Origin of the sequence: Pseudonocardia sp. MH-G8 (genome assembly GCF_002262885.1) — a bacterium.
Classification (GTDB): Bacteria; Actinomycetota; Actinomycetes; order Mycobacteriales; family Pseudonocardiaceae; genus Pseudonocardia.
Genome location: NZ_NKYF01000021.1, coordinates 56,641 through 113,502, shown reverse-complemented (window position 1 = coordinate 113,502; position 56,862 = coordinate 56,641). Strand labels below are relative to the sequence as shown.

54 protein-coding genes (2 of these 54 cut by a window edge) are annotated in these 56,862 nt (G+C 71.7%); 30 read left to right on the top strand and 24 right to left on the bottom strand.

All coding sequences use genetic code 11. From position 1 onward, the window contains the following. The 3 genes in view from CFP66_RS33450 to CFP66_RS33440 are tightly spaced (at most 31 nt apart) and all read left to right on the top strand, a layout consistent with a single transcriptional unit that may run on beyond the window. A protein-coding gene (locus tag CFP66_RS33450) for an AroM family protein (RefSeq protein ID WP_198961833.1) crosses the window boundary here: on the top strand, positions 1-263 show its 3' portion. 391 nt of this gene lie to the left of the window's left edge; 263 of the gene's 654 nt are visible here — the last part of the coding sequence; its start codon lies off the left edge, out of view; its stop codon occupies positions 261-263. Further along, positions 260-907: an aspartate/glutamate racemase family protein gene (locus CFP66_RS33445; RefSeq protein WP_094929282.1), complete on the top strand. Its 648-nt coding sequence runs from the start codon at positions 260-262 to the stop codon at positions 905-907. The genes CFP66_RS33450 and CFP66_RS33445 overlap by 4 nt, the downstream gene beginning before the upstream one ends. 31 nt (positions 908-938) lie before the next feature. Beyond that, positions 939-2,624: an OPT/YSL family transporter gene (locus tag CFP66_RS33440; protein WP_094929280.1), complete on the top strand. Its 1,686-nt coding sequence runs from the start codon at positions 939-941 to the stop codon at positions 2,622-2,624. Between the two features lie 26 nt (positions 2,625-2,650). Here CFP66_RS33440 and CFP66_RS33435 read toward each other — a convergent pair whose 3' ends face one another. After that, positions 2,651-4,384 (bottom strand): ABC transporter ATP-binding protein, encoded by a 1,734-nt coding sequence (locus CFP66_RS33435; protein WP_094929278.1) that lies wholly within the window; start codon positions 4,382-4,384, stop codon positions 2,651-2,653. A gap of 11 nt (positions 4,385-4,395) precedes the next feature. Next, positions 4,396-5,445, bottom strand: coding sequence for an Lrp/AsnC family transcriptional regulator (locus CFP66_RS33430; protein WP_094929276.1), 1,050 nt, complete (start codon positions 5,443-5,445; stop codon positions 4,396-4,398). A 175-nt stretch (positions 5,446-5,620) separates the two neighbouring features. On the opposite strand from CFP66_RS33430, the gene CFP66_RS33425 reads away from it, so the two are divergent. Genes CFP66_RS33425 through CFP66_RS33395 form a run of 7 tightly spaced genes read left to right on the top strand, consistent with a single transcriptional unit; the run spans position 5,621 to position 13,685 of the window. Beyond that, positions 5,621-6,829 (top strand): dipeptidase, encoded by a 1,209-nt coding sequence (locus CFP66_RS33425; RefSeq protein ID WP_094929274.1) that lies wholly within the window; start codon positions 5,621-5,623, stop codon positions 6,827-6,829. Continuing rightward, positions 6,826-8,457, top strand: coding sequence for an ABC transporter substrate-binding protein (locus CFP66_RS33420; RefSeq protein ID WP_198961832.1), 1,632 nt, complete (start codon positions 6,826-6,828; stop codon positions 8,455-8,457). The genes CFP66_RS33425 and CFP66_RS33420 overlap by 4 nt, the downstream gene beginning before the upstream one ends. Positions 8,458-8,469: 12 nt before the next feature. After that, on the top strand, positions 8,470-9,432 hold the full coding sequence (locus CFP66_RS33415; protein ID WP_094929273.1) for an ABC transporter permease: 963 nt from the start codon (positions 8,470-8,472) through the stop codon (positions 9,430-9,432). Beyond that, complete coding sequence (locus CFP66_RS33410) at positions 9,429-10,346, top strand: ABC transporter permease (RefSeq protein WP_094929272.1); 918 nt, start codon at positions 9,429-9,431, stop codon at positions 10,344-10,346. The genes CFP66_RS33415 and CFP66_RS33410 overlap by 4 nt, the downstream gene beginning before the upstream one ends. Beyond that, positions 10,343-11,518 carry a Xaa-Pro peptidase family protein gene (locus CFP66_RS33405; RefSeq protein ID WP_094929270.1) on the top strand — a complete coding sequence of 392 codons (1,176 nt, stop codon included), beginning with the start codon at positions 10,343-10,345 and terminating at the stop codon, positions 11,516-11,518. The genes CFP66_RS33410 and CFP66_RS33405 overlap by 4 nt, the downstream gene beginning before the upstream one ends. Before the next feature lie 12 nt (positions 11,519-11,530). Next, entirely contained in the window at positions 11,531-12,367 is an 837-nt protein-coding gene (locus CFP66_RS33400; RefSeq protein WP_094929268.1) for an alpha/beta fold hydrolase, read from the top strand. 25 nt (positions 12,368-12,392) lie between these two features. Then, positions 12,393-13,685: a BPL-N domain-containing protein gene (locus CFP66_RS33395; RefSeq protein WP_094929266.1), complete on the top strand. Its 1,293-nt coding sequence runs from the start codon at positions 12,393-12,395 to the stop codon at positions 13,683-13,685. Between the two features lie 23 nt (positions 13,686-13,708). Here the strand turns inward: CFP66_RS33395 and CFP66_RS33390 are convergent, their stop codons facing one another. Next, on the bottom strand, positions 13,709-14,701 hold the full coding sequence (locus CFP66_RS33390; RefSeq protein ID WP_094929263.1) for a LacI family DNA-binding transcriptional regulator: 993 nt from the start codon (positions 14,699-14,701) through the stop codon (positions 13,709-13,711). Positions 14,702-14,999: 298 nt separating this feature from the next. Between CFP66_RS33390 and CFP66_RS33385 the strand changes: the two genes are divergently transcribed. The 5 genes from CFP66_RS33385 to CFP66_RS33365 are packed head-to-tail and all read left to right on the top strand — an operon-like array spanning position 15,000 to position 20,107. Beyond that, positions 15,000-15,836, top strand: a complete 837-nt coding sequence (locus CFP66_RS33385) for a phytanoyl-CoA dioxygenase family protein (protein WP_094929261.1) — start codon at positions 15,000-15,002, stop codon at positions 15,834-15,836. A 32-nt stretch (positions 15,837-15,868) separates the two neighbouring features. Next, the gene (locus CFP66_RS33380) at positions 15,869-17,224 is read left to right on the top strand and encodes an ABC transporter substrate-binding protein (RefSeq protein ID WP_094929259.1); all 1,356 of its coding nucleotides are present in this window, start codon (positions 15,869-15,871) and stop codon (positions 17,222-17,224) included. After that, positions 17,221-18,183: a carbohydrate ABC transporter permease gene (locus CFP66_RS33375; protein WP_094929257.1), complete on the top strand. Its 963-nt coding sequence runs from the start codon at positions 17,221-17,223 to the stop codon at positions 18,181-18,183. The genes CFP66_RS33380 and CFP66_RS33375 overlap by 4 nt, the downstream gene beginning before the upstream one ends. 5 nt (positions 18,184-18,188) lie before the next feature. Continuing rightward, entirely contained in the window at positions 18,189-19,088 is a 900-nt protein-coding gene (locus CFP66_RS33370) for a carbohydrate ABC transporter permease (protein ID WP_094929379.1), read from the top strand. A gap of 29 nt (positions 19,089-19,117) precedes the next feature. Continuing rightward, positions 19,118-20,107: an SDR family oxidoreductase gene (locus CFP66_RS33365; protein ID WP_094929256.1), complete on the top strand. Its 990-nt coding sequence runs from the start codon at positions 19,118-19,120 to the stop codon at positions 20,105-20,107. A gap of 151 nt (positions 20,108-20,258) precedes the next feature. On the opposite strand, the gene CFP66_RS47435 is transcribed toward CFP66_RS33365, so the two are convergent. The 6 genes from CFP66_RS47435 to CFP66_RS33335 all read right to left on the bottom strand — a co-directional run bounded on the left by CFP66_RS47435 (position 20,259) and on the right by CFP66_RS33335 (position 26,225). Beyond that, positions 20,259-20,513 (bottom strand): hypothetical protein, encoded by a 255-nt coding sequence (locus CFP66_RS47435; protein WP_143517444.1) that lies wholly within the window; start codon positions 20,511-20,513, stop codon positions 20,259-20,261. A gap of 395 nt (positions 20,514-20,908) precedes the next feature. After that, a complete protein-coding gene (locus CFP66_RS33355; RefSeq protein ID WP_094929254.1) occupies positions 20,909-21,757 on the bottom strand; it encodes a carbohydrate ABC transporter permease in 849 nt (282 codons plus the stop codon). Between the two features lie 8 nt (positions 21,758-21,765). Continuing rightward, on the bottom strand, positions 21,766-22,680 hold the full coding sequence (locus CFP66_RS33350) for a carbohydrate ABC transporter permease (RefSeq protein ID WP_094929251.1): 915 nt from the start codon (positions 22,678-22,680) through the stop codon (positions 21,766-21,768). Positions 22,681-22,729: 49 nt separating this feature from the next. Beyond that, entirely contained in the window at positions 22,730-24,040 is a 1,311-nt protein-coding gene (locus tag CFP66_RS33345; RefSeq protein ID WP_094929248.1) for an ABC transporter substrate-binding protein, read from the bottom strand. A 48-nt stretch (positions 24,041-24,088) separates the two neighbouring features. Further along, positions 24,089-24,898 (bottom strand): phytanoyl-CoA dioxygenase family protein, encoded by an 810-nt coding sequence (locus tag CFP66_RS33340; protein WP_094929245.1) that lies wholly within the window; start codon positions 24,896-24,898, stop codon positions 24,089-24,091. Positions 24,899-25,013: 115 nt separating this feature from the next. Beyond that, positions 25,014-26,225: an ROK family protein gene (locus tag CFP66_RS33335; protein WP_158228307.1), complete on the bottom strand. Its 1,212-nt coding sequence runs from the start codon at positions 26,223-26,225 to the stop codon at positions 25,014-25,016. A 288-nt stretch (positions 26,226-26,513) separates the two neighbouring features. Here CFP66_RS33335 and CFP66_RS33330 point away from each other — a divergent pair, with 288 nt between their 5' ends. The 10 genes from CFP66_RS33330 to CFP66_RS33285 are packed head-to-tail and all read left to right on the top strand — an operon-like array spanning position 26,514 to position 36,654. After that, a complete protein-coding gene (locus CFP66_RS33330) occupies positions 26,514-27,527 on the top strand; it encodes a nucleoside hydrolase (protein WP_094929242.1) in 1,014 nt (337 codons plus the stop codon). A 37-nt stretch (positions 27,528-27,564) separates the two neighbouring features. Further along, positions 27,565-28,644 carry a Gfo/Idh/MocA family oxidoreductase gene (locus CFP66_RS33325; RefSeq protein ID WP_094929241.1) on the top strand — a complete coding sequence of 360 codons (1,080 nt, stop codon included), beginning with the start codon at positions 27,565-27,567 and terminating at the stop codon, positions 28,642-28,644. Further along, on the top strand, positions 28,637-29,725 hold the full coding sequence (locus CFP66_RS33320; protein WP_094929239.1) for a Gfo/Idh/MocA family oxidoreductase: 1,089 nt from the start codon (positions 28,637-28,639) through the stop codon (positions 29,723-29,725). Before CFP66_RS33325 ends, CFP66_RS33320 begins: the two co-directional genes overlap by 8 nt. Continuing rightward, positions 29,722-30,120: a D-ribose pyranase gene (gene rbsD, locus CFP66_RS33315; protein ID WP_094929237.1), complete on the top strand. Its 399-nt coding sequence runs from the start codon at positions 29,722-29,724 to the stop codon at positions 30,118-30,120. The genes CFP66_RS33320 and rbsD overlap by 4 nt, the downstream gene beginning before the upstream one ends. Further along, positions 30,117-31,130, top strand: coding sequence for an LLM class flavin-dependent oxidoreductase (locus CFP66_RS33310; protein WP_094929235.1), 1,014 nt, complete (start codon positions 30,117-30,119; stop codon positions 31,128-31,130). The genes rbsD and CFP66_RS33310 overlap by 4 nt, the downstream gene beginning before the upstream one ends. A gap of 14 nt (positions 31,131-31,144) precedes the next feature. After that, the gene (locus CFP66_RS33305) at positions 31,145-32,137 is read left to right on the top strand and encodes a LacI family DNA-binding transcriptional regulator (protein ID WP_158228306.1); all 993 of its coding nucleotides are present in this window, start codon (positions 31,145-31,147) and stop codon (positions 32,135-32,137) included. 48 nt (positions 32,138-32,185) lie between these two features. Further along, positions 32,186-33,757: a sugar ABC transporter ATP-binding protein gene (locus tag CFP66_RS33300; protein ID WP_094929231.1), complete on the top strand. Its 1,572-nt coding sequence runs from the start codon at positions 32,186-32,188 to the stop codon at positions 33,755-33,757. A 2-nt stretch (positions 33,758-33,759) separates the two neighbouring features. Further along, positions 33,760-34,797: an ABC transporter permease gene (locus CFP66_RS33295; protein WP_094929229.1), complete on the top strand. Its 1,038-nt coding sequence runs from the start codon at positions 33,760-33,762 to the stop codon at positions 34,795-34,797. Next, complete coding sequence (locus tag CFP66_RS33290) at positions 34,794-35,816, top strand: substrate-binding domain-containing protein (protein ID WP_094929226.1); 1,023 nt, start codon at positions 34,794-34,796, stop codon at positions 35,814-35,816. Before CFP66_RS33295 ends, CFP66_RS33290 begins: the two co-directional genes overlap by 4 nt. A 22-nt stretch (positions 35,817-35,838) precedes the next feature. Next, positions 35,839-36,654, top strand: coding sequence for an SDR family oxidoreductase (locus tag CFP66_RS33285; protein ID WP_094929224.1), 816 nt, complete (start codon positions 35,839-35,841; stop codon positions 36,652-36,654). 16 nt (positions 36,655-36,670) lie between these two features. On the opposite strand, the gene CFP66_RS33280 is transcribed toward CFP66_RS33285, so the two are convergent. Beyond that, the gene (locus CFP66_RS33280; protein WP_158228305.1) at positions 36,671-37,579 is read right to left on the bottom strand and encodes a LysR family transcriptional regulator; all 909 of its coding nucleotides are present in this window, start codon (positions 37,577-37,579) and stop codon (positions 36,671-36,673) included. Positions 37,580-37,657: 78 nt separating this feature from the next. On the opposite strand from CFP66_RS33280, the gene CFP66_RS33275 reads away from it, so the two are divergent. The 5 genes from CFP66_RS33275 to CFP66_RS33255 all read left to right on the top strand — a co-directional run bounded on the left by CFP66_RS33275 (position 37,658) and on the right by CFP66_RS33255 (position 43,285). After that, a complete protein-coding gene (locus tag CFP66_RS33275) occupies positions 37,658-38,602 on the top strand; it encodes a dihydrodipicolinate synthase family protein (RefSeq protein ID WP_094929215.1) in 945 nt (314 codons plus the stop codon). Next, positions 38,589-40,331, top strand: a complete 1,743-nt coding sequence (locus CFP66_RS33270; protein ID WP_094929212.1) for an NADH:flavin oxidoreductase — start codon at positions 38,589-38,591, stop codon at positions 40,329-40,331. Before CFP66_RS33275 ends, CFP66_RS33270 begins: the two co-directional genes overlap by 14 nt. A gap of 65 nt (positions 40,332-40,396) precedes the next feature. After that, positions 40,397-41,164: an SDR family NAD(P)-dependent oxidoreductase gene (locus CFP66_RS33265; RefSeq protein WP_198961831.1), complete on the top strand. Its 768-nt coding sequence runs from the start codon at positions 40,397-40,399 to the stop codon at positions 41,162-41,164. Continuing rightward, positions 41,161-42,474: an MFS transporter gene (locus CFP66_RS33260; RefSeq protein WP_198961830.1), complete on the top strand. Its 1,314-nt coding sequence runs from the start codon at positions 41,161-41,163 to the stop codon at positions 42,472-42,474. Before CFP66_RS33265 ends, CFP66_RS33260 begins: the two co-directional genes overlap by 4 nt. Positions 42,475-42,514: 40 nt before the next feature. Further along, positions 42,515-43,285 carry a sugar phosphate isomerase/epimerase gene (locus CFP66_RS33255; RefSeq protein WP_158228304.1) on the top strand — a complete coding sequence of 257 codons (771 nt, stop codon included), beginning with the start codon at positions 42,515-42,517 and terminating at the stop codon, positions 43,283-43,285. A 48-nt stretch (positions 43,286-43,333) separates the two neighbouring features. Here CFP66_RS33255 and CFP66_RS33250 read toward each other — a convergent pair whose 3' ends face one another. The 14 genes from CFP66_RS33250 to CFP66_RS33185 all read right to left on the bottom strand — a co-directional run. Beyond that, the gene (locus tag CFP66_RS33250; RefSeq protein ID WP_094929377.1) at positions 43,334-44,980 is read right to left on the bottom strand and encodes an AMP-binding protein; all 1,647 of its coding nucleotides are present in this window, start codon (positions 44,978-44,980) and stop codon (positions 43,334-43,336) included. A 19-nt stretch (positions 44,981-44,999) separates the two neighbouring features. Further along, entirely contained in the window at positions 45,000-46,202 is a 1,203-nt protein-coding gene (locus CFP66_RS33245) for an ABC transporter substrate-binding protein (protein WP_094929207.1), read from the bottom strand. Continuing rightward, on the bottom strand, positions 46,199-47,410 hold the full coding sequence (locus tag CFP66_RS33240) for a CaiB/BaiF CoA-transferase family protein (RefSeq protein ID WP_094929206.1): 1,212 nt from the start codon (positions 47,408-47,410) through the stop codon (positions 46,199-46,201). The genes CFP66_RS33245 and CFP66_RS33240 overlap by 4 nt, the downstream gene beginning before the upstream one ends. Next, positions 47,407-48,567 carry an acyl-CoA dehydrogenase family protein gene (locus CFP66_RS33235; protein ID WP_094929205.1) on the bottom strand — a complete coding sequence of 387 codons (1,161 nt, stop codon included), beginning with the start codon at positions 48,565-48,567 and terminating at the stop codon, positions 47,407-47,409. Before CFP66_RS33235 ends, CFP66_RS33240 begins: the two co-directional genes overlap by 4 nt. A gap of 41 nt (positions 48,568-48,608) precedes the next feature. After that, positions 48,609-49,748: a CaiB/BaiF CoA-transferase family protein gene (locus tag CFP66_RS33230; protein WP_233159932.1), complete on the bottom strand. Its 1,140-nt coding sequence runs from the start codon at positions 49,746-49,748 to the stop codon at positions 48,609-48,611. Continuing rightward, positions 49,745-50,518 (bottom strand): ABC transporter ATP-binding protein, encoded by a 774-nt coding sequence (locus CFP66_RS33225; protein ID WP_094929204.1) that lies wholly within the window; start codon positions 50,516-50,518, stop codon positions 49,745-49,747. Before CFP66_RS33225 ends, CFP66_RS33230 begins: the two co-directional genes overlap by 4 nt. Beyond that, positions 50,515-51,294 carry an ABC transporter ATP-binding protein gene (locus CFP66_RS33220; protein ID WP_094929203.1) on the bottom strand — a complete coding sequence of 260 codons (780 nt, stop codon included), beginning with the start codon at positions 51,292-51,294 and terminating at the stop codon, positions 50,515-50,517. Before CFP66_RS33220 ends, CFP66_RS33225 begins: the two co-directional genes overlap by 4 nt. Further along, entirely contained in the window at positions 51,291-52,310 is a 1,020-nt protein-coding gene (locus CFP66_RS33215; protein WP_094929202.1) for a branched-chain amino acid ABC transporter permease, read from the bottom strand. Before CFP66_RS33215 ends, CFP66_RS33220 begins: the two co-directional genes overlap by 4 nt. After that, complete coding sequence (locus CFP66_RS33210) at positions 52,307-53,161, bottom strand: branched-chain amino acid ABC transporter permease (protein ID WP_094929201.1); 855 nt, start codon at positions 53,159-53,161, stop codon at positions 52,307-52,309. Before CFP66_RS33210 ends, CFP66_RS33215 begins: the two co-directional genes overlap by 4 nt. A 21-nt stretch (positions 53,162-53,182) precedes the next feature. Further along, the gene (locus CFP66_RS33205; RefSeq protein ID WP_198961828.1) at positions 53,183-54,226 is read right to left on the bottom strand and encodes a glycoside hydrolase family 88 protein; all 1,044 of its coding nucleotides are present in this window, start codon (positions 54,224-54,226) and stop codon (positions 53,183-53,185) included. A gap of 3 nt (positions 54,227-54,229) precedes the next feature. Next, a complete protein-coding gene (locus CFP66_RS33200; protein WP_094929200.1) occupies positions 54,230-55,198 on the bottom strand; it encodes a zinc-binding dehydrogenase in 969 nt (322 codons plus the stop codon). 26 nt (positions 55,199-55,224) lie between these two features. After that, positions 55,225-56,037: an SDR family oxidoreductase gene (locus CFP66_RS33195; RefSeq protein WP_233159931.1), complete on the bottom strand. Its 813-nt coding sequence runs from the start codon at positions 56,035-56,037 to the stop codon at positions 55,225-55,227. Further along, on the bottom strand, positions 56,030-56,500 hold the full coding sequence (locus CFP66_RS48115; protein ID WP_158228303.1) for a 2,4'-dihydroxyacetophenone dioxygenase family protein: 471 nt from the start codon (positions 56,498-56,500) through the stop codon (positions 56,030-56,032). The genes CFP66_RS33195 and CFP66_RS48115 overlap by 8 nt, the downstream gene beginning before the upstream one ends. 109 nt (positions 56,501-56,609) lie before the next feature. Next, positions 56,610-56,862: the final stretch of a LysR family transcriptional regulator gene (locus CFP66_RS33185; protein ID WP_158228302.1), read on the bottom strand. 683 nt of this gene lie beyond the right edge of the window; 253 of the gene's 936 nt are visible here — the last part of the coding sequence; the start codon falls outside the window, past its right edge; it ends in the stop codon at positions 56,610-56,612.

Below are 56,862 nucleotides of genomic sequence, written 5' to 3'. Positions count from 1 at the left end.
GGCAGCTGACGATGATGGAGCGCAAGTGGGGCGGCGGACGGGAGGTCGTCCCGGCTGCTGCCTCGCCCTACCTGGGCGACCCGGAGACGGCGGTGGCACGGGCCGCGGAGAAGGTCCGCGCGCGCGGGGCCCGGTTCGTCGTCCTGGACTGCATGGGCTACTCGTCGCGCATGAAGGACGCCGCCGAGTCCGCCGCGGGGATCCCCGTGCTGCTGGCGCGCACGCTCGTCGCGCGGCTCGCCGGAGAGGTGGCGGGCCGATGAGCACCCCGGTGATCGGCGTCGTCCGCGTGCTCAGCACCACCGACCCCGACGCCCTGCAGGCGCACGGGCGGGAGCTGCAGGCGGCGCTGGCGGTGCGCACCATCGACCGCTGCATCCCGGACCAGCCGCACGGGGTGCACGACGAGCCGACCCATCGGACCGCGGCGCCGAAGGTGGCAGAGCTGGCGGCCGAGCTGGTGCGGGACGGCGCCGACGCGGTCATGATCAGCTGTGCGGCGGATCCCGGGTTGGCCGAGGCCCGTGCGGTGGTCGACGTGCCGGTGATCGGGGCCGGGTCGGCGACGGCGGCGCTGGCCGCTGCGCTCGGGACCAGGGTCGGGGTGCTCGGCATCCTCGACGAGCCGCCCGAGCCCTACCGGCTGGCGCTCGGCGAGCGCATCGTCGGCACCGTCGCCCCGCGCGGGGTGGCGCGGGCCACCGAGCTCTACACCCCGGAGGGCGCCGCCGGGTCGCTGCGGGCCAGCGACGACCTCGTGGCCGCGGGCGCCGACGTGATCGCGTTCGCCTGCACCGGCCTGACCAGTCTGGGGCTGGCACAGCAGATCAGGGACCGGCACGGGGTCGTCGTGGTCGACCCGGTCCTCGCCGCCGGACACGCAGTCTGCGCAGCGCTCGGGCACTGACCGCATCCCCACTCCTTCCCGGAGGATCCGAATGGCCGACGCCGGAACGACGTCCGAGAGCCAGGCCCCCGCGCACCCCAAGGCCTTCGAGCCCGCCGTGCTCGTCCTGTCGATCGTCACCGCCGCCTTCGGTGCCGTCATCGGCATGCAGATCCTGACCACCCTGGGGATCACGCCGAGCACGGCGATCATCGGCGTGCTGGTCGCGATCCTGGTGTCACGGCTCCCGCTGCGGGTGATGCAGAGGTTCCGTGACGTGCACCGGCAGAACCTCGTGCAGACGAGCATCTCCACGGCCACGTTCACCGCCGCGAACTCCCTGCTGCTGCCGATCGGCATCCCGGTGCTGACGGGCCGGCCGGACCTGGTCCTCCCGGTGATGGTCGGCGCCGTGCTCGCCATGACCATCGATCTGCTGATGCTGTACTGGATGTACGACAGCCGGATCTTCCCCGCCCGCAACGCCTGGCCCCCGGGGCTGGCTGCTGCCGAGGCGATCGCCGCCGGTGACCAGGGCGGTGAGCGGGCGCGGTTGCTGGTCTACGGCCTCCTGCTGGGCGGCGCCGGGAGCGCGGTCGGCATTCCGATGTCCGCTTTCGGTGTCGCCTTCATCGGCAACGTCATGGCGCTGATGGCGTTCGGGGTGGGTCTGCTCGCCGCGTCCTACCTGCCCGGCCTGATCGGCTACGACTTCGCCGCGAACTACCTCCCGCACGGCATGATGATCGGCGCCGGGGTCGTCGCGCTCGGACAAGCGATCGTGATCGTCTCCCGCCGACAGCGCTCGGACAGCGGACACGTCCCCGCGTCCCCGGCGGGCTCCGACGCCGGCGAGCCCGGGGGCTCCGCTGCGCCCGCGACCACCGATCCGCTCGCCGCGGGGCCGCTGCTGCGCAGCGACCGGCACGCCCGCACCGGCATGATCGCCGGCTTCGTCGCCTACCTGGGGGTCGGCCTCCTCATCGCAGTGATCAGCGGGCTGGTCAGCGCGATGCCACTCGGGCAGTTCCTCGGTTGGTTGCTGTTCGCCGCCGTCGCCTGCCTCGCCGCCGAGTTCATCGTCGGCCTCTCCGCGATGCACGCGGGGTGGTTCCCCTCGTTCGCCATCGCTCTGATCTTCCTGATCCTCGGGATCGTGCTCGGCTACCCGCCGGTGGCGCTGGTGCTGCTGGTCGGCTTCGTCGCCGCCGGGAGCCCCGCGTTCGCCGACGCCGGCTACGACCTCAAGACCGGCTGGCTGCTGCGCGGCCGCGGCTTCGCCACGGCGTACGAGGTCGAAGGCCGCAAGCAGCAGTTGCTGATCAGCCTCGTGACCCTCGTCCTGTCCAGCGTCGTGGTGTGGTTCGCGCACGACCTCTACTTCAGCCGCGACCTCTTCCCCCCGGTGGACCGGGTCTTCGCCCAGCTCATCGACAGCGGCGTCGACGCGTCGGTGATCGGACCGATGTTCCTGTGGGCGATCCCCGGCGCGCTCGTCCAGCTCGTCGGCGGGCCGCGGCGCCAGGTCGGCGTCCTGCTGGCCACCGGCCTCCTCGTCGCCAACCCGTCGGCGGGCTTCGCCGTGCTCGCCGGGTTGACGATCCGGATCCTCGTGTCCCGCCTCCGGGGTGCGTCCGCCGAGAGCACGATGACGGTGATGGCCGCCGGTGTCATCGCGGGCGACGCCCTGTTCAGCTTCTTCAGCTCGGTCTACAAGCTCGTCGTCCCGGCGAGGTAGCCGCTCCCGGGGCCGGCGCCGTGCGGTCAGCCGGCGTGGCCGCGCTCCGCGCGGCGCCGGCGCTGCTCGACGGGGTCCGGGACCGGCGCCGCGGCGAGCAGCCTGCGCGTGTAGGGATCCCGGGGGGCGCGCAGCACCTGCTCCCGGGCACCCTGCTCCACCAGCTTCCCCTTGTTCATCACGGCGATCCGGTCGGCCAGCAGCTCGACGACGGCGAGGTCGTGGCTGATGAACAGGCAGGAGAAGCCGAGCCGCTCCTGGAGGCCGAGGACCAGGTCGAGCACCGTGGCCTGCACGGACACGTCGAGCGCGCTCGTCGGTTCGTCCGCGACGAGCAGCTCCGGGTCGAGGGCGAGCGCCCGCGCGATCGCCACCCGCTGACGCTGCCCGCCGGAGAGCTCGTGCGGGAACCGGTTCCGCCACGACGCCGGCAGCTCGACGCTCTCCAGCAGCTCGTCCACCCGGTCGTCCACGGCCTTCCGGGAGCCGGCCACCCGGTGCAGCCGCAGCGGTTCGCCGATGCTCTCCGCGATCGTGTACCGGGGGTTGAGCGAGGACGCGGGGTCCTGGAAGACCATCCCGACGCGGCGGCGCAGCGGGCGCAGCGCCCGCCGCGTGGCTCGCGTGATGTCCTGCCCGGCGACCACGACGGAGCCGGCGGTCGCCGGCTGGAGCCCGACGGCGACCCTGCCGAGCGTCGACTTGCCGGAGCCGGACTCCCCCACCAGCCCGAGCACCTCGCCCCGGCCGATCTGCAGGTCGACGCCGTCCACCGCCCGGAACGCGGGGCGCCCCAGCCCGCCGGGGAAGTCGACGACCACACCGCTCAGCGCCAGCGTGCGGTCGGACCCGCCCTCGTCCTCCGGCCCGGACGGGTCCGGGGGCTCCTGCGCGGCCGGTCCGGCCACATCGAGGATCCGGCCCGGATCCGCGCGGCTCCCGAGGTGCGGCACGGCGGCCAGGAGCCGGCGCGTGTAGGGGTGGTGCGGGTCGGCGAAGAGCTCCTCGACCGGCGCCTCCTCGACGACCCGGCCGTCCTTCATCACCACGACCCGGTCCGCCACGTCCGCGACGACGCCCATGTCGTGGGTGATGAGCACGATCGCCGAGGTCAGCCGGTGTCGCAGGTCGCGCAGCAGGTCGAGGATCTCGGCCTGGACCGTGACGTCCAGGGCGGTGGTCGGCTCGTCGGCGATGAGCACCTGCGGATCGCACGAGATCGCCATCGCGATCATCGCCCGCTGCCGCTGCCCGCCGGAGAGCTGGTGGGGGTAGTAGCGGACCCGGACCTCCGGGTCGGGCAGCCCGACCAGGCGCAGCAGTTCCACCGCGCGCGCCCGGACGGCGGACCGGGACAGGTCGGTGTGGAGCCGGAGCATCTCGGTGATCTGCCGGCCGATCGTGAACACCGGGTTCAGTGCGGTCATCGGTTCCTGGAAGACCAGAGCGACGTCCCGGCCGCGCATCTGCCGCAGCCGGGCCTCGTCGAAGCCGGTGACGTCCTCTCCCCCGACATCGATCGCGCCCACCCGGTCGGCGGTGCGCGGCAGCAGCCCCAGCACCGACTTGGCGCTGACGCTCTTGCCCGATCCGGACTCGCCGACGACGGCGAGGATCTCCCCCGGGTACACGGCGAGGCTGACGTCCCGCGTGGCGGCCACCGCCGCTCCTCCGACCCGGAACGTCACCGAGACGTTCCGCAGCGCCAGCGCGGGCTGCTCGTCGCGGGCCGGGCTCCTGCGGAACGCGGTCTCGGTCATGCCGGTGCTCCTCACTGGGGAGTTGCTCTGTGGGGTGGGCCCGGGGCGGGCTGCGTCCCGGACGGGGCGTCGAAGAAGGCGGTGGCGGACTCGTCGATCACGAACGCCCGCTTCAGGGTGGCCAGCTCCAGCCCGACCTCGGCCCGCCGCAGGCCCGGTAGCGCGCCGAGCACCTGGGTGAGGAAGCGGTGCATGTCCTGCTGGTCGCGCAGCACCACCTCGGCCGTGATGTCGCTGTAGCCGGCGGTCGTGGCGACGTACCGGACCTCGGGCCGGGCCGACAGCGCCCGCGCCGCCTCCTCCAGGTTTCGCAGGTCCACGCCCAGCCAGCACATCGCCTTCACGCCGTAGCCGAGCAGCTCCGGCTCGACGATCGTGGTGAAGCGGACGCGGCCCTCGCGGATCAGTCCGTCGAGCCGCCTGCGCACGGCCGACTCGCTGCTGCCGACCCGCTGCGCGATCAGCGCGTACCCGGCCCGGGCGTCGTCGGCGAGCACGTCCACGATCGCCTGCTCGCGCTCGTCGAGGGGCCGCGGCTCGCCGGGCTCGACCGCGCCCCGCTCGGCGGCCAGTGCCTCGGCGGCCTCGTCGGGCAGCGTTCCGTACGACCACACGCGGGCCACCTTGTAGTGCGCGAGCACGCTCTCGGTCGTCGTCGAGCGGATCCCGGGCTCGCGGTCGATCTCGCTGAACAGCACGCGGGCCAGCTCGGTCTGCGACCGGACGATCAGCTCGATGACCACGTCGAACGAACCCGTGATCAGCGCGGCGAACCGGACGTCGGGGCGGGCGGCCATCCGTCGCGCCACGGTGGTGGCGGCGCCCGCCTCGCAGCTGATCTGCACCACCACGGGGTAGCCCTGGGCGCAGGCCAGCGGGTCGATCGAGGCGGCCACCCGCACCAGGCCCTCGCCGAACAGGCGGTTCACCCGCCGGGCGACGGTCGAGTCCGAGGCCCCGACCGCTCTGGCGATCTGCTGCCAGCTCGCCCGTCCGTGGATCTGCAGGGCCGCCACGATGCAGCGGTCCAGGGTGTCGAGTGCTGCCTGGCCCCGGGTCACGGACCCACCTTCCCGGACGACGTCCTACCGCCCCGATCCGGGGCCACTGCTGATCTTGTCGAGTTGCGCCGACCGATCTCATTCTGGTGCAGCGATCCGCCGACACTCTTGAGTGGGATGAGGATATCTGCCATCTTGGCGCCAGCGAAAGCTCCGTCCAGGAAGAAGGCCACCTGTGCTCGAACCCGCCAAGCGCTACACCGGCTACCGCTCGTACAGCTACCTGGAGGAGGGACGCGACTACCGCTCCTTCCAGCTGGCTCCCGAGCTCGACCGGGTCGCGCCCTACCAGGGACCGGAGCTCTCCACGGCGGACCGGCAGCGGGTGCAGCGCCTGCTCACCGACAACATCGTGGTGTCGACCCACGACCACCCCTCGCGGTTCCCCGGCGACATCACCGAGACCATCGACTACAACCGCACCGGCCGGCACCGCACCGGCTACGAGGGCCTCGCGCGCTCCGGCATGACCGCGGTGTTCGACAACTTCATGGACGGCACGGCCTGCGTCACCAGCCAGGCGGGCTGGAAGTGGACCGACGTCATCGCCGATCTCGGCCTGCGCTTCTCCGACCTCGCCCACCAGGACTTCGTGATCAAGGCCGAGACGGTCGCCGACATCCACCTGGCGAAGGAGACCGGCCGGATCGCCCTGATCGCCGGCCTCGAGGCGTCGACCCCGATCGAGAACGAGCTCGACCGGATCGACATCCTCCACGGCTTCGGAGTGCGGCAGCTGGGCATCGCCTACAGCGAGTCCAACACCCTCGGCAGTGGCCTGAAGGAGCGGCGCGACGGCGGCCTCACCGTCTTCGGCAGGCGCGCGGTCGAGCGGATGAACCGCCTCGGGATCATCATCGACGTCTCGCACTCCGGTGACGTGACCTCGCTGGAGACGATCCAGCACTCCACCAAGCCGATCCTGATCACCCACGCCGGCGCGCGCGGCGTGTGGAACACCAACCGGATGAAGCCCGACGAGGTCATCACGGCGTGCGCCGAGCGCGGCGGCGTGATCGGCCTCGAGGCGGCTCCGCACACCACCCTGTCGCACCAGCACCCGCAGCACTCGATCGAATCGGTGATGGACCACTTCGTCTACTGCGTGGACCTGGTCGGCATCGAGCACGTCGCGTTCGGGCCGGACACCCTGTTCGGCGACCACGTCGGCCTGCACGACCTCTTCGCCGGGGCGCTCTCGCTGGGTGAGGCGCACGCGGGCGTCGAGTACGAGCGGGTCCCCTACGTCGACGGCCTGGAGAACCCGGCCGAGTGCTTCTGGAACATCGTCGCGTGGCTGGTCACCCACGGCTACTCCGACGACGAGATCCGGGCTGTCATCGGCGGCAACGCGATGCGGGTCATCGAGGAGGTCTGGACGTGAGACGGGCGGGGGGCGTCCGCCGGCGGCTGGGGCTGCTCACCGGGGCGGGGGCCGTCGTGCTCGCGCTCGCCGGGTGCGTCCCGTCGAACCCGGACGCCGCAGGCTCCGGCGGTACCGCGACGCCGACCGACGCCCGCACGCTGCGCATCGGCACCACTGCCGACGTCGTCAACTTCAACCCGCTGGTGGGCAACAGCCGCACCGACACCTGGGTCACCAACCTCATGTACCCGGCGATGATGACCCTCGACGACGCCGGGCAGAAGGTTCCCGCGGTGGCGACCGAGTGGGGTTACTCCGAGGACGGCCTGACCGCCTGGGTGGAGCTGCGCGGCGACGTGACGTGGACCGACGGCCAACCGCTCGACGCGCAGGACGTCGTCTTCACCATCGATGCCATCAAGCGGGAGGAGCTCGGCACGGTGGCCGGGATGATCGGGGCCTACGAGCGTGCCGAGGCCGTGACGCCCACGCGGGTGGAGTTCACGCTCGGCCGGCCCGACGGGGCGTTCCTCAGCAGCGTCGGGTTCTGGATGCCGATTGTGCCCGAGCACGTCTTCGGCCGGGGCGAGGCTGTCGGGCAGTTCGCCAACGACGCCGACTGGGTCTCCGCCGGGCCGTTCGTGCTGAGGGAGGTCCAGCGCGGCCAGCGCTACGTGCTGGACGCGGTGCAGAACTACCCGCTCGCCGACGCGGGGCGACCGTGGCTGGACCAGGTGGAGTTCCGGGTCTACCCGGACGTCAACACCGAGGTGCTGGCGCTGCGCTCCGGCGAGCTCGACATGATCGCCAACGCGCTGCCGCCCGCCGTGGCGAGAGACCTGGCTGCCGACCGGTCGGTGCAGCTGATCACCGTGCCGTCACTGGGCTGGGCGCACATGCAGTACAACATGCGCCGGCCACCGCTGGACCGGCTCGAGGTGCGGCAGGCGCTCGCGCACGCGGTCGACTACGAGGCGATCCGCCAGGTGGTGCTCGGGGGCAACGCGATCTCCGCGAACTCCGGCGTGCTGACCCCCGTCTTCGAGCAGTGGGCCGACGGCAGCCTCCGGGAGTACGCCTACGACCCCGCGCTGTCCCGGCGGCTGCTCGCGGGCGCCGGCTTCACGGACGGGAACGGCGACGGGCTCTACGACGACCTCAGCCTCGAGATGATCTACGACCAGGCCGACCCGATGATCTCGACGTGGGCGGAGCTGGTCCGCGACCAGAGCCGCGAGGCGGGCATCGACATCCGCCTCGCCGGCCTGGAGCGCAACACCTACGTCGCCCGCAGCAACAGCCGAGACTTCGACATCTACGCCGGATCGTGGGCGGTCATCGACGAGCCGCAGTCGAACTTCACGTTGCTGTTCGCGCCGGACGGATTCATCAACTACGCGGGCGTGGACGACCAGCGGCTCAACGAGCTGATGGCGCAGGCCTCGGCAGCCCTCACGGTCGAGGCGGCCCGGGAGCCCCTGCAGGAGATCTCCCGGATCGTGCACGACCAGGTCTACGACAACGTCATGTACGTCGAGCGGTTCAACTTCGCCGTCTCGGCGGACTGGACCGGCTTCGTGCCCAAGCCGAGCGAGCTGCTGTCGATCGTCAACCCGCAGTCGCTCGCCCGGGCGACCGCGGGCTAGGCGGGACCAGTCGTGGACGTCGCTCGATTCGTCGCGTTGCGGCTGCTACGGGGCCTGCTGACCCTGTGGTTCGCCGTGACGGTGACGTTCTTCCTGGTGCGGCTGCTGCCGGGGGACCCGGCCCTCGCCATGGCCAGCACCACCATGACCGCCGAGCAGCGGAGCAGGATCCTGTCGGACTTCGGGCTCGACCAGCCGTTGCTCGTCCAGTACGGGACCTACCTGGGCCAGCTCCTGCAGGGCAACCTCGGGGTTTCGTTCCGGCAGAACGTGCCCGTCCTGGACGTACTGCTGGAACGGCTGCCGTGGACGCTGATCCTCACCGGCAGCGCTCTGCTGCTCACGCTGGTCGTCGGGCTGCCGCTCGCCGTGGCAGCGGCCCGGCGACCCGGGTCGCTCGTGGACCGAGCGGTCCAGGTGGGCGGCGTGGTCGGCCAGTCGCTGTTCGTGCCGACGGTGGGCATCTTCCTGCTGTACGTCTTCGGGCTGTGGCTGGGCTGGCTCCCGATCGGCGGAGCCATCGACAACGACGTCCACGGCCTGGCCGCGTACGGCAGCCTCCTGCGCCACCTCGCCCTGCCGTGCCTGAGCCTGGTGCTCGTGCAGCTCGGCGCCTACGTGCTGACCCTGCGCACCAACCTCATCGACGCCCTCGGCGAGGACTACACCGACGTGGCCAGGGCGAAGGGCGTCCCGGAGCGCTCGGTGGTGTGGAGGCACGCCCTGCGCAACGCGCTGCTCCCGACGGTGACGCTCGTGGGGCTGCAGCTCGGCTTCCTCGTCGGCGGCGCGGTGCTCACCGAGTCGATCTTCGCCTATCCCGGTATCGGCCGGGCCATCTACGAGTCGGTCGGCCAGCTCGACTTCCCCGTCATGCAGGGGGCGTTCGTGCTGCTGGCGGCCACCGTCGTGGTCGCGAACCTCGCCACCGACGTGGCCTACGGCTTCCTCGACCCGAGAGTGCGGCACTCATGAGCTCCTCCACCCGCCCCGTCGAGGCGTCGACGGACGGCCTCGCCCCTGCGCCTCGCGCGACGTCGGACGGGTCACCGCGGCAGCGGACCTGGCGGGCGTTCCGGAGCAACCCGCTCGGCGTCGGCTCCGTGCTCGCGCTGGTTTTCACGGCCGTCGTCGCCGTGGCCGCGCCGCTGATCGCGGACGAGCCCCGCGGCTACGGCACCGAGGTGCTGGCGCCACCGTCGGCCCGACACTGGTTCGGCACCGACAACCTCGGTTTGGACGTCCTCGCCCAGGTGGTCTGGGGCGCCCGCACCAGCGTGGCCGTCGGGCTGGGCGCCTCGTTGCTCGCCATCGTGCTGGGGGTGGCCGTCGGCGTCGGAGCCGCCTACTTCCGCAAGCTCGACACCGTGCTCGGCGTGCTCGTCGACCTGATGCTCTCGCTCCCGGTGCTGCCGCTGATGATCCTGGTCGCCGCGCTGGTCGGGCCGAGCGTCTCGACGCTGGTGGTGGTGATCGCGGTGTTCTCCTGGCCGGAGGTGGCCCGGGTCGTGCGGTCGCAGGCGCTCCCCGTCGTGACCCTCACCTACGTCGACGCCGCCCACGTCATCGGCGCACCGAACCGGTGGGTGCTGGCGCGGCACGTGCTGCCCGCGGTCGCGCCGGTCATCGCGGTGTCGGTGGTGCTGACCGCATCGCGGGCGGTGCTGAGCGAGGCGGGGCTGTCCTTCCTCGGTCTCGGCGACCCCACGAGCTGGTCGTGGGGCACGATCCTCTACAACGCCCAGCGCAGCGGCGTCCTCGGCTCCGCGTGGTGGACGGCGCTCTTCCCCTCGCTGGCGATCCTCCTGCTCGTCGTCGCCGCCACCCTCGCCTCGCTCGCCTACAACGACGCACGCAACCCGCGCACCCGAGGGGACTCCGTCCGATGACCTTCTCCCAGCGACTGGCGCCGTCCTTCTACCGTGAGGTGCACACCCGGGTGCGACGGGAGCTCGAACGCAGCCGCCTCGACGCCCTCGTCGTCGACGACTGGCACGACGTCGCCTACCTCAGCGGCTTCTTCCACCATCCCAACGAGCGGCCTGCGGCGGTGTGGATCTCCGCCGAGCGGACTGTGCTGCTCGTCCCCGAACTCGAGCGCGAGCACGCGCTGGCCCAGGGCGCGGCCGTCGACGACGTCGTGGCGTTCGCGGAGTACCCGGGCGTCGAGAGCCCGTTCGAGCCGCTCGCCCGTGCCGTCGGCCGGTCCGGGCGCTGGGGCCACTCCCCCGCGCTGTCGACGGGCCGGCTCGCACGACTGCAGGGCGTCTTCCCCGGCGTCCGCTGGGAGCTGTCCGGCATCGTCGACACCCTGCGCCTGGTCAAGACGCCCGAGGAGATCGCGCTGCACCGGCAGGCGGCCGCGCTGGGTGACGTGATGCTGCGGGCCGGCCGCGAGCTGATCGGGTCGGCGCTCGCCGAGAAGGCCCCGCTGCCGACGGAGTCCCAGCTGGCCGACCACGTCGTGCGGGCCGGAGCCGCGTGGATGTACGAGACGCACCGCGACGTGGTGGTCGTCCCGATGCTGACCGGCGGCCTGGTCTACGCGGGGGCCAACACGGCCTTCCCGCACGGCCTGCCCTCGTCCTACCGGCTCCGGCGCGGCGACACCGTGATCCTCTCCCTCGGTGGCGCGGTCGGTGGCCGGTACGCCGAGAGCGAGCGCACCTTCTTCCTCGGCGATCCCACCCCGCAGCAGCTGCGCTACTTCGAGGTCGACCACCGCGCGCAGGAGATCGGGACCGCCGCGCTGCGGCCGGGCGCGGTCTGCCGGGACGTCAACCGGGCCTGCCTGGACGTGATCCGGGACGCCGGGCTGGGTGAGCACATCCGCCACCGCCAGGGCCACGGCATCGGGATGGACTTCCATGAGGCCCCGTGGCTGGAGGACGGCGACGCGACCGTGCTGGACGCCGGCATGGTCGTCTCCAGCGAGCCCGGGGTCTACGTGCCCGGGCACGCTGGCTACCGGATCTCCGACACCGTGCTCGTGACCGCCGACGGTCCCGAGCGGCTCACCACCTACCCGCGCGACCTCGACGACATCATCATCGCGGCCTGATCGGAGCCATTCGTGATCCTGACCATCAACGGCAACCCGCTCGACGTCGAGGTGCTCGGCGCCGACGACGCCCCGCTGCTCATCGCCCACCACGGCGCCCCGGGACTCGGCTCGAAGAACGAGCCGAAGACGGCGTTCGGGCCGCTCGCCGACCTCTTCCGCGTGATCGTCTTCGACGCGCGCGGCAGCGGCAGGAGCGGGGACACCCCGCCGTTCACCCACGAGCAGTGGGTGGCCGACGTCGACGCGCTGCGGGAGTGGGCGGGCGCCGAGACCTTCGTCATGGCGGGCGGCTCCTACGGCGGGTTCATCTCGATGGAGTACGCCGTCCGGCACCCCGAGCGCGTGCGTGCGCTGGTGCTCCGGGACACCTCGGCCGACCACGAGCACAACGACCTGGCACTGACCAACGCCCGCTCGTCGACGCGCGTCGACGTCGACGAGGAGAAGCTGCTGCGCGTGATGGAGGGCCGCGTCCGGGACGACGACGACTTCCGCGACTGCTGGCGCGAGCTGCTGCCGCTCTACGACTTCGACTTCGACCCCGGCACCCTCGACGCCAGGGTGGACGGCGTCGACTACCACTACGCGACGCACAACGCCGCGTTCTCCGAGAACCTGCACCACTACGACCTCACGCCGCAGCTGCCCCGGGTGACCTGCCCGACGCTGGTCACCGTCGGGCGAACCGACTGGATCACCCCGGTCGAGTGCAGCGAGCGGATCGCCGAGCTGATCCCGGGCTCGCAGCTGGTGGTCTTCGAGAAGTCGGGGCACTCGCCGCCCGCGGACGAGCCGGAGCTGTTCCAGCAGACGGTCCGGGACTTCCTGGTCTCCCGTGCGCTCTGAGCCCGGGCTGGAGGAGGAGCAGGAGATGCAATCAGCACGGGTCGCCGTCTACGGCGCCGGCGGAGCCCCGTTCCACCACGCCGCCGTCCTGCGCAGAGCCGGGCACCGGGTGGACTTCGTCTTCCCGCACGACATCCTCGGGGGCGCACTGGCCGGGTTCGACGTGTTCGTCATGCCGGGTGGCGGCTACCGGGCGATGTTCGGTCAGCTCGAGCCCCTCGGCACGGAGGGAACCCGAACGATCAGGGAGTTCGTGCGGTCCGGCGGCATGTACCTCGGCTCCTGCGCCGGGAGCTACAGCGCCGCCGCGGTCGCACCGAGCTTCACCGAGCTGTGCCCGGCGCAGACCGAGATGCGCCTCCTCGACGCGACGGTCGTCAACGAGGACGGGGAGAGCTGGGGGCTGCGGTCGCCGGGGATCGGCGTGCTCGAGGCCGAGAACGTCGCACCCGACCACCCGGTGATGGCCGGGGTGGCGTCCTCGTTCGAGATCGCCCACTACAACGGGCCGCTGTTCCTCGGCGCGCAGGCCCTCGCGCGGGTCCGCGGACGGACGAGCCGGTTCACCGCCGCCGAGGCGTTCCTCGGCGCGGAGCCATCCGACACCCTGGCCGACGAGGCGGCCGCACGCGGTGTCGCCAACGTCGTGGCGGGCGCCTGCGGCGATGGACGGGTCGTCCTCTTCGGGTCCCACCCCGAGTTCGGGTTCGACATCCTGATGGACGACGAACCCGGAAGCGCCGTGATGGTGCGCAACGCGGTCGCCTGGCAGCTCGCCGAGAGTGGCGCGCCGCGGCGTCCCGAGGTCGACCTGCACACCGACGGCGCGCACGAGTCGCACGGCGCCGCGGAGCAGGTCGCGAAGCTGGCCGACGACCTGCGCACCCGCACCGCCGCGATCCGGGCACGGGGAACCGGTGCCCGCTGGCTCGAACCGGCGTACGCGATGTCCTTCTTCGGCCTCACCCCCACGGAGATCTGGACGCGCTCCCTCGACGCCGTCGACCGCCTCGCCTCCGATGCCGCCCGGCGAGCGCCCGGGACCCGGCCGGACGTCCTGTCGTTCCGGCCGCCCGTCGAATGGGAACTGGACGGCGGCTACCACGGGGTGGTCGCGCTGCTCGAGCAGGCGGTCGAGCTGCTCGACCGCGCCATCGCCACGTGGGACGTCGACCCCGGCCCGCCACCCACCAACGCCTACGAATCGATGCGCACGAGCCCGTACCACCTGGTCGCCGGCTCGTACCTCGCGGCCTCCGGCCGGGTCGCCGGCGCTGCCCTCCTCTGCACGGCGTACCGGCGGTCACCGGAGGACTGACCGCGTCCGGCGCATTGTGAACGTCATGGGCGCGTCCCCGGGTCCGACGGAGGCGCGGTCGAGGTCCGGACGACGAGGTGGGTCGCCAGTTCGATGTGGTGGCTCCCCATCTCCTCGCCGGCGGCTCGCTGCAGCAGCCTCCGCAGCGCCAGCGCCCCCAGCTCGCGGAGCGGCTGGCGCACGGTCGTGAGCGGAGGTGAGGACCACTGGGCCGCGTACGAGTCGTCGAAACCGACGACACTGACGTCCCCCGGCACCCGCAGTGAGCGAGCCCGGGCGGCTTCGATCACCCCGAGAGCGAACAGGTCGAACCCGGCGAAGACCGCTGTGGGGCTGTCCGGCCGGCCCAACCACGCCCGGCCCTGCTCCACCCCGGCCTCGTAGTCACCCTCGAGGTTCGCGATCAGTGAACTGTCGACCGGGATGCCGGCCCGTTCGAGCGCCGCCCGGTAGCCGTGCAGCCTGGCGACGTGGCACGCCATCGCCATCGTCCCGCCGAGGTGCGCGATGCGGCGGTGCCCCAACTGGATCAGGTGTTCCGTCGCGGTGAACCCGCCCGTGAAGTTGGTGGCGCCGACGCTCATCAGGTTCCTCCGTGGCAGGCCGACCGCGTCGATGACGACGAGCGGGACCCCGGGGACGTCGAAGACGTCTGCCTGCGTCGGCGTCAGCACCGCCGACACGACCACGTAACCGATGCATTCGCGGGCCCGCACCCGCGCCGCCCACCCTGCGTCCGTCTCGTCCGAGTACCGTCGCGCGACGACCGTCACCCCCGACTCGACCCCGGCGTCGAGCGCCCCGGCGAGCACTGCGGCCGAATACGGGCTCGAGAGGTCGTCGAACACGACGTCGACGGCGCGACGCTCGGACGACGCCCGCAGACCGACGGGCCGGTAGTCGTGCTCGCGTAGCACCGCGGACACGCGCGCCCGGGTGTCGGCGCTGACGTCCGGCCGGCCGTTGAGGACCTTCGACACCGTCGCCGTGCTCACCCCGGCATGCGACGCGATCACGGCGAGCGTCGGGCGGGCGGGGTCCGGAGTCTCTGCCGCCAGACTATTGATCAAGGTCGACTCCCAGAGGTGCAGTCCGAAAATATTTCGATCGGGACGCGCATACTTTTTGCACGTTAGCGACAGCGCGGCCGCCAATCAAGGGTTGACCGACCGCAGGACTCGGTGATTCTCTGATTAGCAGCACGACGAGCTGCACGAACCCGATCAAGATCGACCGAAATTGTTTCGATCAAAGATCTTCCAGAAGGGTCATCCGCCCGGTGGCGGGTGCCGTATCAACGAGGAGGCGGTTCGCATGAAGCTGGACGAACGGGAGCTGCGGAACCAGAAGCTCTCTGCGGAGCACCACGCGGAGGCGGCCCGGGACCTGGAGATCCTGGGATACGTGATCCTGGAGCGCGTTCTGCCGGAAGAGAAGGTCGAGGCGCTGTGCTCCGCGTTCTTCGCCCTTCTCGAGGAGAACCACGAGCGGGTCGGCGACAACCGCGGCAAGCAGCGCCAGGGCGGAGTGCCGCTCCCGATCGAGAAGCCGTTCGACGACCCGGACGTCCTGGCGAACCCGATCGCGCTCGACGTGTTCCGCGACGTGCTGCAGGACGACCTGATCTGTTCCTACTTCTCGTCCGACACGGGCCTTCCCGGGTCGCAGTACCAACCGGCGCACCGCGACGGCAGTCCGCTCTTCCCCGGCCTCCCGGTGACCGTCCCGCCGTACATGTACGAGATCAACATTCCGCTGGTCGACTTCCGCCCGGACAACGGCCCCACCGACATCTGGCCGATGAGCCATCGCATCTCCGACATCGACCTCACGGCCCGGGATGCACTCGAACGCGGATCTGCGGCCGCCACGGAGACCGAGATCCAGCGCTACGTCTCCGGCCTGAACCCGCAGCCGGTGCTCATGCCGGCCGGGTCGCTGCTGCTGCGCGACCCGCGGATGTGGCACCGCGGCACCCCGAACAACTCCGACCAGCCCCGGCCGATGCTCTCGCTGGCCTACCACTACCCCTGGTACCGCTTCAACTCCGTCACCATCAGCGGTGGGGTCTACGACGCCTGGCCCGAGCACATGCAGCGCCTCTTCCGTTTCGCCACGATCGACGGCCGGACCAGCACCGAATTCCCGTGAGCCACCGGAAGCACTGACAGGGACGGTTTCCCATGGTCTCGACGAAGAGATTGCAGCGGATAACCGCCGCAGCGACGACCCTCACCCTCACCACGGCGCTGGCCGCCTGCGGCGGAGTCAGCATCGGCCCGCCGGCGGCCAGCGGGACCGACATCATGATCTGGTCCACCAGCCAGCCGGGGTCGGCGCAGGATGTGATGCAACGCATCATCGACGAGCACAACGCGACCTACCCGGGCGGCGGGAACGTCTCCATCACCTGGATCGGTGGGGAGCAGTGGAAGCAGAAGATGGCCGTGGCGATGGCGGGGAACCAGGAGCCAACGGTCTTCTACAACTACGGCGGGCAGCTGCTCCACCAATGGGTGGATGGTGGAGGAGTCGCCGACCTGACGGCCGAGCTCCAAGCCGACCCGGAATGGACGGGCCAGTACGCGGCGAAGGACGTCTTCGGTAATGCGACGTTCGACGGGAAGATCTACGGCATTCCTGCGTCCGGGCCGGACTTCGAAGTGTTGTGGCAGAACGAGGCAGTGCTGCGGAACGCCGGGGCGGACCCCTCACCGGCCACGTGGGACGACTTCATCAGGGTCGCCGACCAGGTGCAGGCCACCGGTGTGGCACCGGTCGCGCTCGCCGGCAAGGACCTGTGGCCGTGCATGATCTGGATGCAGTACCTCGTACTGCGACACGGCGGACCTGAGCCGTTCGAGCGGGTCAAGGCCATGGAACCGGACGCCTGGAGCGACCCGGCGTTCCTCACCGCGGCCGAGACGGTCCAGCAGATGGTGCGGTCCGGCTACTTCGCCGAGGGCTGGAACACGATCAGCTACCAGGGCGGCCAGGCCGACCAGCAGTTGGCAAGCGGGCAGGCCGCGTTCCAGGCGATGCTCTACTACGACCTGGCGAACATGCGCGCGTTCGCGCCGGAGTTCGCCAACTCGCCGGATTACTCCCCGGCGCCGTTCCCGACCGTTGCGGGCGGCCTCGGTGACCCTACGGCGATGGTCGGACAGCCCGCTCAGTACTGGAGCATCTCCGCCCGCGCGTCGGATGAGCAGAAGGAGGAAGCGCTGGCGTTCCTCGAGTCCGCCACGACGTCCGAGGCCTACAACATCGACTACCTCGCGAAGCAGGGCTTCACGCCGTTGACGAACAGCGGGGCCGCCGCGCTCACCGCGGGCGACGTGCCGAACGGGGAACTGCTCGCGCGGCTGTACCGGATGGGCGTGGAGGCCTCGTCGTTCCAGTCGTACTGGGACCAGGACCTCCCCAGCGCGGTGATCACGCCGTTGATGACCGACATCGGTGAGCTGTTCAACCTGTCCATCACCCCGCAGGAGTTCGTGACCAGGATGAACGCGGTGCTGGCGGAGCAGTCGAAGTGACCGTGGTGACGACGGCGGCGGCCACCGGCGGGACCGGGCGGCGTGCATCGCCCCCCGTCCGGGCCCGGTCGCGGCGGCGGGTCGCGTGGTGGGCCGGCGGGTTCCTGTTCCCCGCCGTCCTGCTGTTCGCCGGGTTGGTGGTGCTCCCGATCGTCCTGGCGGTCCTGCTGAGCTTCACGTCGTGGAGCGGGTCCGGTCCGATCATCCCGGTCGGGGCGGCGAACTGGGTCCGGTTCGCCGGCGACTCCGACGCCCACGCCGCCCTCGTGCGCACCGCGGTGCTCGTGGTGGCGTGCTGGGCGATCCAGACGCCGGTCGCCGTGGCGATCGGCATCTACGCCGCCGGGCAACAGCGGCACCGGGCGGTGCTCTCGACCGTCTGGTTCCTGCCGGCGCTCGTCTCCTCGGCGGCGTTGGGCGTGCTGTGGTCCCAGCTGCTCTCGCCGGTGAACGGCGGCGTGCGGTACGCCGCGGAGCACTTCGGGTTCTTCTTCCTCGACCGCGACTGGCTCGGCGACCCGAACCTGGCGATGGGGACGGTCATCGTCCTGGTCTGCTGGCAGTTCATCCCGTTCCACGCGCTGCTGTTCCAGGCCGGGGTGCGGCAGATCCCGCGCAGCCTCTACGAGGCCGCCGCCATCGACGGCTTCTCGGGCTGGCAGCGGACCCGGTACATCACCCTGCCGATGCTGCGCCACACGATCGTGACGTCCTCGACGCTCAACATCGTCGGCTCGCTCACGGTCTTCGACCTGATCTTCACGCTCACCGGCGGCGGCCCGGGGCAGAGCACCCGCGTGCTGGCGCTCGCGCAGTACCTCGAGGGCTTCAGGGGGCTGGACTTCGGCTACGCGAGCGTGCTCGCCGTGGTCCTCGGGGGTGCCGCGGTCGTCATCTCGCTGGTGCTGGTGCGCGTCACCGGGTTCGGCGCGATGCGCAGCGAAGCCGAGGGGGTGTGAGCGGCATGAGCACGCTCGTGAACAGCCGGGCGAGCGGAGCCGGGCGAACACCGACGCTGCCGGCCCGCGGGCGCCGGACGAGGACGGGATCGCTGCCGGGTGCGGTGGTGACCACGGTCGTCGCCCTCCTCTGGCTCGTGGTGGTCGCGGCCCCGATGTACTACATGCTGGTCGTGAGCATGCTCGGCACCGACGCGTTCCTCAGCAGCAACCCGTGGTTCCCGTTCGGCGACCTCACGCTCGCCAACTACGCAGCCGTGCTGGAGAGCGGCTTCGCGCGATACCTGCTCAACAGCGTGATCGTGTCGGGCGGGGCGACACTGCTCGCGGTCGTCGTGAGCGTCTTCGCGGCGTATGCGATCGTCGTGCGGGCCGGGCGGTTGACGGGACTGTTCTTCCAGATCTTCCTCATCGGCTTCGCCGTGCCGATCCAGGCGTTGATGATCCCGCTCTACATCGAGGTCATCGCGCTCGGACTGTACGACTCGCTGCTCGGGCTGATCCTCCCGATGGCGGCGTTCAGCCTACCCATCACGGTGCTGATCCTGGTCAACTTCCTGCGCGAGGTGCCGCCCTCGCTCATCCAGGCGATGCAGCTCGACGGTGCGGGGCCGGTGCGGATCCTCCGGTCGCTCGCCGTGCCGATCAGCATGCCGGCGATCGCCACCGTCGCGATCTTCGACTTCATCACGGCGTGGAACAACTTCCTGTTCCCGCTGATCCTCACCCAGAGCCCGGGGGCTGCGACGCTGCCGCTCGCGGTGTTCGAGTTCCAGGGCAACCGGTTCGCAGATGTGCCGCCGATCATGGCCTGTGTCGCGTTGTCGATCCTGCCCCTGTTCGCCCTCTACATCGTCGCGCGCCGACAGATCTCGACGGCGCTCGCCGCCGGGTTCGGAAGCTGACAATCCTTTCCACGGACGGAGATAAGTTCATGGCAGTCACGGTCCTGTTCATCGGCGGGACGGGAAAGATCAGCTCGGCATGCGTCCGGTTGGCGGTGGAGAGCGGTTTCGAGGTCGCGGTGCTCAACCGCGGGCATACGGCGACGCGCCCGTTGCCGGCGGGCGTCGAGTCCTTGACCGGTGACATGCGCGACCCGGACAGCGTGCGCGCCGCCGTCGGAGGCCGCCGGTTCGACGTCGTCGCCGACTTCATCGGGTTCACGCCCGAGCACGTCTCGGCGGCGATCGATGTCTTCCGCGGCCGGGCGGGCCAGTACGTCTACATCAGCTCGGCCTCCGCTTACCAGAAGCCGATCGCACACCTGCCGATCACGGAGTCCACCCCGCTGGCCAACCCGTTCTGGCAGTACTCGCGGGACAAGATCGCCTGCGAGGCGCTGCTCAACGCCGCCTACCGCGACAGCGAGTTCCCGGTGACCCTCGTGCGACCCTCCAGCACCTACGACCGGACGTCGCTGCCCTGGCTCGGGGGCTGGACGACCATCGACCGGATGCGGCGCGGCAAGCCCGTGGTCGTACACGGGGACGGGACGTCGCTGTGGGTTCTGACGCACCACACGGACTTCGCCGCGGCGTTCGTGCCACTGCTCGGGAACCCACGGGCGATCGGCGACACGTTCCACATCACGAGCGACGAGGTGCAGACCTGGGACCAGATCTTCCGCACGCTCGGCGAGGCAGCGGGGGTCGAGCCGAAGCTCGTGCACATCGCCTCGGAGCGGATCGCCGCCGCCGTCCCCGAGTGGGGGCCGGGGCTGCTCGGCGATGCGACGCACTCGGTGATCTTCGACAACGCGAAGGTCCGCCGGCTCGCGCCGGGCTGGGTCGCCACCGTCCCGTTCACCCGCGGAGCCAGGGAGATCCTCGCCTGGCACGACGCAGATCCATCGCGCCGCCCGATCGACGCCGACGCTGACGCGGCCTGTGACGCTCTGGTTGAGGCGTACGGGGCCCACTGAACCGTACGGGGCCCCGGCCACCTCGCTCGCATGTTGGCGCGGCTCACCGCCCACGGTGAGGTGGCGGTGCCCCGGTTGCGAGAGGCGCCGGGGCCGGCACGGCGTATAGCAGGTCTCGGGGCGTCAGATCGAGGCCTGAGATCTGACGAACTCACCCGTGTGTTACTCCGGGGTCGCGGGTCAGGGCCTGCTGAGCCGCGGCGATGCTGTGATGGACTATGATCCGCTTCCCAGCCGGCGCGACGGTGAGCACGCCGTCTACCGCACCTCCGTTCGTCACGAAGTGCAACCCGACGAACTCCGCCCGAACGCGCTCGACCAAGGCGCCGAGCCTCGGTACGGCACCGGCGCGCAACTCCGTCACGCGCGTCAGGTCGACAACGACCGCCCAGGGCATGGTCGCCATACACCACTCGACAGCGCGACCGAGATCGTGGACTGTGGCCCGGTCCAGCCGCCCCCGTGCGCGCACCAGCGGCACCCCGGGACGCAAGCGTCCCCGCTCGAGGCTGAAGTCCGGCTCCTGTGGGCCAGCGCCCCAGAACATCGCCCCCCTTTCACACGATGTGGAAATCCGTGAACAACGCACCGGCCGGCGAGTTCGCTATGGCGGTGATCCATCGGTAGGGCACGCTCAGCCGCGCCCGCGGGTCGACGCGCGAGCGTCAGTCGGTCGAGATCGACCTGCTCGGGCAGGTCGATGGAGTCGGTCGCGGTCGGGCTGCCGCAGTGCCGCGGTCGGCTTGTCGGGAAGACGCCGGCGACGTTCGCCAACAATTCGCGCGTACTCGGCACGACGCCCTATCCCTTCACGGCGCCGGAGCTCAGCCCGCCGACGATCCACCGGCGCAGCAGGACCACGATCACGACGACCGGCAGCAGCGCCACGCAGGACGCGGCGAAGATCGTGCCGTACGGCAGCTCGAACCCGCCGCCGAACAGGGAGATCCCCACCGGCACGGTCTGGAGATCCGCGGCCGTGTTGAAGCTCAGCGCCATCAGGAACTCCTGCCAGCAGGCGACGAACGTGAGCACCGCGGCCACGAAGATCCCGGGCATCGCCTGCGGGAGGACGACCTGGACGACCGTCCGGAGGGTGGACGCGCCGTCGACCTCGGCCGACTCCTCCATCTCCCGGGGGATCGAGAGGAACGAACCACGCATGATCCAGATCGCGAGCGGGAGGTTGAAGGCCGCGTACGGCAGCACCAGCGCCTGGTAGCTGTTCAGCCAGTCCGCCGCGCGGAGGATGACGAACAGCGGCGGGACCACGGCGATCACCGGGAACACCGAGACGATCAGCAGTCCGACGAGGATGCTCGTCCGTCCCGTCATCGTGGTGCGACCGAGTGCGTACGCGGCGGGGATGCCCAGACCGATCACGCAGCACGTGCTCAGCAGACCGACGACCATGCTGTTGACGAGGAACCCGGTGAACCCCTGGTCGACGAAGGCGGTCCGGAAGTTCTCCAGGGTCGGCGGATCGGGGAGCAGGACCGGGGGGAACCGGGCCAGGTCGTTCGGCGACTTGAACGCACCCACCACCAACCAGCACAGCGGGAGCAGGAACCCGACGCCCGCGAGCACGCCGACGACGTTCACCGCTCTGAGCGGCTCCGGCAGCTGGCGGCGTCCGGTCGCACGGCGCATGGCAGGGCTCACCTCTCCGTGGGGTCGACCTGGAACCGGAACAGCCTGATGAATGCGATCACGACGACCAGCACGAGCAGGGCCGCGACCGACGAGATCGCGGCGCCCGCGCCGAGGTCGAGGTCCTGGAACATCGCGGTGTAGGCCAGCATCGCGACCGACTGGGTGAACCTGCCGGGGCCGCCGCCGGTGAGCACGAAAGGCAGGTCGAAGACGCCGAAGGCCTGCAGCACCCGGAAGACGACGGCCGTGATCAGCGCCGACTTCACCAGCGGCAGCGTGATCCGGAAGAGCGTGCGCGCAGGGCCCGCTCCGTCGACCCTGGCTGCGGCGTAGAGCTCCCGGTCGATCCCGCGCAGGCCCCCCAGCAGGATCAGCGCGACGAACGGCACCGTCTTCCACGCGTCGGCGACCACCAGCGTGGCGAACGCGCGCGCCGGCGTGTCGAGGAACGAGACCGGGGCCTGCACGAGGTGCAGCACGATCAGGATGTGGTTCGCGATGCCGTAGACGCCGTTAAAGATGTAGCTCCACAGGTGCCCGGCGATCACGGTGACCATCGCCCACGGTGCGAGCAGCATCGCCAGCACGGCCGGTCGTCCCACCGTCATGCGGTCCAGCACCAGGGCCAGTGCCAGGCCGATCACCAGCTCGATCACCACGCTGATCACCGTGTACAGCGTGGTGAAGGCGAGGGCGTGCCGCATCGCCTCGCTGCCGAGCACGTCGACGTAGTTGTCCGCACCGACCCAGCGGAAGTCGACCGACCCGCGGCGAGCGCTGACCTCGTTCAGGCTGAGGAACACCGCGAATCCGATCGGCACCAGCGTGACCAGGCCGACCACGGCGAGGGCGGGCGCGCTGAGCGCCCAGCCGCGCCGGGCCGACCGAACCGATCGGGCCGACCGGCCGGACCGGGACACCGGTCGGCCCGCTGTCCGATGCGATTCCGCGGACCTGGCGGCCACCGTGCTACCGGCCACTGGACAGGGCCTCGTCGATCTGGCTCTCGGCGGCCGCGAGCGCGTCCTCGACCGGGACCGTCCCCGCCAGCGCGGCGTTGATGTTCTGGAAGACCGCGCGAGAGATCTTGGAGTACTCGGCCGTGCCCGCCGGCCGACCGACGATGTCGAGCGTGGGCAGCACCTCCCCCGCCGGGCCGATGCCGCCTGCTGCCGCGCTCCCCTGCACCTCGACGTTCGCCGGCAGCACCTTCCCCACCTCGGCCAGCAGCGTCTGTGCCTGCGGTCCGGTGAGCCAGTCGATGAGCGCCGCACTCTCCTCGAGGTGCTCGCTGTTCGGGTTGATGTAGAGCTGGCCACCGCCCGCGGTCGAGGTTCCGGGGTAGGGCCTCCCGTCGAAGGTCGGGAGCGGCGCCATTCCGACCTTCCCGACCACCGACGACGACGCGGGATCCTGGGTGATCGCCCAGGCGTAGCTCCAGTTGCGCATGAACGCGGCGTCGCCCGCGTTGAAGGCGTTCAACGACTCCGGCTCCCGGAAGCTGGTGACGGCTGCGGGGGTGGCCTGGGTGTCGATGGTCTGCTTCAGGAACCGGAGGGCCCGGACGGCCTCCGGACTGTTGATCGTCGCGCGCTGGTAGTCGTCGTCGACGATGCTGCCACCTGCGTCGCGCAGCATCTCCGCCCACACGCAGGTCAGGCCCTCGTACGTGGCGCCCTGCCAGACGAAGCCGTGCTCCACCGCGCCCGACTCCTGCAGCGCCCGGGCCGCGGCGAGCAGCTCCTCCCAGGTGCGCGGAACCGGCACGCCCGCCTGCTCGAGGAGGTCCTCGCGGTAGTAGAGGAAGGACGCCTCCACGAGCAGGGGCACGTTGTAGTGCTCCCCGTCGACGAGCCCCGCCTCCGCCAGTCCCGGCGCGAACCGGTCCCAGAACGACTCCGGGAAGTGGTCGGTGAGCGCCTCCGCGAGACCGCCCCTGGCGAACTGGGCGGGCCAGATGATGTCGCCCTCGTACACGTCCGGCGTCGCCGATCCGCTGCCGATCTGCGTGGCCAGCGCACCGCGCACGACGTCGACGTCGGTGGGCCCGACCTCGAGGTTCACGTGGATGTCGGGGTGGGCCTCGTTGAACGCCGCCACCAGCTCCTCGAAGACCGGCGTGCTGTTGAGCGGCTGGACGTACCAGGTGAGCTCGACCGGCCCTCCGCGCGGGTCGGCACCGCCTCCGCAGGCGCTGCAGAGCAGGACGATCGCCGTGGCCACGGCGGCCGCCGCGGATCCCAGCCGCCGGCGGCGCAGAGGCATGCGCTGGCTCTCCATACCGTGACTCCTGTCTGGGTGGGTGCGCGCCGGGAGGGGCGGTCGGGCTCAGCGGAGGACTGCGGTGCGGAACAGGGTTCGGACCTGGTCGGGCAGCTCGCCGAACAGCTGCTCGTCGATCTCCACGGTCCCGTGGTGGTACCAGGGGCGGTTGTAGACCATCGACATCATCGGGCGGGGCTCGGTGGAGCGGTTGGGCGTGCCGCGGTGCCACATCCGGATGTCCCGGACGATGATCGAACCGGCCTCCGCCAGCAACGGCCGCGGACCGAGCTCCTCGCTGAACCGCCCGACGGCCGACTCCCGCCGGGCCTCGATGTCGTGGAACTCCGCGACCGGGATCAGGGCGGTGTCGGCGATCATGTGGGTGCCGTACGGCCAGATCTCCAGCGGGCCGTTGTCGGGCCGGAAGTCCACGAGCGGCACGTTGACCACGTAGCCGAAGGGCGGGACGGTCACGTCCTTCTCCGGGAACAGGGGCTTCGAGTCGGAGTGGGCGTGCTGGTAGTCCGAACCGGGCAGCGGCGTGTCCGAGGCGAAGAACGAGCAGACGACGTCGTCGCCGAGGATCGAGCGGACCAGCCCGAGCACCAGGGGGTTGGCCACCACCGTGGTCGTGGCGAAGGGCGGGGTGAACGGCAGCGGCATCCCGTACCTGCTGGCGCCCCGGCTGGGATCGGTCCGGTCGGCGTGCTCCCCGAGCAGCTCGGTGAAACGGGCCCGGATCCCGTCCAGCTCCTCGCGGTCGAGCACCCCCTCCAGCACGATGTATCCGCGGACGAGCAGGTGCATCCGGGCGGACTCGAGGTTCTCGTCCGACAGGACGCCGCTCTCGAGTTCCCCGCTGGTGAGCTTCACGCTGCCTCCTTCGACATCAGTCGTCGACTTTGTACACAGTGTTGAGTAACGAAGTCAACGGCCTTGGCGGCGGGCACTGCTCGGGTACGGGAGGGACGATGCGCTTCGGGCTGCGTCAGGGCTTCGGCTGCAACGCCGGCTCGAAGTGGCGGTGCAGCACGAGCGCGGCGGCGCCCACCGCCGCGGCGTCCTCCCCGGACCCGAGCGTCGACAGGCGCACGGAGTAGGTCCGGCCGGTCTTCGTCTCCCCCAGCCGCCGCAGCGCCACCTGGGCCGCCTCCACGTAGAGGTGCCCGATGGCACCGAAACCGTGGCCCGCGAAGATCACCAGCTGCAGGTCGAGGAGGTCGACCACCAGCTGCACCGCGGACCCCACGTAACGCGCCGATCGCCGCACGAGGTCCGTGGCGTGCGGATGGCCCTCCGCGACCGCGCGGCGCACCGCCGCGACATCGCTCCTGGCGCCACCACCGGTAGCGAGCGCGATCGGCTCACCCGCTCCCCCGGCGTTGTGGGCGCGCGCGGCCGCGGCCACGGCGTGCGGCGAGCTGTACAGCTCGAGACAGCCCCGGTTGCCGCAGAAGCAGGTCTCGCCGTCGACGTTGAGCGAGAGGTGCCCGATCTCGCCGGCGTGCGGGCTCGACCCGAGCACGAGCTTGCCGTTCAGCAGGATGCCGGAACCTATCCCCAGCTCCCCCAGGAAGACGCACAGCACGTTGCCCGCGGCCCGCGCGTCCGGGGCCAGCCAGTGCTCGCCCAGCACGACGGCGTTGGCATCGTTGCTGAGCAGGACCGGGTGCCCGACGAGCTCCTCCAGGCGCTCCCGCACCGGCACCCGCCGCCACCGCTCGAGGTGGGCGGGCGACCGGAGCGCCCGCCCGTCGGTCTGGTCCAGCGGGCGCGGGGCGGACATCCCGACCCCGAGCACGCGCTCGGCGGGCACCCCGGAGCGGGCGAGGACGCGCCGGATCCCGCGAGCGACGCGGTCCAGGACCGCCAACGGCTCGGAGCCGTCGACGCCGGCCGCCCTGGCCCGGGCCACGATGCGGCCCTCCAGGTCGCTGACCACGTAGGAGATCGCGTCGACGTCGACCAGTACGCCGACCGCGAACCCCGCGCTGGCGTTGAGCCGCAGCAGGGTCCGCGGCTTGCCGCCCGTCGACGCGCCCTGCCCCGCCTCCTCGATCAGGCCGTCCGCGAGCAGCCTGCGGACGAGGTTGGTCATCGCAGCCCCGGTCAGGCCGGTGGCGGCGGCGAGCTCGACCCGGCTGATCGGCCCGGTCGACCGGATGGCGTCCAGGATGACGCTGCGGTTGTAGCTGCTCACGCCGGAGAGGTTCGCGCCCCGGGCCACTTCCCACCCCGCACTAAGTCAACAGCGTTGATCAGACGACCACTCTAGCCCGCCCGGAGCAGATCCTGCGCCCGACCCTTGACCTCTCCCGGGGGCGCCTCTACAGTCCGTGAAACTGTTCATGAAACTGTTCATCAGCGGCGCTGCCCGCTGCTGACCGCCCCACCCGCTCCGCCCCTCGACACGGCGGGCAGCCGACCCCGGCGTCAGCCCCAGAGGTGCGGCGGCCCCCGGCCCCGCTCATCACTCAGGAGGAGAACCATGCCGACCGACAGTGCCGAACTGGTCGTCCTTGACACGGATCCGGGGATCGGGCCGGGTCTCGACGCCGACGACCCGCTCGCCCTCCTGCTGATCCTCGCGAGCCCCGAGCTCGACCTGCGTGGCGTGACCACCGTCTTCGGCAACGTCCCCGTCGAGCGGTCCACGGAGTCGGCGCTGCGGGTGCTCGAGGCGGCCGGGCGGCAGGACGTGCCGGTCGCCCGCGGGATGTCGGTCCCGCTGAACGGCCGGCTGCACGACGAGTCGATCGCCGAGTACGCTAAGCAGCACCAGCGGATCGGCCCCGTGGACGCGGACCGGGTCGAGCGCGGCCGGGTCGCCGAGCACGGCGTCGACTTCCTGATCCGGACCGTCCTGGAGAACCCGGACCAGGTGCGCATCATCGCCGTCGGCCCGCTGACCAACGTGGCCACGGCGATCCTCAAGGAGCCGGCGTTCGCCCCGAAGGTCAAGGCCATCACGATCATGGGCGGCGCCTTCGGCTTCGACACCGAGTTCGGCCGGGGCAACATCACGCCCAGCGCCGAGTACAACATCTGGCACGACCCCGAGGCCGCGAAGATCGTGTTCGAGTCGGGCATCCCGCTGACGGCGTGCGGCCTGGACGTCACCAACCCGAACAAGGGCACCGTCCTCACGGAGGACCAGCTCCTGGCGCTGGTCAGCGAGGAGACCGCGTTCACGGCCTTCCTGCACCAGATGTGCAAGACCTACATCGACGAGCCGCGGTTCACCTGGACCGCGGGGCAGAACAGCTGCATCCTCTACGACCCCGTGGCGGTCGGGTCGGTCATCGACCCGTCCCTGGTGCGCACCCGCAGGACGCCGGTCCGGGTGGAGACCCGCGGCGAGTACACGAGCGGGCAGACGATCGCCGACCTGCGGTCCGGCGCCGACAGCCACATCGACGTGGCCGTCGACGTCGACGGTCCGCGCTTCGTCGAGCTGTTCGTCAAGCGACTGACCGCGCTCCGGGATGCGACGTCGGCGTGAGCTCGGCGGCAGCGGGAACCGAACGAGAAGGGCAGAGATGAGCACTACGCGCAGTCGGGACGGCCGGGTGCGGATCGCGGTCGCGGGCCTGGGCCGGATCGGCGCCCTGCACGCGGAGAACCTGGCCGGGCGCGTGCCCCACGCGCAGCTGGTCCGCGTGATCGACGTCGACGAGGACAGGGCGCGCGCGATGGGCGAGCGCCTGGGCGTGGCCTGGTCGACCGACACGGCCACGCTCTGGACCGACGACGTCGACGCCGTGGTGGTGGCCAGTCCGACCCCGACGCACCCGGAGATGGTCCGCGCGTGCGCCGCGGCCGGGAAGGCGGTCTTCTGCGAGAAGCCGCTGGGCCTGACCGAGCGGGAGACGCTCGAGGCGCTCGCGGACGTCGACCGGCACGGCGTCGCGCTGCAGGTGGGGATGCACCGGCGGTTCGACCCGGACACCCTCCGGGCGAAGGAGCTGGCCGAGCAGGGCGAGCTGGGCGAGGTCTACAGCTTCCGGACCTCGTTGCGGGACATGCTCCCGCAGCCGATGGACTACATCCGGCAGTCGGGCAGCTTCTTCGTCGACGTCACGATCCACGACCTCGACCTGGCGCGCTTCCTGGTCGGCGAGATCGTCGAGGTCTCGGTGTTCGGCGCGAGCGTCTCCGACCCGGGGTACGCCGAGCTCGGCACGGTGGACCACGCCGCGATCGTCGTGCGCTTCGCCAACGGGTCGCTCGGGCTGATCGACAACAGCCGCGTCGCCGGGTACGGGTACGAGGCGTCCACCGAGATCGTCGGCTCGACGGCGGCGGTGCGCATCGGCGGGTCGCAGCGCACGAACGTCGCGGTGCTGAGCGGGGCGGCCAGCCGCCTCGACCACGTCACGGACTTCGTGGAGCGGTTCACCGAGGCCTACCGCGCGGAGCTGGAGGCGTTCGTCGAGTCGGTGCGCGGGTCGCAGCCCGTCGGCGTGACCGGGTGGGACGCCCTGGCCGCGTTCACCCTCGCGCGGGCCTGCGACCGCGCCTTCACGACCGGGCGCCCGGTGCGGCTGGAGCACGAGGTCGTCGACGGCCGGGTCCGGTACCTGCCGGCCGAGGACGCGACGGAGCCGCAGCATGCCTGAGCCAGCGGACCTGCGCGTCCTGCTCCTCGGCTACGGCTTCGCCGGCGGGTGGATCCACGACCCGCTGCTGCGGGCCACGCCCGGCCTGACGGTCGCGGGCGTCGTCACCGGTGACCCGCAGCGGAGGGCACTCGCCGCGCGCCGCAACCCCGACGCCGGGCTCTTCGAGACCGCCGACGCCGCGTTCGCGCACGGCGGGTTCGACCTGGCCGTGGTCGCCACCCCCAACAGCTCGCACCTCGCGCTCACCCTGCGCGCGCTGGACCACGGGATCCCGGTGGTCGTGGACAAGCCGCTCGCCACGACGGCGGAGGACGGGCAGCGCCTCCTGGAGGCCGCCGAGCGGGCAGGCGTCACCGTCAGCGTGTTCCACAACCGGCGCTGGGACGGCGACTTCGGCACCGTCCGCCGGCTCCTCGACGAGGGCGTGCTGGGCGAGGTGCACCGCTTCACGTCGCGGTTCGACCGGTGGGCCCCCGGCCCCACCGGGTGGCGGGACGAGTCAGCGAGCACCGGCGGCGGGGTGCTGCTGGACCTCGGCAGCCACCTCGTCGACCAGGCGCTCCAGCTGTTCGGCCCGGTGCGGCGCGTCCACGCCGAGCTGGACGGCCGCGGCGGCCGGGCCTCCGAGGACGACGTGTTCCTCGCCCTCGAGCACACCTGTGGCGTCCGCTCGCACCTGTACGCCTCCGCGGCGCAGGCCGAACCGGGGCTCCGGTTCCACGTGAGCGGCTCCCGCGCCGCCTACGTCAAGCGCGGCAAGGACGTCCAGGAGGAGCGGCTGCTCGCCGACGAGCTCCCCGCCTCCGGGATCAGCGGCGTCGAGCCCCGCGAGCGGTGGGGCCGGCTGCACGACGGGGTCGCCGCGGAGCCGGTCGAGACCGCCGTGGGCGACTGGACGGGCTACTACCGGGACCTGGCCGCCCACCTGCGCGGGGACGGGCCGAACCCGGTCCCGGTGACCGACGCGCTGGCCGTGCTGGAGGTCCTGGACGCGGCCCGGCGCAGCGCGACCGACGGCGTCGTGGTCGAACCGGCCGCGCCGGCAGCGGCGCACCGGACGGCCGGGGGTGTGCGGTGAGGCGCGGCGGCGTCATCCATCCCGAGCTCGCCCGCGTGCTCGCGAGCCTCGGGCACGGGGACCTGCTCGTCATCGCGGACGCCGGGCTCCCGGTGCCGCCCGGGGTGGCGCGCATCGACCTGGCCTACCGGCTGGGCGCCCCGGAGTTCGCGGACGTCGTGCGAGCGGTGGCCGCCGAGCTCGTGGCCGAGCAGGTCGTGGTCGCCGCCGAGGCCGAGGGGGCCAGCCCCGGGGCGGTCGAGGCGGTGCACGCGGCGTTCCCCGGCTGCGACCTCGACCGGGTGTCGCACGAGGAGCTCAAGCGGCAGAGCGCGCGGGCGCGCGCGATCGTCCGCACCGGCGAGGCGACGCCCTACGCCAACGTCCTGATCCGCAGCGGGGTGCCGTTCGGATGATCGGAGCAGAACCGTTGCCGTTCTCCATCACGCTCGAACCCCAGGAGGGCGAGACCTACCAGGACGTCCTGGCGGTGGCGCGCCGTGTGGAGGCGCTCGGCTTCGCCGGGCTCTACCGCAGCGACCACTACGCCCCGGTGTGGGGCGGCGAGGGGCTGGCGTCCACCGATGCGTGGGCCACGCTCGCGGGCCTGGCGCGGGACACCGAGCGCATCACGATCGGCACGATGGTCAGCCCGGTGACGTTCCGGCCAGCGGCGAACCTGGCGAAGGTCACCGCCACCGTCGCGCAGATGGCCGGCGCGGTGGACGGCCGCAGCCGGGTGCACGTGGGGCTCGGCACCGGATGGCTCCAGGCCGAGCACACGATGTTCGGCTTCCCGTTCGACGATCTCGGCACGCGGTTCCGCAGGCTCGAGGAGCACCTGCAGGTGCTGCGCGGGCTCTGGGACCCGCAGATCCCCCGGTTCCGCTTCGACGGCGAGTTCGAGCAGCTCCGGGACGCGGTCTTCGCCGCGAAGCCCGATCCGGTCCCGCGAATCGTGCTGGGCGGGAGCGGTCCTCGGCGCAGCGCGGGCCTGGCCGCGCGCTACGCCGACGAGATGAACACCCCGTTCCCGACGCCTGCGAGCTTCCGTGCGCTGCGCGCGGCGCTGGACGAGGCGTGCGCCGCCGCCGGCCGCGAGCCGATCCCGCTCACCGTGACCGCGGTGTGCGTCCTCGGCGCCGACGAGGCCGAGTTCCGGCGGCGGGCCGAGCGGCTGCACGCCCGCATCGGGGACCGCCCGCTCGACGAATGGCTCGCCCAGAGGTCCGGGACCTGGGTGCTCGGCACGCCGGACCGGGCGCTGGAGCACCTGACGGGCCTGGTCGAGGCCGGAGCCGCCGGGTTCTCCCTCCAACACCTGCTGCCCGACGACCTGGACATGCTCGACCTGCTCGCGGAGTCGGTCGCGGCCCGGCTCGGGGACATCCGGCCCGCGGCCACGGCACCCGATCGAGCAGTGTGAGCGCCATGCCGACCATGAGAGATGTCGCGCGGGTGGCGGGGGTGTCCCTCGGGACGGTGTCCAGGGTGATCAACGACCACGCCGACGTGTCCCCCGACCTGCGCCGGAAGGTGGAGGACGCCATCCGGGACCTCGAGTACGAGCCGAACGTGCTGGCCCGGATCATGCGGCGCCAACGGACCGGGACCCTGGGCATCGTCCTGCCCGATCTCACCGCGCCGTTCTTCACCGAGCTGCTCAAGGAGGCCGAGCGGGCCGCGGCGGACGCCGGCTTCGCCGTGCTCGTGGGCAACTCCTCGGGCTCCCGGGACATCGAGGGCGCCTACCTCACGCGGTTCGCCGACCGTGGCGTCGATGGCATGATCTTTTGCCCGTCCGAGGACGTGCAGGCCGTCGACGTACCGCGGCGGCTCGGTCTGGTGGCCATCGACCGTGAGCTGCAGGGCTTCGACCTGGTGTCCTGCGACCACGAGGCCGGTGCGGCGGCCGCGGTGGGCCACCTGTTCGAGCTCGGCCACCGGCGGATCGCGTGCATCGCCGCGCCGCCGACGGTGTCGGTGTTCCGGCAGCGGCTCGCCGGGTACCGCACGGTGGCGGAGCCTGCGCTGCGGGAGCTCGGGATCGCGCCCGAACGGTACGTGCAGGTGGAGAGCCTCGACCGGCAGCGAGGGCTGGAGCCGGCGCACGCGCTGCTCGCGCAGGAGCCCCGTCCGACGGCGATCTTCGCCTGCAGCGACCAGCAGGCGGCGGGCGTGCTGAGCGCCTGCGCGGAACGGGGCCTGCGCTGCCCGGAGGACGTGTCGGTCATCGGCTTCGACGACATCCCGCTCGCGGCGATGACGACACCGCGGCTCTCGACCGTCCAGCAGCCGATCGAGGCGATCGCGGACGCGGCGGTGGCCCAGGTGCTCACGCGCATCGAGTCCCGGGAGGCCGCGCCACAGCGGCGGATCCTGCCCGGGCAGCTGCGACTGCGGCAGTCCACCGCGCCGCCGCCGGCGGGCTGATCCCGGTCCGGCGGGACCAACGGCTTCGACGGAGAAGTGAGGCGAGGAATGGGCGAAGGACACGACAGCGGAACGAGCGACCCGCCCGTTCTGGTCGCACGGGACCTGACCAAGGCGTACGGCGCGACCCGGGCCATCGACGGGGTGTCGCTCGAGCTCGTTCCCGGTGAGGTCGTGGGGCTGCTCGGGGAGAACGGGGCCGGCAAGTCGACCCTGCTGAAGGTGATCTCCGGCGCGGAGCAGCAGGACGCCGGGACGGTGGAACTGGACGGCGCGCCGCTGCGTCCCGGGGACCCGCTCACGGCGTCGCGCCACGGGGTCGTCGCGGTCTACCAGGAGCTCAGCCTCTACCCCTTCCTGACGGTGGCCGAGAACATCCTGCTGGGCGACTACCCGCGCCGTGCCGGGCTGGTGCACTGGGCCGCGGTGCACCGGCAGGCCCGCGAGCTGCTGGACTCGCTCGGCGTGGACGTCCCGCCCGCAGCGCGCGTCGCCGATCTGCAGCTCGCCGAGCGCTACCTGGTGGAGATCGCGAAGGCCGTTCGCACCTCGCCGAAGGTGCTGATCCTCGACGAGCCGACCGCGGCCCTCGACCCGCACGACGTGCAGCGGATCTTCGCCATCGTCGAGCGGCTGCGGGCCGCCGGCACGGCGGTCGTCTTCGTCTCGCACCGGCTGTCCGAGGTGCTCGCCGTGGCCCGGCGGTACGTGGTGCTCCGCGACGGGCGGCTGGTCGGGGAGGGTCCGCTCGCCGGGGTCACCGAGCAGGACCTCGTGGGGCTGATGGCCGGCCGCCCGGCCGGGTCCGCCGCTGCGGAGGCGGGACGCGCGCGACACGCGCGCAGCCCGGGTGACGAGGTCGTGGCGGTCGAGTCGATCGGCGTCGCCGGCGTCGCGGACATCAGCTTCACGGCCCGGGCGGGCGAGGTGGTCGGCATCGCGGGCCTGCGCGGGTCGGGCCGGGGCGAGCTCTGCCGCGTCCTCGCCGGGGCGCTGCGGCTCGACAGCGGCCGGATGCGGATCCGCGGGTCCGAGGTCGCCCTGCGCTCCCCCGCGCAGGCGCTCGCCCACGGGATCGGGTTCGTGCCCGCCGAGCGGAAGACCGACGGGCTGGTCCTGAGCATGTCGGTCCAGGAGAACATCGCCATCCCGCAGCTGGTCCGGACGCGCAGGCGCGTCGCGTCCGCGGCCGCGGCGGAGCGGGTCGCGACCTCGTTCGTCGACCGGCTGCGCATCAAGCTCTCGCACCGGGGCACCCGGGGCGCCGTCGGCGGGCTGTCCGGTGGCAACCAGCAGAAGGTCTGCCTGGCCAAGTGGCTCGCCGCGGACGTGTCGATCCTCGTGCTCGACGAGCCGACCCGGGGAGTGGACGTCGCGGCCAAGTCCGCCATCCACGAGGTGATCTCCGATCTCGCCGACGCCGGCGCGTGCGTGGTGGTCAGCTCGTCGGAGATCTCCGAGCTGACCCGCCTCTGCGACCGGATCGTCGTCCTGCACCGGGGCCGGCAGGGCGGGATCGTCGCCGGCCCGGACTTCGACGAGCAGGAGATCGTCGCGCTCGCGGTCGGCACGGCCGCGGACGGCGGACGAAGCACCCACGAAACGACGGAGGTGGTCTGATCATGAGTACGGCTGCGCTGATCGATGAGGACGGCGCCGCGCCGGGCCCCGGCCGCCGGCCCCGCTCCGGGTCGCTCACCCGGATGGCCCCGCGCATCGGCCTGCTGGTCCTGCTCGTGGTGCTGCTCGGCCTGCTGGTGCCCGACTTCCTCAGCGTCGGGAACCTGCTCAACGTCCTGCAGCAGGTCTCCATCATCGGCGTCGTCAGCGTCGGGATGGTGTTCGTCGTGCTCACCGGCGGCATCGACCTGTCGGTCGGCTCGATCCTCGCCACGTCCGGCGTCGTGTTCGGCCTCGCCGTGCTCGGCGACGTCCCGCCGCCGCTCGCGCTGCTGCTGGCCGTACTGGTCGGCGGGCTCTTCGGACTGGTCAACGGCGTCGGCGTCACGGTGCTCGGCATCCAGCCGTTCGTGATGACGCTGGCGACGCTGGCGATCGGCGGCGGCCTGGCCCTCACGGTCTCCGGCGGTTCCGGGGTGGTGTTCACCCGCGAGGACGCCCTGGTCGACTTCTTCGGCAGCGGCGGGATCGGGGCCGTCCCCGGGCAGTTCATCGTGTTCGCCGCCACCGCTCTGCTCGGCTGGCTCACGCTCACCTACCTGCCCTTCGGCCGCTACATCTACGCCGTGGGCGGCAGCCGGGAAGCCGCGCGACTGTCCGGAATCCGGGTCAACCGCGTCCTACTGGCCGTCTACGTCATCGCCGGGTCGTGCGCCGGGCTCGCCGGGATGATGACCGCATCGCTCGTGCAGTCCGGTGAGCCGACCGCGGGCGGTCTGACGAACCTGCAGGCGATCGCCGCCGTGGTGATCGGCGGGATCAGCCTGTTCGGCGGGCGCGGCCACCTGCTGGGCGCCGTCGTCGGTGCCTTCGTGCTGGCGGTGATCGCCAACGTGCTCGTCCTGCTCGGGATCTCGCCCTACCAGGCCCAGATCGTGCAGGGCGTCGTGATCATCGCGGCGGTCCTGGTCGCCTCCGGCGAGATCCGGACCGCGGTCCGCAGGCTGCTGCGCCGTTCGACGGCCGGGGCGCCGCGGTGAGGGCGCGGCGCGCACTGGTCGGTCTGCTCGCCGCGGCGTCGCTGACCAGCGCATGCGCGGCGCGGGAACCGCAGGTCGGGGTGTCGGCCGCCGACCCGCTGGGCATGTTCTGCGGGGAGCAGTGCCGCACCGCGCTGGCGTCGGAGACCCCACCGGAGCAGGTGAGCTGCCAGGTGGCGTTCCTCAACCCGGCCACGTCGTTCCCGTACGGGGCGGCGCAGGCGCTCGCGGCGCAGCGCGTGGCGACCGCGTACCCGGGGATGCAGTTCTCCGTGCTGAACGCCGAGGGCAGCGTCACCACCCAGACCTCGCAGCTCGACACCGTGGTGAACGCCGGCGCCGATGTCGTGGTCCTCGACGCCGTCGTCGCGGACGCCCTCGCCCCGGCGGCGCGGCGGGCCACGGAGCGCGGCGCCGAGGTGATCGCCGTCGACCGCGCGGTGAACGCCCCGGTCCTCTCCACGATCAAGGCCCCGGACGTCGAGCTGGGCGACCGGGTCGCCGAGCACGCCGCCGAGCAGCTCGGCGGCCGCGGCCGGGTGGCGATCCTGAGCGGGACCCCCGGCGCGTCGCCGACGATCGACCGGACCACCGGGATCACCCGCACCCTGGCTCGGTACCCGGGAATCGAGATCGTCGACGACGTCAACGGCAACTACGACATCACCCAGGGCTACCAGGCCACCCGCAACCTGCTCTCCAAGTACGCGAACGGCGAGCTGGACTGGATCATCTCGCACGCCGACATCATGTCCCTCGGCGCGATCCAGGCGATCGAGGCCGCGCACCGCGAGGGCACCGTCCGGATCTCGGGGATCGACGGCCAGCAACAGGGGATCGAACGGGTCGCCGACGGCAGCTACGAGGCCACCGTGGTCTACCCGGTCGCCGTCTCCGCGGGGGTGGTCGCCGCGGCCAAGGCCTGTTCCGGCGAGCCGCTGCCCGAACGGATCCCGCTGGACTACCCGCTGGTCACCCGGGCCGACGTCCACCAGTACCTGGGCACCACATATGGATGACACCACCCGGAAGGAGATGAGCATGGGACGGTTCGACGGCAAGGTCGTGTTCGTGACGGGCGCGGCCCGCGGGCAGGGCCGCAGCCACGCGCTGCGGCTGGCCGAGGAGGGCGCCGACCTCGCCCTGGTCGACATCGGGTCGGCGGGCACCGTCGACAACCCCGCCTACCCCGTCTCGAGCGCGGCCGACCTCGAGGCCACGCGCAAGGAGGTCGAGGCGATGGGCCGGCGCGCCCTCGCGTTCGAGGTCGACGTCCGCGACCACGCCGGGCTGCAGGCGGCCGCCGACGAGACCGCCGCCACCCTCGGCGGCATCGACCACGTGATCGCCAACGCCGGCATCAGCGACGGCTTCCTGCCGGTGTGGGACCTGCCGGTCGAGAACTGGCAGACGATGATCGACATCAACCTCAGCGGCGTCTTCTACACCTGCAAGGCCACTGTGCCCCACCTCCGCCGTCGTGGCGCCGGTTCCGCGCTCGTCCTCGTCGGGTCGATCGCGTCGGTCAAGTTCTACGGCTGGCTGAGCCACTACACGGCCGCCAAGGCCGGCGTGCGGGCACTCGCCGGCGCATTGGCCAAGGAGCTGGGTCCCGAGGGCATCCGCTGCAACAGCCTGCACCCCGCGGCCATCGACACCACGATGACCGACGCGATGGTGCAGCTCGGCGGGGTGGCCAAGGAGCAGCTGCTCCAGCAGTTCCGCGACTCCCAGCTGATCCCGCACAACATCGAGATGAAGGACTCGACCGCGGCCGCGCTCTGGCTGCTGTCCGACGAGGCCCGCTTCGTGACCGGCCTCGAGCTGCTCGTCGACGCGGGTGAGAGCAAGAAGTAGCGAGGACCGGGCCAGGTCAGGGGCCGACCTCGGCCATCGCCGCCGGCGGGTGGTCCTGCACCGACCGGGCCGCCACCGCGACGAAGTCCGCGATCAGCGGGTGACCGCCGACGGTCTTCCACGCCAGCGAGATCGGGACCGGCGGCGCGTCGGAGACGGTCCGGTAGGCGATCTGCGGATGGCGGTAGACGCGGCCGGTGGCGGCCGGGGTGAGGCCGAACCCGCGCCCGGTCGCGATGGCCTCGAGCCACTCCTCGATGTTCTGCACGCGGACGAACCGCCTGGGCCGCAAACCCGGCCGCCACAGGTCGGGGTGCGTGGTCCCGGCGAGCACGTTGACCACGACGGGATGCTCCCGCAGGTCGTCCAGGGTGAGCACGTCCCTGCTGGTGAGCGGGTGTTGGACCGGTAGCGCGGCGATCCGGGGCTCCTCGCAGAGCAGCAGCGTGGCCCACGACGGGTCCCGGGCCCCGCCCACCATGAACGCGACGTGGCACTTGCCCTCGGCCAGGCTCGCGCCGGCGTCGTCGTAGCGCCGCAGATCGACCGTGACCTCGGCGTGCTCGGCCTCGAACGCGCGCACGACCGGGCTGGTGATCTCCGCGGTGGCCCCCGACGTGAAGCCGACGCGCAGAACGGAGGTGGCCCGGCGAGCCGAGTCGACGGCCTCGTCGAGGACGGCGAGCACGCGGTGGGCGTGCACCAGGAACCGGGCACCGGCCGCGGTCAGCGCCACCGAGTGCCGGTCACGGGTGAGTAGCCGGGTGCCCAGCGCCTGCTCGAGCGCCACGACGGCCCGGCTGAGCGTGGGCTGGGTCAGGAGCAGCCGCTGCGCCGCCCTGGTGAAGCTCCGCTCCTCGGCCACCACGATGAACGCCCGCAGGAGCCGGAGCTCGATGCCGTGCGAACCACGCTGTTCAGTCATCGCCGTTATGCATAGCACGTATGAGGCCTCCTCGAACGGCATTGGCAGGGGTGACGAGCACGTTCGTAACCTCCCGCCATGCCAGACGAGCTCACCCGCTTCCGCGGGGTCATCCCGGCGCATCTGCTGCCCTTCACCGCGGACCTGCAGATCGACGAGGCCAATCTCCGCAAGCACCTGCGGTGGCTGGTGGAGACCGACGGCCTCGGCGGGATCACGACCACCGCACACGCCTCCGAGGTCGCGACCCTGACCGCCGACGAGCAGCGCCGCGTCCTCGCCATCGTGCTCGAGGAGGTGGACGGGAAGGTGCCGGTGATCGCGGGCGTCTACCAGGACGGCACCGCGGAGGCCGCACGGATCGCTGCCCGGCACGAGGAGGACGGGGCCGACGGCCTGCTCGTCTTCCCGTCCAACGTGTTCAGCGACGGCGGCCACCTGCGCACCGAGATGGCGACGGGGCACTACGCCGAGATCGCGGCCGCCACCCGGCTGCCCATGATCGCCTTCATCTACCCGACGACGTCCCCGCTGCGCATCCAGCTCGACGGGATCCTCGAACTCTGCACCACGATCGACAACGTCGTCGCGATCAAGGAATGGTCGAACGACATCGTCGTCTACGAACGCACCTGGCGGGCGCTCAAGGCGCTCGGCAAGGAGATCACCGTGCTGTCGAGCTTCAGCCGGTCGCTGTTCGCATCGCTCTGCGTCGGCGCGGACGGCATCCTCTCCGGGCACGGCAGCGTGGTGGCGGACCTGCACGTGCAGCTGTGGAACGCCGTCGAGGCGAACGACCTCGACGGAGCCCGCGCGGTCTGGGACCGCATCTGGCCGCTCGCGGAGGCCTGCTACCGCGACCCGTTCCTGGACGGGCACAACCGCATGAAGTTCGCCCTCGAGCACCTCGGGCGCATCGACGAGGCGTTCGTGCGGCCTCCGCTGCGGCCGCTCGGCGCCGAGGAGCGCGTGCAGCTCGCGAAGGCGTTCGACCAGTCGGGGCTCGGCGATGCAACCCGCTGACCTGATGTTCCGCCCGATCCGGATCGGGACCGTGGAGATCCCGAACCGGATCGTGCTGCCCTCGATGACCACCCGGTACGCCACGCGAGAGGGGTTCGCGACCGACGAGACCGTCGGCTACTACCGGGCGAGGGCCCGCGGTGGCGTCGGCCTGGTCACGGTCGAGATGGCGGCGCCGGAGGTCGCCGGCCGGCACAGGTTCCACGAGCTCGGCATCTACGACGACAAGTTCCTTCCCGGCCTGACTCGCATCGTCGAGGCGATTCACGCGGAGGGGGCGCGCGCGTCGATCCAGCTCGGTCACGGCGGCAGCCGGGCCCGTCGGGCGGTGTCGGGGACCCAGCCCGTGTCCGCGTCCTCGATGCCCGTCCCGGTCTTCGAGATCGAGCACGAGATCGCGCGCCCGGAAGCGATGACGGAGAACCGCATCGACGAAGCCGTCCGCGCCTTCGTCGAGGCGGCGCAGCGCGCCCGCGCCGCCGGGTTCGACGTCGTCGAGCTGCACGCCTCCCACGGCTACCTCATCTCCCAGTTCCTGTGTCCGGCGGAGAACGACCGCACCGACGCCTACGGGGGCTCGCTGGAGAACCGGGCCCGGTTCGGCCTGCGCATCCTGACCGCTGTCAAGGCTGCGGTGCCGGACCTCCCGGTGATCTTCCGCATCACCGTGGACGACCTCTTCCCCGAGGGCCTGCCCTTCGCCGAGGGCCTGCAGGTCGCGATCTGGGCGGCGGAGGCTAGTGCCGACGCCATCAGCGTCACCGCAGGCCACTACCGCTCGGTGCCGGGCGCGGAACGGATGATCCCGCCGATGGCGTATCCGGACGGGGCGTTCCTCGACTTCGCCGCCGCGGTGAAGAAGGAGGTGCACGTCCCGGTCATCGGCGTGGGACGGCTCGGGAACCCCGCGGTGGCGACCGCTGCACTGGCCGAGGAGAAGCTCGACCTGGTCGCGATCGGCCGCCCGCTGATCGCCGACGCGAGCTGGCCGGCCAAGGTCCGGGCCGGTCGCCCGGTGCGTCGCTGCCTGGCGTGCAACCACTGCGTCAACAACATGCGCGGCGGCAACGTGCTCAGCTGCGTGGTGAACCCGCTGACCGGGCACGAGAACGACTTCCGGGAGGAGTCCGGCCCGCGCGGCAGGCGGATCCTCGTGATCGGCGCCGGCCCGGCCGGCCTGTCGTACGCGGCACTGGTCGCGGGGCAGAACGAGGTCACGGTCGTCGAGAGCGAGGGCCGGGCCGGCGGCGCGTTCCGCTGGACCGGGAAGGCGCCGCTCTTCAACGACGTCGAGGCCGCGGACGGCACCTTCGACGCCTACATCGGCGAGCTGGAGAGCGAGTGCCGCCGGCTGGGCGTCGACTTCCGGTTCGGCACCCGGCTCACCCGCGACTCACCCCTGCTGGCCGACGCCGACACCGTCGTGCTGGCGACGGGCGCGCGCTACCGCGGGCGCACCGGGCCGGTGGTGCGGGCGGTCCTGCGCTCCGGCCGTCTCAAGTCCGCGACCGGCCGGAAGGTCTTCGCCGACCCGAGGCTGCGCGACCTGTTCTACTACCGCGCCCGCGCCGCAACGGGAGCATCCGTGCGGCGCGAACTGGGACTGGCGACCGACGACCGGCGCGAGGTGATCGTGATCGGGGACGCCGCCGCGCCGGGCAAGGCGCGCGAGGCCATCGGCAGCGCCTTCGCCGCCGCACTGGACACCAAGGTCGAGTTCCGCCGCTAGCTCCGCGCGGCCGAGTGCGGCCGCACTCGATCAAGCGCGTGAGAAAATTATCAAAGGAGATGCACGTGAGCTCGTTGCTCAAGGGGAAGACCGCGATCGTCACCGGCGCCGGCCGGGGGATCGGCGCAGCGATCGCCACCGCGTTCGCCCGGGAGGGCGCGACAGTCGCCGTGCTCGACATCGACGGCGACTCCGCGCGCAGCACGGCGGAGCGGATCGGCGGGTACGGGTTCTCGGCCGACCTCACCGACCCGGCCGCCGTCGAGAGCGCGGTCGAGGACGCCGTGTCGGCGCTCGGCGGGCTCGATGCCTTCGTCAACAACGCGGGGGTCTGCAGCACGGGGAGCCTGCTCACCGACGGCGTGGAGGTGTGGGACCGGCAGTTCGCGGTGAACGCGCGGGCCGCTTACCTGTGCTGCACCGCGGCGGCGCGCCGGATGGTGGCCGCCGACGCCGGCGGCTCGATCGCCGTGGTGACGTCCAACTGTGCCCACGCGCCGCGCATGGACCTCGGCGCCTACTGCGCCTCGAAGGCCGCCTCGGAGATGATGGCCGAGTGCCTCGCGCTCGAGCTGGCGGGACGGCAGATCAGGGTCAACACCGTCAACCCCGGCTCCTGTGAGACCGAGATGCAGCGGCGGCAGTGGGCCGAGCTGGGCGTGGGCCCGGAGCGCCAGATCAACGGCGACCCGAGCACGTTCCGGACCGGCATCCCGCTCGGCAGGCTGGCGCAGCCGGAGGACATCGCCGACGTGGCGGTCATGCTCGCGTCGGACCGCACCCGGTTCGTCACCGGCCAGAACTGGACCGTCGACGGCGGACAGACGCTGTGAAGCCCGCGGCGGGCACCCGGTCCGGGGACGGCACGGAGCCGGACGCGGACCAGAAGATCAACAAGCGGTACGTCGTCGCGCTCGGCGGCGGGATGGCGGTCGAGTGGTTCGACTTCAGCGTCTATGGGCTCGTCGCGGCGCTGCTGGCACCCCATTTCTTCCCCGGTGACGACCCGGTCGCCTCGACCCTGTCCGCGCTGGCGGTGTTTGCAGTCGGGTTCGTCGCCCGCCCGCTCGCGGCGGTCTTCTTCGGTCCGCTGGCGGACCGCATCGGGCACAAGAAGGTGCTCCTGGCGTCGATCACTGCGATGGCGGCGAGCACGCTGATGATGGGCCTGCTGCCCACGTACGACCAGATCGGCGTGTGGGCCGGAGTGGCGCTGGTGGCGGCCCGGCTCATCCAGGGCCTGTCCACCGGCATCGAGCAGGCCGTGGGGAACGCGGCCGCACTGGAGCTGGCCGGCCCGCGCAACCGCGGGAGGTTCGCCACCACCGTCTCCGGATCCATCCTGCAGGCAGGGATTTTGCTGGCCGCGCTCGTCTGCTTCCTGGTCAGCGCGGTCCTCGGCGGCGAGGCGATGGCGGACTGGGGCTGGCGCGTCCCGTTCATCATCGGCGGGCTCGCCGGGCTGGTGATCTTCTACCTCCGCCGGTCCCTCCCGGAGACCGGCGCGAACGCCAAGGCCGAAGCTGCACCGAGGAGCTCCGCCGATGTCTGGAGCGAGCTGTGGCGCCACCGCCTTGGCCTGCTCGCCGTCGTCTTCGTGGTGGCGGGCACGCAGGTGGCCAACTACGCGTGGACCGTCGGGATGCCCAACATGGCCCGCTCCGTCTTCGGCGAGGACCCCACCCAGGTGTTCGCGGTGATGACGGGCCTTGGCTGCGTCATGGTGGCGGTCGGGCCGCTCGCGGGCAGCCTGTGCGACCGCTACACGAACTCGAAGATCTTCACGCTGTTCCGGCTCGGCCTGGTCCCGACGCTGTTCATGGTGCTGCTCTACCAGCAGCCCGGCATTTGGACCTTTGCCGTGGTGGTGCTGGTCGGCGGGATCCTGGTGTCGTTGAACCAGGTGCTGTTCAACTACATCATCTCCACCCTGATGCCCGACAGCTGCCGCACCACGGGCGTCGCGATCGGGTACGGGCTCGCGATGACCGTCTTCGGCGGCACCGCGTCCTACGTGCTCGTGTGGCTCCAGCAGCAGGGCGCGTTCTGGGTGTTCCCCGTGTACGGGGCGGCCCTCTGCATCGTGAGCGTGGTGCTGTACGACGCGGCACGGCGCCGGGGCCACGTCCACATCGGACAGTGAGGGGCGCTCGATGGAGCTCTCGCGGTGCAGTCTGAACTCGATGACCGTGCCCCGGCTGGACTTCGAGCAGCTGGTCGAGGTCGCGGCGCGGGCCGGTATCCCGGCCATCGCGCCGTGGCGGGAGGTCACCCGCGCCTACGGGATCCGGCGCGCTCGGGACCTGGTGGAGCGGGCCGGCCTGGCGGTCACGAGCCTGTGCCGGGCCGGCATGTTCACCAGCGAGACGGCGGCGGGTCGGCAGGAGGCAGTCGACGACTGCCGGCTGGCGATCGACGAGGCGCACGAGCTCGGGGCCCCGGTCCTGCCCCTGGTGTGCGGGCCCGTGGTCGACAAGGACCCCCGCGGTTCGCGGGCGATGATCCGCGACGGGATCGAGCGGATCATCGAGCACGCCGCGCAGGCATCGGTCGTGCTGGGGATCGAGCCCCTGCACCCGATGCTCGCCGGCGACCGGTCGATCATCACCTCGCTCGGTGAGGCGAACGGGATCTGCGGGAGCATCGACCACCCGAACCTGGGGGTGGTGATCGACGCCTACAACGTCTGGTTCGACCCCGATCTCGACGACGAGATGATGCGTTCGCCCTGCGTCGGACTCCAGCTCGCGGACTGGGTGGTGCCGATCCGCAACCACACGGCCGCGCGGGGCATGCCCGGCGACGGGTGCATCGACCTGAGCGGGTTCGTGCACCGCGCCAAGGAGAACGGCTATCTCGGCCCGATCGAGGTCGAGGTGATCAGCGAACGCTGGGCGGCCGAGGATCCCGAGCGCGTGGTGCAGCTCGTCGCCGAGCGCTTCACCGCGCTGTGACCGCCCGGGCGGCCCGGCGACCTCGGGGTCCCGGGCCGGCCGGGCTCCTCACGTCGCAGGCTCCCCCGCCATCCCGTCGATGCCGCTCCGCGCGTCCTCGACGAGGGCGCGGACCGAGATCCCGGCGGCGTACCGGTCCCATGCCCGCGCGACGCCGTCGGCGCGCAGGGCGGCCTTCTGCACCTTCTGGGTCGGCGTGCGGGGCAGCGCGTCTCGGAACTCCACGTACCGCGGAACCATGTGGTGCGCCAGCCGCGAGGCAAGGTGCGCAAGCAGCACCTCAGGGGCCACCGCCGGCTCCCCGCAGACGACGGTGAGCTTGATGTCGTCGTCCGCCTCGAACTCCGACTGGACACCCACCGCCGCGCAGTCGACCACGCCCGGGTGTGTCAGCGCCGCCGCTTCGATCTCCTCGGCGGACACGTTCTCGGCCCGCCGCCGGATCCGCTCGCTGGCCCGATCGACGAAGTAGACGTACCCGTCCGCGTCGATCCGGCCGCGGTCGCCGGTGTGGAACCAGGAGTTGCGCCAGGCTCGGACCGTCGCGGCGGGCTGGTTCAGGTAGCCCTGCATGCCCGTCCACGGCAACCGCGGACGGACGACGAACTCACCGACCTGGCCAGGAGGCAACTGCTCGTCGGTGTCCGGGTCCACCACCGCCATCTCGAAGAGGTCCTGCCGGATCCGACCGCACGAGCCCACCCGCAGCGGTTCGTCGTACGGGCGCCAGCACGGCACGTTGATCTCGGTCATCCCGTACACCTCGATCCCCCGGACCGCGAACCGCGCCTCGAACGCCTCCGCGATCCGGGCTGGGAACGGCGACGCCTGCACCCTCGTCAGCGGGTTGTCGGCGTCGTCGGCCCGCGCCGGCAGGCGGTGGACCATCTCGAGCATCGGGCCGTGCGCGACCGTCACCGTGGCGCCGAAATCCCGGATCCGCTCCAGCCAGGTGTCCGCGGAGAACCTCACGTCCAGGGCCACGGAGCCGCCGGCGATCATGCTGGCGAAGATCGCCATGAACTTGCCGGCCATGTGATGCAGGGGGTGGTAGCAGTAGTACACGTCCCGGCCGGTCATGCGCAGGCCCTCGACCGCGGTGCGGGCCAGCACGTGCGCCTGGCCGTGCGGCATGATCACGCCCTTCGGCGGGCCGCTGGTACCCGAGGTGTAGATGATCGACGCCGGATGTGAGGCGGCCACGGTCGGCAGGGCCGCCGGGGGCTGACCGGCCACGAGCCGCGCGAACTCCACGACCCGCAGCCCGGCCGGTCGCGGCAGCGGCGCTCCCCCGTCCCCCATGACCACCACGGTGCGCAGCGCCGGCAGCTGCCCGGACACCTCGAGGAGCCGGGGGAGGAACTCCTCGTCGATCAGGACGACCCGGGCGTCGCAGTCGGCGAGCAGGTGCTGCAGTGCCGTGCCACGCGCCCCGGGGTGCAGGGGAACCTCGACAGCCCCGGCCAGGTTGATGCCCAGCCAGGCGTGCACGGTGTCGATCGAGTTGGGCGCGAGCACGACGACGTTCTCGGCCGGCTCGACCCCGAGCTCGATCAGCGCCCCGGCGATGGTCCGGGCGCGCTGGAACGTCTGCGCGTAGGTGGTCCGACCTCCTCCCACCATGCGCAGGAACACCTCGTCCCCCGAATCCCGCGCCCGTGCCTCGAGGACGGCCGGCACGGTCCACTCGCGCATGTCGGGCACGCGCCCTCCCCTAGCGCTCATCGACGGTGACGAACGCCCCGTCACGCACCACGACCTCGACGATCGCGGCCGCGTCCAGGGCGTCGTGGTCGTCCGGACCGAAGCAGAGCTGCCCCTCGGTGTACGGAGCATCCATGCAGACCCGTTCCAGAGCGTCGCGGATCTCCTGGCCGCCGACCATCTCCGGCGATTGCTCGATCGCTTCGACGATCGCGACGACGGCGGTCGCCGCCAGCGCCTCGCCGAAGCCTTCCAGTCGCAGGCCACGCTCGGCGAACAGCGCTCCGAGCCGCGCCAGGCGCTCCCCCGGGTCGTACGGGTTCGCGACGGCCATCACGTGCAGGCCGTCGGCCGACGACCCGGCGGCATCGACGAACGCGCGCGTGCCGATCCCGTTCCCCACCCACTGCTCAGCCTCCAGCCCGACCTGCTGGGCGGCGTGCGTGAACGCGGCACCCAGCTTCGCGCTCGACAGCTGGAGCAGGACGGCGTCCGGCGCGGCGTTGCGCAGCTGGGTGGCCTGGGAGGCGACGTCGGTGACGGTGAGCGGTGCGCTCGCCTCGCCCGCGATGGTGACGGTTGGCTGCGCGAGCACGTTGCGGACGTAGTCGGCGGTGTCCTTCCCGTAGGCGTCCTGCTGGAAGAACAGTCCCAGGCGGGAGTGGGCACTGGCGGCGCCGTCGAACATGGCCTTGGTCGTCTCGAGGTCGCTGACCTGGGAGCGGAACACCCACGGGAAGAACGAGTTCGCCGGGTCTGTGACCTGGATCGTCCCGTTCGGCGCCAGCATCGGGATCTTGTTGCGCTCGGCGACCGGGGCGGCCGCGAGGGTGCAGGAACCAGTGGTTCCGCCGATGATCGCGACGACCTGCTCGCGCCGGATCAAATCCGATGCGCCGCGCGCGCACCGGGTCGTGTTGCCCGCGGTGTCATACACCGAGAGCTCGAGCTGCCGGCCGCGGACGCCGCCTTCTCTGTTGATCTCGTCGGCGAGGATCTGGGCCCCGTCCCGCTCGGGTACACCGAACGACGCGGCGGGCCCGGAGAGCTCGAGCAGCAGGCCGATCCGCAGTGGGCCCTCGGCGCTGGCCGAGCCCGGCCCGACGCCGGTCCCGCAGCCGGTGAGGCCGATCGCGGCGATCAGAGCAGCCACGAGTGCAGGGACGAGTGCGGGGGTCGGGCCGAACCGCCGGCCAGGGACGTTCGGCCTCATGACCCGTCCTCGTCCCCGGCGTCGCCGAGGACACCCGCCGCGGCGAGCCGGTCGATCTCGTCGGCGGCGAACTCGAACCGCCGCAGGACCGGCCGTGTGTGCTCCCCCAGCCTGCTCACCCCGTGCCGGACGGTCGCGGGGGAACGGGACAGCGTCACGGGGTGGGCGATCGTGCGCGCGGGCGGTTGCTGCGAGACGGGCACGGTGAGCACCGTCTCGTTGTGCCGCACCTGCGTGTGCTCGAGCGCCTCGGCCAGCGTGAGGGCCGGCGCGCAGAGCACGTCCACCGAGCTGAGCCGCTCCACGCAGTCCGCCGTGGGCCGCTTGCCGAACTCGGGCTCCAGGATCGCGTTCAGCTCCTGCTTGCCTGCCGCCATCGCCTCCGGCGTGGGATACGCCGCGCCGGCCGAGTCGTCGATCTCGAGAACCCGGCAGATGCGCGTGAACACGTCGTCCCGGTAGAACCCGAGCACCGTGATCCAGCCGTCGGCCGTGGCGAAGACGGCGTTCGGGAACCAGTCGGCCACCCAGTTGGTTTCAACGCCGTACATCAACTGCGACGTGGCTTCCAGCGTCTGCATCCCCATCGCGACGTCCAGCAGCGATATGCTGACCTTCTGGCCCTGTCCGGAGCGTTGCCGCTCCATCAGTGCCAGCAAGATCCCCTGCGCCAACGACATCCCGCTCGCGTAGTCCACGAACGGGGTCGGGCACAGGTGCGGCCGGCCTCCCGGCCCTCCCGAGTGCACCGCGATGCCACTGAGCGACTGGGCCACCATGTCCTGCCCGCCCGTCCTGGCGAGCGGGCCGGTCTCCCCGAAACCGGACGCAGCCGCGTAGACCAGGCCCGGGTGGATCTCGCGCAGCTCCTCGTAGCCGAGGCCGAGGCGTTCCATGACTCCCGGCCGGAAGTTGTGGATGAGGACGTCGACCCGGGGAACGATCCGGTGCAGGACGCCGCGCGCGGCCGGGTGCTTCAGGTCAAGGCAGATGCACCGCTTGTTCCTGTTGAGCGCAGCGAAGTAGCTGCTCACGAGGCCGTTCGCGGTGGCGTGCCGGTCCTGCCCGCGGATGGCGTCGCCCCGACCAGGGCGCTCCACCTTGATCACGTCCGCACCGAAGTCGGCGAGTGCCTGTGCGGCCAGCGGGGCCTGCATGACCTCGCTGATCTCCAGCACGGTGATGCCGTCGAGCGCGGCCACGGTCATTCGCCCCCGGCCCGCGCGTAGAGCGACTTCGCGATGAGCAACCGCTGGATCTGGTTGGTGCCCTCGTAGATCTGCGTGATCTTGGCGTCGCGCATCATGCGCTCCACCGGGAAGTCGCTCAGGTAGCCGTATCCGCCGTGCAGCTGCACCGCGTCGGTGGTGACGGCCATCGCCGTGTCCGTGCACAACAGCTTCGCCATGGCCGCCTCCGCCCGCGCGTGCGCACCGCCGCGCATGATCGTCCGGACCGTGTGGTAGAGCAGCGCCCGCGACGACTCCACCCGGACCGCCATGTCCGCGACCATGCCGCGCACCAGCTGGAAGCGGGACACCTTCTGGCCGAACGCGTCGCGCTCGGCGGTGTACCGGATCGACTCGTCGAGGGCACCCTGCGCGATGCCGAGGGCCTGGGCGGCGATGATGGGGCGGCTGTAGACGAGCGAGCCCATGATGTAGTCGTAGCCCTGGCCCGGGTCCCCCACCACGCGCCAGCCCGGGATCCGGCAACTCTCCAGCAGCACGTCGGCGGTCGGGCTCCCCCGGTGGCCCATCTTCTTCTCCGGCCGTCCGAAGGAGACACCCGGGTCGTCCCGGTGGACCATGAACACCGCGTACCCCTTATCCCCCGTCCTGGCCAGTACCGCGTACCAGTCCGACCAACCGGCGTTGGTGATGAAGCACTTGCGGCCGTCGAGCATCCAGCCGTCGCCGTCCGGCTGACCCCGCGTGCTCAGGCTGGCAAGGTCCGAACCCGAATGCGGTTCCGTGAGGCTGAAGGACACCCCGCTGACGCCGGACGCGGCGCCCGGAACGATCTCTTGGAGCAGCTCCGGCGCGCCGTGCGCGAGGGCGGCGTGCAGGCCCACCCAGGACCCGAGGAGCGTGAGCGCCGAGGTGGAACAGACGCGAGCGGTCTCCTCGATGCAGACCACCTGCGCCATCAGGTCGGCCCCCTGGCCGCCGTACTCCTCCGGGAAGGGCAGCCCCGTCAGGCTGGCCGAACGCATCGCGTCCCAGGACGCCTGCGGGAACATCCCGGTGGCGTCGGTCTCCGCGGCGTGCGGGGCGATCTTTTCCACGGCGATCTCGCGGACCTGCGCGCGGAACTCCGCAAGCTCGTCGTCTTCGGTTGCCAGTGCTGTGGTGTGCGAGTTCATGGGGCTCCTCTTCGAAGCTCAGGAGGGGGTGGCGGGGGCACTCAGATGGGGGGCCAGGTCAGCCCCTGTACGGCTCGGGGTCCGTCCGGCAGGGCCGCAGCGATATGCTCGGCGTCCAGCCCGAGCTCGCCCAGCACCGCCTCGGTCTGGTCCGCCGGCTCGGCCGGCGCCGCCACCCCGGGCGTCCGCGACAGCAGCGGTACCGGCGGCCCTTCCGGGAACGCGAGCGCGCCGTGCCGAGCGCGGATCTGCGGGTGGCCGTGCACCTCGTCCGGCGCCAGCACCGCCGTCACGCAGGCGTCGGTGCCCTCGAAGTGTTCGGCCCACTCGTCCCGCGTCCGTTCCAGGAACTTCTGGCTCAGCACCTTCTCGATCTGCGGCCAGGCGGACGGCGACATGTGCTGCGGGCAGTCGCCGAGGCCGAGCCCGTCCCACAGCGCGCGGAAGAATGCGTCCTCCAACGCTCCCACCGCGACGTACCGGCCGTCGGCGCACTTGTAGCAGCGGTAGAAGGGCGCCTCGCCACCGAGCAGGCCGCGCCCCCGGTCCGGCAGGGTCGGCTGCCCCCACACGGAGTAGTGCTGGACCATCATCGCGACGACGCCGTCGACCATCGCGGCGTCGACGTGCTGGCCCCGTCCGGAGCGTTCCCGCTCCAGCAGCGCCGAGACGATCCCGAACGCCGCCAGCATCCCGCCACCCCCGTAGTCGGCGAGCAGGTTGAGCGGGGGCAACGGCGGTCCGTCGACCGGCCCCACCGCCCCCAGCAGGCCGGACAGCGCCAGGTAGTTGATGTCGTGACCAGCGGTCGTCGCCAGCGGGCCGTCCTGCCCGTAGCCGGTGAGCGAGCAGTACACCAGGCGCGGGTTCACGGCGGACAGCTCCGCGTATCCGGCACCGAGCCGATCGGCCACCCCCGGGCGGAAGCCTTCGAGCAGGACGTCCGCCTCGGACACCAGCCGGTGCAGCGCGGCCCGACCGCCGTCCCGCTTCAGATCGAGGCTGATGAACCTCTTGCCCCGGCAGAGCGCGGTCAGCGGCAGCCCCGACCGGCCGCCGCCCACGACGATCACCTCTGCGCCGAGGTCGGCCAGCATCATGGAGCACAACGGGCCGGGGGCCAGCCGACTCATATCGATCACCCGGATGCCGTGCAGGGCGCCGGCGGGCGGTGGTGTCACGATCGCTCCCCGTCCTTCGAGAGGTAGGCGGCGGCGATCACGTCGCGCCGCAGTTCGTCGCGGGTCCCCTCGGCGACCAGCTCGCCTCCGACGATCACCACGAACCGGTCGGCCATCGCGGCCGCGAACGCGTGGTTCTGCTCGGCGATCAGCAGTCCGATGCCGCGCCCACGGAGCAGTGCGAACAGCCGGGTGAGGTCACGCAAGATCGTGGGGGCGAGCCCCTGGGACGGTTCGTCCAGCGCGAGCACCTTCGGCCGCCCCGCCAGCGCCATCCCGATGGCGAGCATCTGTTGCTCGCCTCCGCTCAACGCGGAGGCGGGTTGCGACAACCGGGACCGCAGGCCGGGGAACAGGTCCAGGACCTCGGCGTAGACCGTGTCGCGCTCGTTCCGCGGGGCCAGTCGCGCACCGAGGAGGAGGTTCTCCCGCACCGTGAGCGAGCCGAAGCAGTTCCCCCGCCCCTCCGGGACGAGGGCCAGACCCGCGGCAGCACGCCGGTGAGCGGGCAGCGCCTCGATCCGGTGACCACCGACCCGGATGCCCCCGGCACCGCGCACCTGGCCGCCGAGCGCGCCCAGCAGGCTGCTCTTCCCGGCGCCGTTGGGGCCGAGCACGGTGACGACCTCGCGTTCCGCGACGGTGAGGCTGATGTTCCGGCAGACCTCGATCCGCCCGTACCGCGCGGACACGCCCTCGCACGTCAGCGCCGGTTCGATCGTGGCGCTGGCAGCGCGGGTGCGCGCGGCGCTCTCGTCAGCGGTCGTCATGTCGTCTCCTGTGCGCTGTCCTCGTCGGTCACGCCCAGGTAGACGTCGACCACCCGCGGGTCCTCGGCGACGAGGCCGGGCGCGCCCTCGGCCAGAACCGCGCCGCGCTCCAGCACCACCACGTGCTCGCTCACGTCCTGGACGAGGACGAAGTTGTGCTCGACGAGCAGCACGCCGACTCCCTCCCCGGCCACCCGGCGGATCTCGCTGACCAGCAGCTGCTGCTCATCGGTGGTCAGGCCGGCCGCCGGTTCGTCCAGCAGCAGGTACTTCGGACGCATCGCCATCGCCCGGGCCACGTCGACGATCCGGACGAGCCCCATCGGCAGCTCCGAGAGCCGGTGGCCGGCGTGACCCTCGAGACCGAACCGCTCCAGCAGCTCGTCCACCTCGGTAACGAGACGGCGTTCCTCCCGCTGCACCCGCGGCGTCCGGATCAGCGCGGCCAGCAGCCCGGACCGGGTCGAGGGCAGGAACCCGCACAGCACGGTCTCCCGCACCGTCGCCTCCGCGTCGACGCGGGGAGTTTGGAAGGTGCGGGCGAGGCCGAGGCGGGCACGCCCGTCGGCGGCCACCCGGGTGACGTCGCGCCCGTCCACAAGCACGCTGCCCGCGGTCGGAGAGACGAACCCCGAGATCGTGTTGAACAGCGTGGTCTTCCCGGAACCGTTGGGGCCGATCACCGCGCAGACCCGGCCGCGGTCGACCGCCAGGTCGACATCTTTCAGCGCGGTGATCCCGCCGAACTGCACGGTGGCACTCCTGACGTCGATCATCCGCCGGCCCCCTTCCTGGTCGGCGCAGCGACCAGTGGCCGCGCTCCCTCCCGCACCGGGGCGAGTGGGCCCTGCTCCCCGCGCCCGTTGCGGCGACGGGAGCGAAGCGGCCACCCCATCCCCAGCAGGCCCTTCGGCAGGACGAGGAGGGCGAGGATGAGGACGGCGCCGTAGAACAGGCCCTTGGCCTCCTCAGCCGGGAGGAACTGGTCGGCGACGGTGAGCAGTGCTGCGCCCACCACCGGCCCCAGCACCGTTGCGGCCCCGCCGATCACCGCCATGAGCAGCACCGAGATGGACAGGTTGGTGTCCAGCGACTCGGGCCCGACGTAGGTGATGTAGTGGGCGTACAGCCAGCCCGCGAGGCCGGTGACGGCGGCGGACAGGGCGAACAGGGAGCCCAGCGTGTGCGGCACGTTCACCCCGTCCGCGGCGGCCCGGATCCGGTCGTGCCGGATCGTGCGCAGGGCCCGCCCTCGTGCCGACGCCCGCAGGTTCGAGTACAGCGCGACCACGACGACGACGCAGGCCCAGCCGAGGTAGTGGAACGAGACGAAGGTGGGCGCGATCGAGACCTCCGGTGCCCCGGACAGCCCGATATAGCCCCCGGTGAGGTCGCCGCCCTGCCGGACCGCCGTGTAGAAGATCTCCCCGAACGCGAACGTCGCGATGGAGAGCGAGAGCGCCGCGAGCCGGGTGACCACGCGGGCGAGCGGGTAGGCGACGGCGGCCGGCACCACGATGGCCAGCAGCAGACCCAGGTACGGCGAGAGGTCCCACTTGATGGTGACGATGCTGGTGGCGTAGGCGCCCATCGCCGCGAAGGCGGCCTGGGCGATCGACAGGATCCCGGCCTGCCCCCAGCTCAGGCCGACCGACAGTGCGATCAGGGCGTAGATCGCGATGGTTACCGAGGTGTCGGTCGCCACGGCGGACAGAGGCACGACGGTGCTCGCCAGCGCCACGGCGACCAGCAGGACCAGCGCCGGTCGCTGCCGGTGGAGCAGGTCGGTCATGGCCGCACCTCCGCCGCGGACAGCCGGCCGAGGCGCCCGGAGGCGAGCATGACCAGGATGAACAGCAGCGGGATCGCCGCGGACCATCCACCCGAGATGTAGCCACCGGCGAGTGCCTCCACGACTCCGATCGCGATCCCGCCGGCGAACGCCCGCATCGGACGCATCCCGAAGACCAGCGCCGAGCCGATGGCCAGCAGGCCGAGCTGCAGCACGCTCGTGTAGTCCATGCCGGTCGTGTAGAGGACGAGGACGCCGGCCGCCGCCGCCATCAGGCCCCCGGAGACGAAGGTGAGGAACTGGACCCGGCGCACCGGAATTCCGGCGAGCCCAGCACCCACCGCGTTGACCGCGCTCGCGCGCATCGCGCGTCCCAGCGACGTCCGGTACAGCAGCAGGAGCAGCCCGACGAGCATGCCGACCGCCAACCCCAGGTTGATCGCGCCCTGCGGGCTCACCCGGATCGTCCCGACCTGCCAGAACTCCGTGAACACACGCGCGACGAACGGGTCGGAGCCCATGCTCCACAGCACTACCGAGGCGAGCGCGATGCTGAACCCGAACGTCGCGAGGACCACCGTGACCGGGTCCGGCGCACCGGCGCGGGCAAGGATCACGAAGAGCGTGCCGACGGTCGCGGCGGCGAGCACGCCGGCGCCGAGTCCGACAAGCACACCGGTGACGCCGCCGACGACGGAGGCCAGCGCGCCGGAGAGCACGGCGTACCCGCCGACGGCGAGGTCCACCGTGTCGGTGGTTGTGTAGACCAGCGTGAGCGGAATGGCCAACAGGCCGTAGGTCACCCCGACCAGGACCCCGTGAATGAGGAATTCGACGAATGTCGACACCATTGTCTCCTTCTCCGGCCGGCGTCAGCCGGGCAGCCCGAGGGGCTTGCGGAGCGCGTGGCAGGCGAGCAGGAAGAAGCCCTGCCCGAACGGGGTCACACCGAACGGGACCCCGGGGCCACCGGGCGGCACCGAGACGCCGCGGACCGCTCCGTCCTCGCTCACCTCACCGCTCACGACGCGGACGGCGCGCACCGCGGCGTCGATCAGCTCGGGGTCGACCAGTCCCTGCTCCACCGCCTTCGCCGCGGCGTAGGCGAACATCACGCTGCCCGACGACTCCAGCGGCGAGTCCGGGTCGTCGAGGATGTTGCGGAGGTACCCGGTGCGGTCCTGGTGACGCGCCATCGCGCTCAGGGTGCGGACCGCCGCATCGGCCAGCCACCGGCTCTTCTCGTGGTCCGGGCACAGCTCCAGCAGCTGCACGGCTGCGGCCACCAGCCATCCGTTGCCGCGGGACCAGAAGGTGGACTGGGGGAATGAGTTCGGTGTCTCGCGCCAGGCGTGCCGCGCGAGGTGCGCCTGCGGGTCTACCAGGTGCTGGACATGCACGTCGAACTGGTGGAACGCCTCGTCGACGTAGGCGGTGTCCCCGGTCACCGTGCCGAAGCGGGCGAGGAAGGGGCACATCATGTAGACGAAGTCCACCCAGAGCTCGGGGCCGTCCTTGTGCGACCAGATGCCGCCGTCGCTGGTGCGCGGTGCCCGCATCAGCGCCGCGACCTGGCGTTCGGCAGCCTCGAGGTAGCGGGCGTCGCCGGTCCGCTGGTGCAGCTCCAGCAGCGGGTACCCGAAGCTCGAGCTGAGCGGGCCGTGCGGGGTCGCGCGCCCCACGTGGCTGCCCGCAGGGAAGTACTCGGGTTCGCTGAACGACAGGTTGCCCTGCGAGTTCTGGGTGGCGACGGCCCGATCGAGCCAGCCCTTGACGACGGCGACCTCCTGGTCGTCCCCGCAAGCCAGTACACCGCTCATCGCCGACGCGCGCTGCCAGTCGTCACGCTGCCGGTCGATCGTGATCGTGTACGTGAGGACCCTCTTGACCACGCTCTCGAGGTTCTGTTCGCTCACCTGTCAGCCCTTTCGTGCGTCGATGATGACTTTCAGTTCGAGTCCGGACCCGAGTCGTTCGAAGGCCGCCGCGGCATCGCCGAGCGGCACCGTGGACGTGATCAACACGTGGGGATCGATGCATCCGGATGCCAGCGCCACGACCGCCGCATCGATGTCGGGACGCTCGTAGGTCCGCGTGCCGACGACATCCAGCTCGCGGAAGGCGACGTCCTGCAGATCGAACGGGGTACTGCCCGGGTAGATCCCGACGACCACCAGGGTCCCGCCCGTCGCCACCGCCCCCGTGACCCCCGGCGACACGGCGGGGTGTCCCGTGCAGTCGAACACCACCGGGGCCCGCGGGGGCCGCGCCGGCACCTCGAACCCGAGCTGCCGCGCCGCCTCCGCTCGATGTTCGAGCGGCTCGCTGAACGTGATCGCCGAGCACCCGGTTGCCCGGGCCAGCAGGCCGACGAGCAGGCCGATCGGCCCGGCGCCCACGACGTGCACGGTGTCCTCGGGGCGCGCCCCGCTCCGGCGGAGCGCGCGGGAGGCCACCGCAGTCGGCTCGATCAACACAGCCGTGTGCAGGTCCAGACCGGGAGGCAGTGCTACCAGCCCTCCTTCGGGAGCCGCCAATTGCGTCGCCAACCCGCCGGGAACGTCGATGCCCAGGAGCCCCAGCCGATCGCAGATATGGCTCAGGTCCGTGCGGCACGGGACGCACTCCCCGCAGGAGAGGGAGGGGTTCACGAACACCGGGGTCCCGGCCGCGATGCCGCCGGTCTCGGCGGCGGTCCAGCCGACGATCTCGTGGCCGAGCACGACCCCCGGCTTCGCACGCGGATGCAGGCCCTGCCAGATGTGCAGGTCCGTTCCGCAGATGCCCGCGTAGGCGACGTCCACCACGGCCCAGCCCGGGGACGCCGCGGGGGCCGGTTTCTCGGCGACCGAGACCACGCCCGCGCCGCCCCATTCCACTGCCCGCATCGATGTGCCCTCCTGATCGGGACCGCTCACCGGGTAAGCCAGCCCCCGTCCACCGCGACGACGGCACCCGACACGTAGTCCGAGGCCGCCGAGGCGAGGAACACCGCCGCTCCCACCAGGTCGTCCGGCGTGCCCCACCGGCCGGCCGGGATCCGCCCCCGCACCGCCCGCTCGCGATCGGTGTCCGCGCGCAGTGCCGCCGTCGTCGCCGTGCTGATGTAGCCGGGCGCGATCGCATTGACCTGCACGCCCCGACCTGCCCATTCGTTGGCCAACGAGCGGGTCAGTCCGAGAATCGCGTGCTTGCTCGCGGCGTACGCCGGCACGTGCCATCCACCTTGGAAACTCAGCATCGACGCGATATTGATGATCTTTCCCTCGCCGCGATCCAGCATCGGCCCGCCGACCGCCTTCGCGAGGCGGAAAGCGGCAGTGGCGTTGACCTCCAGCACCGCATCCCAATCGCCGTCCGGAAACCGCTCACTGGGCGCGCGCCGCATAACCCCGGCGTTATTGACGAGGATGTCCACCGCCCGGTTCGCCAGCAGTTCCGATATCGCTCGGTCGGTGGCGGCACGATCAGCGAGGTCCGTCACGAGTTCAACGGCCTGCACTCCGTGCTCGCGCACCCGGCCGGCGATCGCGGCGAGGTTGGCCGAATCCGAGCCGAGCACGACGTCGGCCCCGGCGGCCGCGAGGCCGGCGGCGATCGCGGACCCGATGCCGCTCCCGGCTCCGGTCACGAGGGCCCGGCGCCCGCGCAGCGAGAACATCGGGAGGGGCTTCGGAGCGACCGCCCGGGCCGTCTCGTAGATCCGGCGCGCCGCGATCCTAGTCACGAGAGAAGACCACCGGCGCGAGCTTCAAGCCCTCCCGCCTGCAGAAGTCCTCGTACAACGCCAGCTTGGTCTCCGGCGTCTCCGTCCGCAGGACGCGGTCGTCGTCATCGAGGTACTCGATCGGCCCGTGGATATTGAACAATGTGATCATCTCGTCGGCGCCGTCCGTGACGAGGGTGTGCACGTCCCCGCGGCCTTCGAAGACGAAGTCCCCGGCGTGAGCCACCCAGTCGTGCTCGAGGTACCGCCAGCTCCCCTTGATCACCCAGGCCTCCACGGCACCGAGGTGGCGATGCCGCGAGATCCGCCCGGACTTCGTCACCTTGAGCAGGTTCACCCATGTCGAGCTGCTAGGCGACAGGCGCACAGGCTTGAACCAGATGTTCTCGCCCTGCGGGACCCACGGAATCTGTTCCGTCTGCACCAGCAGGTCGGTGACCGAACGGGTTTCCACGGTCGACATCGGATTGACCACCTCGCATTGTTGGACCTTGTGTGCGAACGACGCTACTGAGCGCGGATGCGAATCACCAGAACGTGCCGCGGATAGTGGATATCCGCTGTGGGGATATTCAGCCGCTCCCGATCTGGGCCGGCACTGCCGCCGTTGCCTCGGGAGGCGGCGCAGACCGGATGGACTCGATGAGAACACGCGCCGCCGGTTGCAGATCGCGGCGATCGTCCCAGAAGAGCGCGACCTGACGCATGCAGAGGGCATCGCGGATCGGCACGGTGGCGATGCCCTGCAGCTTGGAGATCGACATTGCGAGCGCGTTGGTCACGCCCACGCCGAAGCCGGCCCGCGTCAGTGCCACCAGGGTCTGC

Coding starts and splice junctions, on each gene's coding strand:
- CFP66_RS33445 (WP_094929282.1), top strand. CDS start 260: ATGAGCACCCCGGTGATCGGCGTCGTCCGCGTGCTCAGCACCACCGAC.
- CFP66_RS33440 (WP_094929280.1), top strand. CDS start 939: ATGGCCGACGCCGGAACGACGTCCGAGAGCCAGGCCCCCGCGCACCCC.
- CFP66_RS33435 (WP_094929278.1), bottom strand. CDS start 4,384: ATGACCGAGACCGCGTTCCGCAGGAGCCCGGCCCGCGACGAGCAGCCC.
- CFP66_RS33410 (WP_094929272.1), top strand. CDS start 9,429: ATGAGCTCCTCCACCCGCCCCGTCGAGGCGTCGACGGACGGCCTCGCC.
- CFP66_RS33405 (WP_094929270.1), top strand. CDS start 10,343: ATGACCTTCTCCCAGCGACTGGCGCCGTCCTTCTACCGTGAGGTGCAC.
- CFP66_RS33395 (WP_094929266.1), top strand. CDS start 12,393: ATGCAATCAGCACGGGTCGCCGTCTACGGCGCCGGCGGAGCCCCGTTC.
- CFP66_RS33385 (WP_094929261.1), top strand. CDS start 15,000: ATGAAGCTGGACGAACGGGAGCTGCGGAACCAGAAGCTCTCTGCGGAG.
- CFP66_RS33380 (WP_094929259.1), top strand. CDS start 15,869: ATGGTCTCGACGAAGAGATTGCAGCGGATAACCGCCGCAGCGACGACC.
- CFP66_RS33370 (WP_094929379.1), top strand. CDS start 18,189: ATGAGCACGCTCGTGAACAGCCGGGCGAGCGGAGCCGGGCGAACACCG.
- CFP66_RS33365 (WP_094929256.1), top strand. CDS start 19,118: ATGGCAGTCACGGTCCTGTTCATCGGCGGGACGGGAAAGATCAGCTCG.
- CFP66_RS47435 (WP_143517444.1), bottom strand. CDS start 20,513: ATGGCGACCATGCCCTGGGCGGTCGTTGTCGACCTGACGCGCGTGACG.
- CFP66_RS33355 (WP_094929254.1), bottom strand. CDS start 21,757: ATGCGCCGTGCGACCGGACGCCGCCAGCTGCCGGAGCCGCTCAGAGCG.
- CFP66_RS33345 (WP_094929248.1), bottom strand. CDS start 24,040: ATGGAGAGCCAGCGCATGCCTCTGCGCCGCCGGCGGCTGGGATCCGCG.
- CFP66_RS33330 (WP_094929242.1), top strand. CDS start 26,514: ATGCCGACCGACAGTGCCGAACTGGTCGTCCTTGACACGGATCCGGGG.
- CFP66_RS33325 (WP_094929241.1), top strand. CDS start 27,565: ATGAGCACTACGCGCAGTCGGGACGGCCGGGTGCGGATCGCGGTCGCG.
- CFP66_RS33320 (WP_094929239.1), top strand. CDS start 28,637: ATGCCTGAGCCAGCGGACCTGCGCGTCCTGCTCCTCGGCTACGGCTTC.
- CFP66_RS33310 (WP_094929235.1), top strand. CDS start 30,117: ATGATCGGAGCAGAACCGTTGCCGTTCTCCATCACGCTCGAACCCCAG.
- CFP66_RS33305 (WP_158228306.1), top strand. CDS start 31,145: ATGAGAGATGTCGCGCGGGTGGCGGGGGTGTCCCTCGGGACGGTGTCC.
- CFP66_RS33300 (WP_094929231.1), top strand. CDS start 32,186: ATGGGCGAAGGACACGACAGCGGAACGAGCGACCCGCCCGTTCTGGTC.
- CFP66_RS33295 (WP_094929229.1), top strand. CDS start 33,760: ATGAGTACGGCTGCGCTGATCGATGAGGACGGCGCCGCGCCGGGCCCC.
- CFP66_RS33285 (WP_094929224.1), top strand. CDS start 35,839: ATGGGACGGTTCGACGGCAAGGTCGTGTTCGTGACGGGCGCGGCCCGC.
- CFP66_RS33280 (WP_158228305.1), bottom strand. CDS start 37,579: ATGACTGAACAGCGTGGTTCGCACGGCATCGAGCTCCGGCTCCTGCGG.
- CFP66_RS33275 (WP_094929215.1), top strand. CDS start 37,658: ATGCCAGACGAGCTCACCCGCTTCCGCGGGGTCATCCCGGCGCATCTG.
- CFP66_RS33270 (WP_094929212.1), top strand. CDS start 38,589: ATGCAACCCGCTGACCTGATGTTCCGCCCGATCCGGATCGGGACCGTG.
- CFP66_RS33255 (WP_158228304.1), top strand. CDS start 42,515: ATGACCGTGCCCCGGCTGGACTTCGAGCAGCTGGTCGAGGTCGCGGCG.
- CFP66_RS33250 (WP_094929377.1), bottom strand. CDS start 44,980: ATGCGCGAGTGGACCGTGCCGGCCGTCCTCGAGGCACGGGCGCGGGAT.
- CFP66_RS33245 (WP_094929207.1), bottom strand. CDS start 46,202: ATGAGGCCGAACGTCCCTGGCCGGCGGTTCGGCCCGACCCCCGCACTC.
- CFP66_RS33240 (WP_094929206.1), bottom strand. CDS start 47,410: ATGACCGTGGCCGCGCTCGACGGCATCACCGTGCTGGAGATCAGCGAG.
- CFP66_RS33235 (WP_094929205.1), bottom strand. CDS start 48,567: ATGAACTCGCACACCACAGCACTGGCAACCGAAGACGACGAGCTTGCG.
- CFP66_RS33225 (WP_094929204.1), bottom strand. CDS start 50,518: ATGACGACCGCTGACGAGAGCGCCGCGCGCACCCGCGCTGCCAGCGCC.
- CFP66_RS33220 (WP_094929203.1), bottom strand. CDS start 51,294: ATGATCGACGTCAGGAGTGCCACCGTGCAGTTCGGCGGGATCACCGCG.
- CFP66_RS33215 (WP_094929202.1), bottom strand. CDS start 52,310: ATGACCGACCTGCTCCACCGGCAGCGACCGGCGCTGGTCCTGCTGGTC.
- CFP66_RS33210 (WP_094929201.1), bottom strand. CDS start 53,161: ATGGTGTCGACATTCGTCGAATTCCTCATTCACGGGGTCCTGGTCGGG.
- CFP66_RS33200 (WP_094929200.1), bottom strand. CDS start 55,198: ATGCGGGCAGTGGAATGGGGCGGCGCGGGCGTGGTCTCGGTCGCCGAG.
- CFP66_RS48115 (WP_158228303.1), bottom strand. CDS start 56,500: ATGTCGACCGTGGAAACCCGTTCGGTCACCGACCTGCTGGTGCAGACG.